The sequence below is a fragment of the Nocardia sp. CDC160 genome, assembly GCF_035818795.1.
In the GTDB taxonomy this organism is placed as follows: Bacteria; Actinomycetota; Actinomycetes; order Mycobacteriales; family Mycobacteriaceae; genus Nocardia.
Map to the genome: position 1 here is coordinate 1014939 of NZ_JAYKYT010000004.1, position 57671 is coordinate 1072609.

The following is a 57671-nucleotide window of genomic DNA, read 5'->3' on the forward strand; positions in this document are numbered from 1 at the left end:
CAGCCTGCCATCGGTGAATTCCACATCCGCCAAGGCCAATTCGATACCCAGCAGGGCGTCCTTGCACAGGCGGTGCGCCTCGGTCACTTCGGTTCCCGTGGCCACCAAGGGATTCCACTTGCCGTGGGCAAGGTCGTCCTCGAGGTCCTCGACCGCGTCGACGAGATGCGCTATGCGGCCGAACAATCGACCGACCTCGGTCAGCGGTTCCTGATTGCCGGGCCGTCCGGCCAGGATCGCGGTGTGGCCGAACGCGGCGGCCGTCGCGGTCTCGGTCGGTTCGGTGACCTCCAGCAGCGGGGTGCCGATCACCGCCGCGGCCTCGATCTCACCCTGCCGATCCACCGCCGTCACCAGCACCCCGGTGTCGAAACCCAGTCCGGCACCGGTGGATTCGCCCTGCCGGGCCCAGCGCTCGGCGATCCGGCGGGCGGCGGGCCGGAATCCGGCCGTGCCCGCCACGCCATCATGATCGTCGACGTGATCGCGCACCTTCGCGGCGGCCAGCACCAGCGAGACCGTGGCGGCCAGCCGCACACAATCGCCGGTGGCGACATCGGCGCGCTTCATGCCGCGCAGCGGGCAGGGCCCGGCGGCACGGCGCGTGGGCGGCGCGGTCGACTGCGCCTCCACCAGGGCCGAAACGATCAGCCCGTCGTAATTGGTTGCCATGCGGGCGCTCTGACCGTGGTCGTCACGCAGTGCGAGACACAGCCCGCACAGTTGCGCCAGCCACGCCCGCCCGAGGTCCTCGCCCAGCCGATGACGGCAGGGCCGGATGATGCCGAACACATCATCGAAGGTAACCCCTTTGTCCCGGTTCATGCCGACGAATGCGGATCAGCGCGGGCTCAGCTGCGCCGATCGAATCTCACTGGGCGGCAAGGGCGGCGAACTCCTCGGCGTGTCGCACGACGCGATGCGCCGACCACGCCAGGCACACCTCATTGGGAGCGATATCGGTCACCGGGATGTGGGCGATGTCGGGGCGGGTGTAGAAGGTCATGACCGACAGCGGCAGGAAGATGATGCCGTGGCCCGCGGCGACATGTTCGAGCTTCTCCTCGACACTGCGGAAGGCCGGGACGACCGGACGGTCGGTACGCAGTTCGGTTGCCACGGCACGCCATTCGGGCACCAGGTCGGGGTCCTGGAGCAGGTGCTCCTCGGCGAGATCGGCGATCGACACCGCGTCCTTGCCCGCCAGGCGATGCTCGGCGGGCAGCACGACCACGCGCGGTTCGGTGTAGAGCGGGCGCACGGTGAGGCCGTGCGGATCGATGGGCAGGCGAACCAGGCTGACGTCGACGCGGCCGTCGTGCACGACCTCCGTTTGGTCGAACCAGTCGGTGCGCACCAATTCCACGGTGAGGCCCGGATGCCGGTCGGTGAGCGCGCGCACCGCGCCGGTCACGATCAGGCCCGGCATGAATCCGATCGTGAACGTGTCCGCTCCCGCCGCGGCACGAATCACTCTGCGCTGCAATGCTTCCGCCGATGCCAGCAGGGGCTTGGCCTCGATCAGCAGCTGCTCCCCCGCCGCCGTCAGCGCAGTGCCACGCCGATCGCGGGCGAACAATCGCGCGCCGAGTTCCTCCTCGAGCGCGCGAATCTGGCGCGACAGCACGGGTTGCGCGATGAACAGCTGTTCGGCGGCGCGACCGAAATGCAGGTGCTCGGCCACGGCCACGAAGTAGCGCAGCTTGCGCAGATCGACGTCGCTCATGCCCTCAGGGTATTACAGGCGGCGGGATAGGTCTTGGACTGCGGACGGGTGGAAAACCGAAGGTAGAGGGGCACAAGCACTTCCCTGAAAGGAAAAACGATGTCTCTCGACGGACAGCACGTCGTCATTCTCGGCGGTACTTCCGGCATCGGCTACGCGGTGGCGCGGGCGAGCGCCGCGCGGGGCGCGAAGGTCACCGTCGTGTCCAGTCGACAGGCCAATGTCGACAAGGCGGTCGCCGAACTCCCGGCCGGGGCCGGTGGCGTGGTCGCCGACCTCAACGACGCCGACCGCATCCGAGCGGTATTCGACGAACTCGGCGCGATCGACCACCTCGTCTACACGGCGGGCGAACCGCTGCTGCTCTCCCCCGTTACCGATCTGGATATCGACGCGGCGCGAAAGTTCTTCGAACTCCGCTACTTCAGCGTGCTGACCGCGGTGCAGGCGGCGCTACCGCACCTGCGGGCCGACGGTTCCATCACCCTCACCACCGGGACCGCCGGGCCGCGGCCGGTGCCGGGCTCCTCGGTCACATCCAGCGTCTGCGGCGCAGTCGAGGCGCTGACCCGCGCCCTGGCGGTCGAACTCGCGCCGATCCGCGTGAACGCGGTCATGCCCGGCGTGGTCCGGTCGCCGCTGTGGAACTTCCCGGAGGACCTGCGCGAACAGTTCTACGCCGACACCGCAGCCAACACGCCGTTGCGCCGCATTGCCGAAACCGACGACATCGCACAGGCTTTCGTCTTCTTCCTCACCCAACCCCACGCCACCGCCACCATCCTCCCCCTCGACGGCGGCGCAGTCCTCGCCTGACGGATCAGCGGGCGGCGTGGCGGGCGGCCAGGTAGCCGAAGACGAGGGCGGGGCCGATCGTCGCGCCGGGACCGGCGTAGGTGTGGCCCATCACCGGGGCGCTGGCATTGCCCGCCGCGTAGAGGCCCTCGATCGCCTCGCCGTTCTCCCGCAGGACCCGGCCGTCGATATCGGTGACCAGGCCTCCCTTGGTGCCCAGGTCGCCGGGGACCAGTGTCGCGGCGTAGAACGGACCCTGTTCCAGCGCACCGAGATTCGGGTTCGGGCGCTGGCGGGGATCGCCATAGTAGTTGTCGTAGGCGCTGTCTCCGCGTCCGAAGTCGGAATCCTTGCCCGCGCGGGCGAATTCATTGAATCGGGCTACCGTCGCCGCGAGTTTCTCGACCGGGAGGCCGATCTTCTCGGCGAGTTCGGGTAGCGAGTCGGCGCGGGTCAGCGCGCCGGACTTGAACCATCGGCCCGGCAGGGGCTGTCGCGGCGGGACGCCCGCGAACTGGTACCGGAGGCGGTAGCGCTGGTCGAAAATCAGCCAGGCGGGCAGGTTTTCGCCCGGCCCCTCGCCCTGTCCGTGGAGCCCGCCGTACATGCGGTGTGTGGCCTCCATATACGGCAGGCACTCGTTCATGAACCGCTCGCCCCGATCATTGACGATCACACTGCCCGGCAGATTGCGTTCGGCCAGGCAGAACCACGCCTCCCGCGGCAGCGGAATAGAGGGCCCCCACCACGCGTCGTCCATTAACTCAACCGCCCCGCCAACCGCTTGACCGGCCCGAATACCGTCACCGGTATTCGCTTCCGCACCCACGGTCCACTCGGTACCGATCGGTTCGCGCTGATACTGCTTGCGCATCACCTCGTTGTGCTCGAACCCGCCCGCCGCGATGATCACGCCCCGCCGGGCCGCAATCACCTGCTCGCGCCCCTCGCGCAACACCACCGCGCCGGTCACCCGGCCATTCTCGGTAACCAGCTCGACCAGCGGAGTATCCAGCCACAGCGGCACATTCGAAGAGAGGAGCCCCGCGCGCAGCATTGCGCTCAACGCCTGTCCACGTGCCAGCACACGCCGCCGCAAGACGATCGCCGCCAACCATCGTCCCGCGATCCCCAGGGCCGACAGCGGACTGCGCGGATTGCGCAAACCCAGGTGCAGCTGCCGGAACTCCGCCTGTGTCACAACGACATTCTTCGGAGCCTTCGCATAATCCGGCTCCAACGTCTCCAATTCGCCCCCGAGCCCCTTCGCGTTGTAGGGCACCGGCTCCACCGACCGCCCATGCGCCCGCCCACCAGGAGCTTCGGGATAGTAGTCGGAATACCCTGGCACCCAACGCATCCGCAGCGGAGCGTGCGCCGCGAGGAACTCGAACGCCTCCGACCCCCGATCGATATAGGCGTCGATCCGCGCTGGATCCACACCCGCCCCAATGATCTCCTTCAAGTAGATGCGCGCAGCCTCGAGATCATCCGCGGGCGCTTCCCGACGCAACTCCGCGTTCCCCGGAATCCACACGCCACCACCGGATCTGGCCGTGGACCCACCCCAGTTCCGGGCCTTCTCGACGATAACCGCCGACAGTCCGCACTTGGCGGCGGTCAGCGCCGCGGCCATCCCCGCCGCCCCCGATCCCACGACGACCACATCGAACGTCCCGGCAGTTTCCCTGTCGCCCTGCATGTTTCCCCAACTTCCGTGTTCTATTGTGTCGATCGCCCAGCGCCCGAAGGCCTTTCACAGTCCCGGACAAGACAAAGGGTGCGGCCGCGCGATGACGCGGCCGCACCCGGTATCAGATCTAAAGGTCCAGTACTGCTCTCAGCTTCATATCGACGCTATCCATGACTGCCGGGTCGATCCTATCGATACGTTCGGTAAGGCAGCCACGCCGCAGCTTCTCGAGCCCACCTCCGATGTCCAGCCAGCACGTTTGACCGTCGATAACGACTTCGACCGCGAGCATGTCACCCGGATCTTGGCCTGTGACGCGGATTCCGTACAAGATTCGATGAGGTGGACTGTCAATGAGTGCCTGCGTCGAGACCAGAACTGCGAGCCATTGATGAGTGAGAACGGTGTAGCGCCAAACCTCACCCCGCTGCACGGTACCCCCGTTCGGCATCGATGTGAGCCGCCGCATGGTCGATTTCGATCTCGGCCATTGCCTCGGCGGTTTCGTCGACCGACCGCGACTCAGGCGCGTAATCAGCGAGGATGTGGCGCCGCACCAGCTGTGACACCACAGCCGATGCGGACGTGCCACTGAACTTCGCAGCCGCATTGATCAGCTCAGCGGCAACGGGATCCACGGTTAGGTTCATTCGCACGGGGGAAATTCGCGAGGCCATTAAATGACCATACGCCTTGCGTGCATGATTTATGCACGAAACGCTACGCGCGGCGGAGGGCTAGGACGGGGATGGTGCGGATGCCTGCGGTTTTTTCGGCGTAGCCCGCGAAGCCGGGGTAGCGGGTGGCTTGGATGTCGTAGATGCGGTCTCGCTCGGGGCCTTTGATTTCAGTGATGGTTACCGGGAAGGTTTCGGTGCCTACTTCGACGTCGGTTTTTCCGGCGGCGAGGAGGTTGTGGTACCAGGCGGGGTTGGTGGGGGCTCCGGCGGCGGAGGCGAAGATGTAGAGGACGTTGGGGTCGTGGTCGTCGGCCTGATACATCAGCGGGGTCACGTGTTCGCGGCCGGATTTGCGGCCGCGGTGGTGGATGAGGATCATGGGGGCGCCTTCGAAGGGGCCGCCGACTCGGCCCTCGTTGGCGCGGAACTCGTTGATGATCGAGGTGTTCCAGTCGTCGCTCATGATCAGACATTCTGCCGAAAAAGGGCCGGGCATCCTGGGATGCCCGGCCCTTTTCCAGCGGAAACCGTTACGGCAGGGGGCCGCCAGCGGCAATCGCGGACAGGGTGGCGAACTCGTCACCCTTGAGCGAGGCACCGCCGACCAGCGCGCCGTCGATATCGGTCTGGCCGACCAGCTCGCCGACGTTCTTGGCGTTCACCGAGCCGCCGTAGAGGACCCGAACACCGGCCGCCACTTCGGGATTCGCCAGTTCGGCGAGCTCCTTGCGGATGGCGCCGCAGACTTCCTGCGCGTCGGCGGGAGTCGCGACCTTGCCGGTGCCGATGGCCCAGACCGGCTCGTAGGCGATGACGACCTTGGCGATCTCCTCGGCGGTGAGACCCTTGAGCGAGCCGCGCAGCTGCTCGAGGTTGTACTCGACGTGGGTTTTGGTCTCGCGCACGCCCAGGCCCTCACCGATGCAGACGATCGGGGTGATGCCGTACTTGAGCGCCTGCTTGGTCTTGGCCAGGACCGTGGCGTCGTCCTCGTTGTGGTACTGCCGCCGCTCCGAGTGACCCACCACGACGAACGAGCAGCCCAGCTTCGCGAGCATGGAACCGCTGATCTCGCCGGTGTAGGCGCCCTCGTCGTGGGTGGACACGTCCTGGGCACCGTAGGTGATCAGGAGACGGTCACCCTCGACCAGCGTCTGCACGCTGCGAATATCCACGAACGGCGGAATCACCGTCACGTCGACCTTGTCGAAGTACTTCTCCGGCAGCGCGAATGCGATCTTCTGCACCAGGGCGATGGCCTCGAGGTGATTGAGGTTCATCTTCCAGTTGCCAGCGATCAAAGGCTTACGTGCCATGATTCAGTCCTCCAGCACGGCGAGGCCGGGAAGTTCCTTGCCCTCCAGGTATTCCAGCGACGCGCCGCCGCCGGTGGAGATGTGCGAGAAACCGTCCTCGGGCAGACCCAGGGTGCGCACGGCCGCGGCCGAGTCGCCGCCGCCGACGACGGTGAACGCGCCCTTCGAGGTGGCGGTCGCGATGGCCTCGGCGACACCGCGGGTGCCCGCCGCGAACTTCTCGAACTCGAACACACCCATCGGGCCGTTCCAGAACACCGTCTTGGCCTCGGTCAGCAGCGCCGCGAAACGCTTGACCGACTCCGGACCGACGTCCAGACCCATCCAGCCGTCGGGAATCTCGTTGGCGGCCACGGTCTTCGAGTCCGCGTCGGCCGCGAACTTGTCGGCCACCACGATGTCCACCGGCAGGTGGATGACGTCGCCGTACTTGTCCAGCAGCTCCTTGCAGGTCTCGATCATCTCGTCCTGCAGCAGCGAGGTGCCCACCGGAAGTCCTTGCGCCGCAAGGAAGGTGAAGCACATGCCGCCGCCGATGACGAGCGTGTCGACCTTGGGCGCGAGCGCCTCGATGACCGCCAGCTTGTCGGAGACCTTCGAGCCGCCGAGCACGACCGCGTAGGGCCGCTCGGTGTCGGAGGTGAGCTTGCGCAGCACCTCGGTCTCGGCCGCGACCAGCGTGCCCGCGTAGTGCGGCAGCAGCTTGGCCACGTCGTAGACCGACGCCTGCTTGCGGTGCACCACACCGAAACCGTCGGACACGAACGCGCCGTCGTCGCCGACCAGCTCGACCAGGGCGGCCGCGAGCTTCTTACGGTCCGCCTCGTCCTTGCTGGTCTCGCGCGGATCGAAGCGAATGTTCTCCAGCAGCAGCACATCACCGTCGGTGAGGCCCTCGGAGCGGGCCAGGGCATCCTGGCCGACCACGTCACCGGCGAGCTGCACATTGCGGCCCAGCTCCTCCGACAGTCGCGCGGCGACCGGGGCGAGGGAGAACTTCGGGTCCGGCTCACCCTTCGGGCGGCCCAGGTGCGCGGTCACGATCACCTTCGCGCCTGCCTCGGCCAGCGCCTTGATGGTCGGCGCGGACGCGATGATGCGGCCCGGGTCGGTGATGACGCCATTGTCGAGGGGCACGTTCAGGTCGGAGCGCACCAGCACGCCCCGACCCTCGACACCCTCGTTCAGCAGATCCTGGAGTGTCTTGATCGCCATAGGGATTACAGCGACTTGCCGACGAGGCCGACCAGGTCGGCGAGACGGTTGGAGTAGCCCCACTCGTTGTCGTACCAGGAAGCGACCTTGACCTGGTTGTCGATGACCTGGGTCAGCGGCGCGTCGTAGATGGACGAGTGCGGGTCGGTCACGATGTCGGAGGAGACGATCGGATCGACGTTGTACTTCAGGATGCCCTTCATCGGGCCGTCCGCGGCGGCCTTCATGGCGGCGTTGACCTCGTCGACCGAGGCGGCCTTGCGCAGGTCCACGGTCAGGTCGGTGAGCGAACCGGTCGGGACCGGCACGCGCAGCGCGTAACCGTTGAGCTTGCCGAGCAGCTCGGGCAGCACCAGGCCGATGGCCTTGGCGGCACCGGTGCCGGTCGGGACGATGTTCAGCGCGGCAGCGCGAGCGCGACGCAGATCCTTGTGCGGGGCGTCCTGCAGGTTCTGGTCCTGGGTGTAGGCGTGGACCGTGGTCATCAGGCCGCGCTCGATGCCGAAGGAGTCGTTGAGCACCTTGGCGATCGGGCCCAGGCAGTTGGTGGTGCACGAGGCGTTCGAGATGATGTTCTGCGAGCCGTCGTACTTGTCGTCGTTGACGCCCATCACGATGGTGATGTCCTCATCGGTGGCGGGCGCGGAGATGATGACCTTCTTGGCACCGGCGGCCAGGTGGCCCTTGGCCTTGGCGGCGTTGGTGAAGATGCCGGTGGACTCGACGACCACGTCGACGCCCAGGTCACCCCACGGCAGCGCCGACGGGCCTTCCTTGATCTCGAGGGCCTTGATCCGCTGGTCACCGACGACGATGAAGTCACCGTCCAGGGAAACGTCCTGCGGCAGGCGGCCGAGGATCGAGTCGTACTTCAGCAGCGTGGCAAGGGTCTTGTTGTCGGTGAGGTCGTTGACCGCCACGATCTCGATGTCAGTCTGGCCGAGGGCCTTCTGCGCCTCGACGGCGCGGAAGAAGTTGCGCCCGATGCGGCCGAAGCCGTTGATCCCTACCCGGACAGTCACGTTTTCGCTCCTCAGCTTTGCGGATCGTTTCCGTTGCGCCATTAACCCTAGACCTGTAACGGAAACATCACGGACACACCCCCGCCACGGCGAACTACGGAACGTTCACTCTCGTCACACACGACGGAAGCGCCGCGACCCCAAGGGGTTGCGACGCTTCCGAACGGAATAACTCGGCGGTTGTGCCGCAGTTTACTCACGCGAGTGCGTGTTTCACGCCTCTTCGAGCAGTTCTGCGGTGACGGCACTTTCGGTATCGGGGATGCCGAGTTCCTTGGCGCGCCGGTCCGCCATCGACAGCAGACGCCGAATCCGGCCCGCCACAGCGTCTTTCGTCATCGGCGGATCGGCCAGCTGGCCGAGTTCCTCCAGCGACGCCTGCCGGTGCAGCACGCGCAGCTTGCCCGCGGCGGCCAAGTGGTCGGGCACATCGTCGCCCAGGATCTCGAGGGCGCGTTCCACCCGGGCCGCGGCGGCCACGGCCGCGCGGGCCGAACGCCGCAGGTTGGCGTCGTCGAAATTCGCCAGCCGGTTCGCGGTGGCCCGGACCTCGCGGCGCATGCGCCGCTCCTCCCAGGTGAGCCGGGTGTCCTGCGCGCCCATGCGTGTGAGCAGGGCGCCGATGGCCTCGCCGTCGCGCACCACCACGCGATCGGTGCCGCGCACCTCGCGCGCCTTGGCCGAGATGCCCATGCGCCGGGCGGCACCCACGAGGGCAAGCGCGGCCTCGGGTCCCGGGCAGCTCACCTCGAGCGCGGAGGAACGGCCCGGCTCGGTGAGCGAGCCGTGCGCGAGAAACGCTCCGCGCCAAGCGGCTTCGGCATCGCCGATGCTGCCGCCGACCACCTGCGCGGGCAGGCCCCGCACCGGACGGCCGCGCACGTCGAGGAGGCCGGTCTGACGCGCCAGCGCCTCGCCCTCCTTGGAAACCCGCACCACGTACCGGGAGGTTTTCCGGAGCCCGCCCGCGCCGAGGACATGCACGTCCGAGCCGTACCCGTACAGCTCGAAGATTTCTCGACGCAGCCGACGCGCGATGGAACCCATGTCCACCTCGGCCTCGACGATCACGCGACCGCCGACGATGTGCAATCCACCGGCGAACCGCAGTAGCGCGGACAGTTCGGCCTTGCGCGAACTCACCTGTGAAACAGAGAGTCGGCTCAGCTCGTCCTTCACTTCCGCTGTCATCGCCACGAGACGCGCTCCTTTCCACCCAACCCGGACCGCACACGTTGGCCCATATGCCGTCCTTCGACTCGAAGCCCTGCTGATTCCGGCCGAGGTTGCCGGATCACCTGATCCAGTGCGGCGGCAAGCTTTCCGGGGTGGTGCCGGTCCGTCCCCGCCTCGGCGACATCAGCGAAGGTTACTCGTGCACGCAGCTGTTCGGCAGCTCTTGCCAGATGTTCGCGTTCCCTACCCTCGGGTACGGAACCCGAGTCGACCAAAACATGGTCGACTGTGAAATCCGGTGCGTGCTGGGACAATACATGCAGGTGCCGCTCCGCGGAGAATCCGGCCGTTTCGCCCGGTTCGGCGGCGAGGTTGAGCACCAGCACTTTCCGGGCACGCGTATGCAGGAGCGCTTCGTGCAATTCGGGCACGAGCACGTGCGGGATGACGCTGGTGAACCAGCTCCCGGGGCCCAACACCACCACGTCGGCGTGCTCGATGGCCGAGGTCGACTCCGGGCAGGCGGGCGGATCCGAGGGGATCAGCCGGACCCGGCGCACCTTGCCGGGCGTGGTCGCCACCGCCACCTGGCCGCGAATGCAGCGGCTCACGCGCGGATCGCCTTCCAGCCCAGACACATCCGCCTCGATGGTGAGGGCGATGGGCGACATGGGTAGCACGCGGCCGGTGATGCGCAGGATCTTCCCGGCCTCGTCGAGCGCCGCGACCGGGTCGCCCAGCTCCTCGGTGAGGCCCGCCAGAATCAGATTGCCGACCGAATGCCCGGCCAGCGCGCCGGTCCCGCCGAAGCGGTGTTGCAAGGTTCGCGCCCAGATGCCGTCGGCCTCTTCGGCCAAGGCCGCCAAGGCCATTCGTAGATCACCCGGGGGCAGCATGCCCAGCTCGGCCCGCAGTCGACCCGAGGAACCGCCGTCGTCGGCGACGGTCACCACCGCGGTGATCTTGCGCGTCAAGCGCCGGATCGCCGTCAGGGTGGAGTACAGCCCATGCCCACCGCCGAGCGCCACGATGGCCGGATTGGCGGTGCGGCCGTTCGTCTCGCTCATTCCCGCCCCAGATCCCGATGGACCACGCGCACCACGTCGCCGGTGTCCTTGTTCGATGCCAGCGCATCCCCCAGCGCCTCCGCTACGGCCACACTGCGGTGCTTGCCGCCGGTGCAGCCCACTGCCACGGTCATGTATCGCTTCCCCTCTTGGCGGTAACCCTCGGTCGTCAGGTCGACGAGATGCCGCGCGGTGCCCAGATAGTCCTGGGCGCCGGGGCGCGACAACACATATTCGCTGACCGGGGCGTCCTGCCCGGTCTTTTCGCGGAGTTCGGGAATCCAGTGCGGATTCGGTAGGAAACGCAAATCGAACACCATATCGGCGTCGAGCGGGACCCCGTACTTGAAACCGAAGGATTGAACGGTCAGCTGCAGCACGGTGGCGGCGTCGCCGCCGTAGACCTCCTCGAGCTTGCGGTGCAGCTGGTGGATGGACAGGGCGGTGGTGTCGATGACCACGTCGGCGGCCGTCTTCACCGGGTCCAGGCGGCGGCGCTCGGCCGCGATACCGGCGGTCAGGGTGCCGTCGGCGCTCTCACTCTGCAGCGGGTGCCGCCTGCGGGCGAAGCCGAAGCGGCGGATCAGCACGTCGTCGGAGGCCTCGAGGAACAGGATGCGGGTGCGCACGCCCGCCGCCCGTAGCTGTTCGCCGACCGCGGCGAGGTTTCCGGTGAAGAACCGGTTGCGCACGTCCATGACGAGCGCCAACTTGCGGATGGGCGGCTCGGCGCCGGAGCCGAGTTCGACCATGCGCCCGATCAATTCGGGCGGGAGATTGTCGGCCACGTAGTAGCCGAGGTCCTCGAGCACCTTGGCGGCGGTGCCGCGACCGGCGCCGGACAGTCCGGTCACGATCACGACTTCCACGGGTGCGGATGCGGAATCGGGAGTGGACCGACCGCGCTCGGCCGTCGGCTGGGGATCACTGTGCTCGGTTGCTGCCTTGCTGTTTTCGGCCGTATGGGTATTGGCTTCGACGCGCGTCATGTCCTACCGGTTCGTGTCTGGAGTTCCCTCGATCATCCTGCACCGATGCCCGGAAACGCGGCAGGCACACGAGGGGAGCGCAACCTAGCTGTGATTTGCGCTCCCGACCTGCACACGCGGCGTGTCGCGATTTTCCCGATCGGCGTGTCGCACTCTACCCGGTGCGTCTGTCTTCGACGCGCTGTGGCGCGCGGGGCGCGCGACACACCGAGGAACTCGCCGAGGACTACTGAGACTGGACGGCACCACTGTGGCTGGAGGGGTCGTCGGCGGGTTGCGTGTGCAACGCCGCCAAGACCGCTTTGGCGGTCGCCACACCGATGCCGGGGACCTCGGTGATCTGCTCGACGCTCGCCTGCTTGAGCTTGGCCACCGAGCCGAAGTGCTGGACCAGAGCGGTCTTTCGGGCCGCGCCCAGACCCGGCACCGCGTCCAGCACCGAGGCGGTCATCCGCCGCGAACGCTTGGAGCGGTGGAAGGTGATGGCGAAGCGGTGGGCCTCGTCGCGCACGCGCTGCAGTAGATACAGCGCCTCACTGGTACGCGGCATGATGACCGGGTCCGGCTCGTTGGGTACCCACACCTCTTCCAGGCGCTTGGCCAGGCCGATGACCGCGACATCGGTGATGCCCAGTTCGTCGAGCACTTCGGCGGCGGCGTTCACCTGCGGTGCGCCACCGTCGACCACGTAGAGGTTCGGCGGGTAGGAGAACCGGCGCGGCTTGCCGGTCTTCGGGTCGATGCCCGGGGGTAGATCGGATTCCATTGCGTCCGAACCGGATTCGAGGTCGGCGGCCTCGGCGGCGTCGAGATCGCGGCGTAGCTTGCCGAAGCGGCGGCGGGTCACCTCGGCGATGGAGCCGACATCGTCGGAGCGACCCTCGCCCGCGGCCTCCTTGATGCTGTAGTGCCGGTATTCGGACTTGCGGGCCAGGCCGTCCTCGAAGACGACCAGCGAGGCCACCACATCGGTGCCCTGCACGTGCGAGATGTCGACGCATTCGATGCGCAGCGGCGCGCTGTCCAGATCGAGGGCGTCCTGGAGTTCCTGCAGCGCGGCCGAGCGGGCGGTCAGGTCACCGGCGCGCTTGAGCTTGTGCTGGGCCAGGGCTTCCTGCGCATTGCGCTGCACGGTCTCGGCGAGAGCCTTCTTGTCGCCGCGCTGCGGCACCCGCAGCTGCACCGCCGAACCCCGCAGCCCCGAGAGCCAATTCTGCACCTGCTCATGATCATTCGGCAGCGCCGGGACCAACACCTCGCGCGGAACGACCGCGCCCGGCTGCTCATCCCCGCTCTGTTCGGCGACCGCGGTCTGCTCCCCGTAGAACTGTGTGAGGAACTGCTCGACCAGCGCGGCCAACTCGCCATCGGCCCGCGCCCCGCCCGGCTCGGCCCGTCCCGGCTCGACGCTCTCGGCAGCGGCTCCGGTCGCCGCGTCCGAGCCCTCGACTGCCGCGCCGGTTACGACCGAACCCGCGACAGCTTCATCGCTCGTCTGGGCCGGGTCGGGCCCTTCCAGGTCCAGGGCGTCACCGGATTTGTCGACCACCCAACCGCGTTGACCGCGAACGCGCCCGTCACGCACATGGAAGACCTGGACGGCGACCTCGAGTTCGTCCACCGCGAAGTTGATGACATCGGCGTCGGTGCCGGTGCCCAGCACCACGGCCTGCTTCTCGAGGGCCCGCTTGAGCGCCTGGACATCGTCGCGCAGGCGGGCGGCGAGCTCGAAGTCGAGTTCGTCGGCGGCCTCGTGCATGCGGCGCTCGAGCTGTTTGACCAGGCGATCCGTCTTGCCGGAGAGGAAGTCGCAGAAGTCGTCCACGATTTGGCGGTGCTCGGCCGCGCTCACCCGGCCGATGCAGGGTGCGGAGCATTTGTCGATGTAGCCGAGCAGGCAGGGGCGGCCGATCTGACTGTGCCGCTTGAAGACTCCCGCCGAACAGGTGCGGACCGGGAACACGCGCAGCAGCAGATCGAGGGTCTCGCGAATGGCCCAGGCGTGCGCGTAGGGGCCGAAGTAGCGCACGCCCTTCTTGCGCGCACCGCGGTAGACGAACACGCGCGGGTATTCCTCGTTCAGGCTGACCGCCAGCACCGGATACGACTTGTCGTCGCGGTAGCGGACATTGAAGCGCGGATCGAATTCCTTGATCCAGTTGTATTCCAGCTGTAGCGCTTCCACCTCGGTGGACACGACCGTCCACTCGACGCCCGCCGCCGTGGTGACCATCTGCCGGGTGCGCGGATGCAGCCCGGCCACGTCCGCGAAGTACGAGTTCAGGCGGCTCCGCAGGCTTTTCGCCTTACCGACATAGATGACCTGCCCGTACTTGTCCCGGAACTTGTAGACGCCGGGTTCGACGGGAATGGTGCCCGGGGCGGGCCGGTAGGTCGCGGGATCTGCCACGCGTCCAGGTTAGTCATGCCCTCCGACACACCGGTCGCGCCACCGGCCCGCCGACCGACATGCGGGTGGACGCCCCTGAACGCCTGGGCTCGGCCATCCGCCGACGTCCTCGTGACGAAGTATCCGCAAGATCAGTTCAGAGAGGGGAACGCCATGATCCGCCTGCGCCTGCGCCGCCGTTCACTCGCCATCGCCGGGGCCACCTGCCTGGCCGCCGCCGCCCTGGTGGCCGTGACCATGCCCGCCGCCGAGGCCGAGGCAGGCCCGATCTACGTCTACGGCGACTACCTCAAACACGAAAACCCCACCATCTGTGCTGCCACCCTGTCGAATTCACACACCGAGCGACTCGTCGCCTAGCTCGACGAACCCTCCGAATGACCGGGCGCGCATTCTTGCAGCGCGTGCAATCACGCAGGCACTGCCACATCGGGCGGTCGCGCAGCACGGTGATGCCGCGAGTCGGGGGCGACGCGCCACGCCGGGGGATGGATCTCGGCGAGTTTCGGCGGTGTGGCGGGTTGCGCGGTCAGTATGGGTCGAACCGTTTTTGATCTGTCCGTATACGAGGGAGCTTGTTCGATGACCAATCGTCACCATCTCCACCCGCGTCGCCGGTCGCTCGCGCTCGGTTCCGCACTCGGTATCGGCGCGGCCGGTCTGATCTCGCTGTCGGCGGCTCCGGCCGCGCACGCGGATTCGGTCTGCCGGATCGATAAGACGCTCGACACCGCCACCTTCACCTGCCCCGAGAACGCCTGGTACGCCGCGGTGGTGGAGTGCCTGGGCATGCGTCAGGTGGGCAGCGGCTACCAGTCCCCCACCTACATCGTGGGCGATTCGCCGCGGCCGCTGATCCCGATGACCATCGAGTGCAAGGGCGAGGGCAAGAACGGCATCGTGCTCAACGCGTGGACCGACGGGCCGTTCTGACCAACTGCGGGTGACGTCGGCGCGATACCGGCGAGGCCCGTCCGATAGAGGTGAGATCTAGGCGATCTCGCGCCGCAATTCCGGTGCGAGATCGCCTTTTTCACCGACCTGGACGGTGTCGAGCCCGAGCCAGTCGGCCATGTCGCGCAGCGCCCGCGCCAGTTCACCCGCGACGCGCGTGGCGTCGCGCCCGGGTTCGAGGAACGCGCCCGGCACCAGCAGCCGCCCGGTCGAGCGTTCCGCGCGTAGGTCCACCCGGGCCACCAGCTCACCGTCCAGCAGGAACGGGAAGACGTAATACCCGTGCACGCGTTTGTGTTCCGGCGTGTAGATCTCGATGCGGTAGTGGAAGTCGAAGAGCCGCTCGGTGCGATCCCGGAAGAAGATAAGCGGATCGAACGGGCACAGCAGCGCCGATCCCGCGACGCGGCGTGGCGTGCGCGCCTCGGCGTGCAGGTAGGCGGGCCTGTCCCAGCCCTGGACGGTCACCTGCTCCAATTCGCCCAACGCGAGCAATTCCGCGATGGCGGGCTCGGTTTGACTCCGCTTGAGCCGGTAGTAGTCGCGCAGATCGGTCTCGGTGCCGATCCCGTGCGCCCGCGCGGCCCGACGCACCAACTCGAGCACCGCTTCCGACTCGCTCGGCTCGTGCGCCAGCACCTCGGCCGGGATCACAGCGCCGGTGAGGTCGTAATAGCGCTGGAACCCAACGCGTTTGGACACCGTCAGCTCCCCCGCCGAGAACAGCGCCTCACACACGATCTTGGTGTCGCTGTGGTTCCACCCCCAATGATCCTTGGCGCGTGGCCGATCCAGCTCCAGATGCCGCTCCACCTCCCCCGCGGTGCTCGGCCCGAACTCCTTGACCACACTCAGCACATCGTCGGCCAGCATCGGATTGCGTTCGAACACCTCGCGAAACCCGCGCCACCGCCCGAGCCGGTAATCGACCATGCGCCACCGCATGAGCGACCAGTCCTCGACCGGAATCAGCGCCGCCTCGTGCGCCCAATACTCCACCAACCGCCGCGGCCGCCGCGCCGAATGCGACCACGCCGCCTCGTCCAGGAAGCCCTGGTCGTACGCCCCGATCCGGCTGAACACCGGCGCGTAATGCGCCCGCACCACCGCCGACACCGAATCCAACTGCAGCAGCCGGGTGCTGTCGAGCACCTTCATGACCGTGCGACGGGTGGGCGGCCCACTCGGCCGCGCACCCGCGAACCCCTGGGCTGCCAAAGCGGTGCGGCGCGCCGCCGCGAGTGTCATCGATCCGGGCGTGGAAATCGGCACACTCGAACCATGCCACGGCCCACCGACAACCTCGTTCGATACATCCCTGTATCGAGCTCCTGTACAGCGGCCACCTCGTTCGATACATTCGTGTATCGAACCTCTAGCGCAAGGAAGCGGGCATGATCGAGAACCCGGATGTCATCGTCGTCGGCGCCGGTCTAGCCGGTCTCGTCGCCACCCACGAGCTGGTCAAGGCGGGGCGGCGCGTGCTCGTCCTGGACCAGGAGAATCGCGCGAACCTGGGCGCGCAGGCGTTCTGGTCGCTGGGCGGGCTCTTCTTCGTGGACAGCCCGGAACAGCGGCGGCTCGGTGTCAAGGACAGTCTCGAACTGGCCCTGCAGGACTGGTTCGGGTCGGCGCAGTTCGATCGCGAGGACGAGGACCATTGGGCCCGGCAGTGGGCGCGCGCGTACGTCGAATTCGCGGCCACCGAGAAGCGGCAGTACCTCTACGACCTCGGCCTGCGGGTCACCCCGGTGGTCGGCTGGGCCGAGCGCGGCGGGCTCACCGCCGACGGCCACGGCAATTCGGTGCCGCGCTTCCACCTCACCTGGGGCACCGGGCCCGAGGTCGTGCGTGTCTTCCTGGAACCGGTCCTCGCGGCCGAGAAGCGCGGGCAGGTCGGCTTCGCCTTCCGCCATCGCGTGGATGAGCTCGTCGTGGAGAACGACGCCGTGACCGGTGTGCGCGGCAGCGTGCTGGAACCCTCGCAGGAGGCCCGGGGAGTCGCCTCGTCACGAACCATCGTGGGCGAGTTCGAACTTCACGCCAAGGCGGTCATCGTCGCCTCCGGCGGCATCGGCCACAATCACGACCTCATCCGCCGCAACTGGCCCACCGACCGCCTGGGCCCGTGCCCCGAGCACATGATCTCCGGCGTCCCCGCGCACGTGGACGGCCGCATGCTGGCGATTACCGAGGCCGCGGGCGGTCGCATCGTGAACCGGGATCGCATGTGGAACTACACCGAGGGCATTCACAACTGGGATTCCATCTGGCCCGATCACGCCATCCGCATCATTCCCGGGCCGTCCTCGCTGTGGTTCGACGCCAATGGAAAGCGCATGCCCGCACCGGCTTTCCCGGGCTTCGACACCAATGCCACCATGAAGCAGATCCTGTCCACCGGCTACGACTACTCGTGGTTCATTCTCAACCAGTCGATCATCGAGAAGGAATTCGCGCTCTCCGGGTCGGAGCAGAATCCCGATATCACCGGCAAGGACCTGAAACTCGCGCTCAAGAGCCGGGTGGCCAAGGGCGCGCCCGGACCGGTGGAGGCGTTCAAGCAGCACGGCGTGGACTTCGTGGTCGCCGACACCCTGGCGGAACTCATTGCGGGCCTGAACAAGATCTCCCGCGGCCCGCACCTGGATCTCGCCGATATCGAGCGGCAGATCGTGGCGCGCGATCGGGACGTGGCCAACAAGTTCAGCAAGGACGCCCAGTTGATGGCCGTCAACAATGCCCGCCGCTTCCTCGGCGACAAGGTCCGGGTGGCGACGCCGCACCGGATCCTCGATCCCGCGCACGGCCCGCTCATCGGCGTGCGGTTGAACATCCTGACCCGAAAGACCTTGGGCGGCTTGCAGACCAATCTCGATTCGCAGGTCATGCGGCCGGACGGCACCCCGTTCCCGGGCCTGTACGCCGCGGGTGAGGTCGCCGGTTTCGGTGGCGGCGGCGTGCACGGCTACAACGCGCTGGAGGGCACGTTCCTGGGCGGCTGCATCTTCTCCGGCCGCAATGCCGGTCGCGCGCTGGGACGCAGCCTGACCTAGGACCTCGACGAAAACGCCTGCCGCCCACCCTCATCCGATGGGCGGCAGTCTTCGTCTCAGGCCAGCGCGAACCAGCGGTAGAGGTCCCGACGCAGCAGCAGCGCCAGCACGACGCCCGACACCATGACTCCGATCAACACGGTGAAAGGCCCAACGCCGGTGGGCATTTCGGCCGACACCAACGTGAAGATCCCCAAAAACACCTGCAGGCTGGCCAATCCCAGCGCGGTGATCCAGATCCAGCGCGAACGCAGCCCGAAAAGCAGTGCGACACCGCCGATCACCCAGGCCGCGAAGAACTGTCCGAGGCTGCCGACCACGGAGGCCGCGCCGCCCGCGATGGACAGCAGACCGTGCAGGACCGCGAGTCCCATGGCCGCCAAGGCGGCGAACTGGGTTTCCCGGACCTTGCCGGGGACGTCGATCTCGGCGCTATCACGACGCAGCCCCCGCACCGTGTCGAGAATCCGGGCGAAAAATGTGGTCGGAACACCGTTTTCCGCGGCAACGGGTGTCATATCCACCTCGTCGGCACAAGCCGTTTGCGAACTCACAGCACTCCTCATCGAGTAACCCCTGGTCACGCGCCCCCTGCGAACGCGCTCAACCTGACGCTAACCAACCGTTCGGATTTCGGACAATCCGGTTGCGCAAGTTATGACCATGGCCACAGCCGATAGATAGCGCGGCAAACAGTGATCTCGAACACATAACGGCCGCACGCGATTTCGCGTGCGGCCGTGGAAAAGCCCAGGTCCGGAGACAGTTACCCAGTGTACCTCCGGAAGCCGGAAACTACTTGTCGTCCAGGGGGATCGGCGGAATCACCGGGAATTCACCGGTGTAGCCCTCGCGCATCTTGGCGATGGCCAGCACCCGCGGGCTGGCCAGCTTCCAGCCGATGGCCAGGGCGGGCACGATGATCACCAGGCTCGCCACCGTCCAAGTACCGACCGGTTTGTCGAATGCCATGAGGACCAGCACCAAGAAGAGGAATGCGAGCGTGGCGTACCCGGTGTAGGGAGCGCCGATCATGCGGAACGCGGGCCGCTCGGCGCGACCCTTGCGCCACCAGTGGTACAGCTTCAACTGGCACAGCACGATCGTCGCCCACGACGCCAGAATGCCCAGCGAGGCCACATTCAGCACGATTTCGAACGCCTTGGACGGCACGATGTAATTCAGCCAGATACCGAACAGCGCGATCACCGCGGTGAGCAGAATGCCGCCGTAGGGCACACCGGCGCTCGACATCCGCGAGGTGAATTTCGGCGCGCTGCCGTTCATCGACATCGACCGCAGAATGCGTCCGGTGGAATACAGTCCGGCATTCAAACTCGACAGCGCCGCGGTGAGCACCACGAAGTTCATGATCGAGCCCATGTGCGCCACACCGAGTTTTCCGAAGAACGTGACGAACGGGCTTTCCCCCGCCTTGTAATCGGTGTAGGGCAGCAGCAGCGCGAGCAGAATGACCGAGCCGCAGTAGAAGACCGCGATTCGCATGATCACCGAATTGATGGCGCGCGGCATGATCTTGGCCGGATTCTCGGTCTCGCCCGCCGCGATGCCCACCATTTCCACGGCGGCGTAGGCGAACACGACACCGGAGGTGACGGTGACCAGTGGCAGCACGCCGGTGGGGAACCAGCCGCCCGCGTCGGCGACCATGCCGAAGCCGGTGCTCGCACCGTCGACCTTGAAGCGCCCGGCGAAGAAGACGGTGCCGACCACCAGGAACGTCACCAGGGCCAGCACCTTGATCATGGCGGCCCAGAATTCCATCTCGCCGAACCATTTCACCGAGGCCAGGTTGATGCCGAGCACGATGATCAGCGCGCCCAGCGCCAGAATCCACTGCGCGATGGGCTGGAACGGGCCCCAGTAGTGCAGATAGGTGGCGACGGCGGTGGTGTCGACGATGCCGGTCATGGACCAGTTCAGGAAGTACATCCACCCGGCCACGAATGCGGCCTTCTCACCGAAGAATTCGCGCGCGTAGGAGACGAACGAGCCCGAGGACGGGCGGTGCAGTACCAGTTCACCCAGCGCGCGCAGGATGAAGAAGACGAAAACGCCACAGACGAGATACACCAGGAACAGCGAGGGGCCCGCATTGTGCAGGCGGCCACCCGCTCCCAGGAACAGGCCGGTGCCAATGGCACCGCCGATGGCGATCATCTGCAACTGCCGAGGTTTGAGCGCTTTGTGATAGCCGCTGTCCTCGGCGTTGAGGCTGGTGGCAGTAGTCCGGATCTCGGTCATTCGCCGGGTTAACCCTCCGCAATCGTGAAGTGAGGCACGCTGAGGGTACCTTGCCGTTTGCTGAGAGCTGAATCGGCGCTCCGGGCGGGTGAATTTCCCGCGAATATGGCCGGTCAAGCGACCAATTGGTGCCATTCACCGGCGATTGCCGCGAAACCGCTGATAATCCACGGTGTGACCTGCGAGGACGGCTGATCCCGACAACCCGCCCATTCGGCCCGTCAAAGCCCTTCCCAGCCGCCCGCACGGCGATAGAGTCCGATCATGAGGCGCTTGGGACGAACCGGGGGCGGCGCTGCCGCTCTGCTGCTCATAGTCGGATTGATGACCGCCTGTTCGTCCTCGACGAACCACACCGCGTCATGCACGGTGTCCAGCAATGGAACTCCCGTCACCTCCGGTGTGCCGACCGGTCCCAGCGGCACCAATCTGGCGCTGCGCCCGGAGGTCGCCACCGGCTACCGCACCGGCATGACCCCGGTGAAGACCGGCGATTTCGCGGTCTCCACCGCGAATCCCGTTGCGACGGAAGCGGCCTGCAAGGTGCTGCGCGACGGCGGCACCGCCGCGGACGCGCTCATCGTGGCCCAGACCGTGCTGAATCTGGTGGAGCCGCAGGCCACCGGCATCGGCGGCGGCGCGTTCCTGATGTACTACGACGCCACCACCAAGACGGTCGACTCCTACGACGGGCGCGAGACCGCACCCGCCGCGGCCACCGAGGACTATCTGCGCTACATCAGCGCCGCCGATCACACTGTGCCGCAACCGAACGCGCGCGCCAGCGGTCGCTCGATCGGCGTGCCCGGAGTGCTGCGGCTGCTCGAGACGGCCCACAACGAGCACGGCAAGCAGCCCTGGAAGGACCTGTTCACCCCGGCCATCAATCTGGCCGACGGCGGGTTCAAGATCTCCCCGCGCATGGCCAGCCAGATCAACGACTCCAAGGCCGATCTGGCCCGCGACGACAATGCCAAGGCGTACTTCCTCCAGCCGGACGGCAGCCCGAAGACCGCGGGGACCACACTCACCAATCCGGCCTTCGGCAAGACGCTCTCGGCCATCGCCACCGACGGCCCGAACGCCTTCTACACCGGCGCGATCGCCGCCGATATCGTCGACACCACCGCGACCACCTCCGGCGGGCGCACGCCGGGCCAGCTCTCGCTCGCGGATCTGCAGTCCTACCAGGCGAAGAAGCGCACCGCGGTGTGCTCGCCGTATCGCGGCCACGAGATCTGCGGCATGCCCAACCCGTCCTCGGGCGGCATCACGGTCGAGTCGGCGCTGGGCATCCTGTCCAATTTCGATCTGTCGTCGATGAAGCCGAGCGACCTGTCCGGTGACGGCAATACCGCCCGCGACGGCGGCAAACCCACCCCGGAGGCCGTGCACCTCATCGCCGAGGCCGAACGCCTGGCCTACGCCGACCGCGACAAGTACATCGCCGACTCGGATTTCGTTCCGCTGCCGGGCAATTCACCGCAGACGCTGCTCAACCCCGACTACCTGAAGCAGCGCGCCGCCCTCATCGACCCGTCCAAGAGTCTGGGCACCGCCAAGCCCGGCGACTTCGGCCCGGTCCCGGTCGGCAATGGCCCGCAACAGCCCGAGCACGGCACCAGCCACATTTCCATCGTCGACAAGTACGGCAACGCGGCCGCCATGACCACCACGGTCGAATCCGCCTTCGGCTCTTTCCATTTCGTCGACGGGTTCATTCTCAACAACCAGCTCACCGACTTCTCGGCCGAGCCGCTCGACAAGGACGGCAACCCCATCGCCAACCGGATCGACCCCGGCAAGCGGCCCCGCAGCTCCATGGCCCCGACCCTGGTCTTCGACCGCAACCCCGACGGCACCCGCGGCCCGCTCTACGCGGTCACCGGCTCCCCCGGCGGCGCGGTCATCATCCAGTTCGTGGTGAAAACCCTGGTCGGACTGCTGGATTGGGGCATGAACCCGCAGCAGGCGGTGTCCATGATCGACTTCGGTGCGGCCAACACCCCCACCACCTACCTGGGCGGTGAGCATCCGGCGGTGAACGCCGCCGACAATGGCGACCACGACGCGGTGGTGCAGAAACTGCGCACCCTCGGCGACCAGGTCTCGGTCACCCCACAGTCCAGCGGCCTCTCGGCCCTGGTCCGCGACGGTAACGGGTGGATCGGCGGCGCGGACCCCCGCCGCGAGGGCGCGGTCCTGGGCAGCCCGCGCTAGCTCACGGAGGCCGGTTCCCGGCGCATTGCATTTACTACGGATTCAGATAATCTGGATTCGTGAAGTACGAATCCGTAGTAAATGAGCCCTTGCTGCTCACGTTGCAGCGGGCGACCCATGCCACCCTGCAGGACCTGTCGGCGGCGGTGGTCGATCTGGACGTGACCGAATCCGAGGCCAATGCCCTGGCCAACCTCGCCGACGGTCGCGGGCGCACGGTGTCCGAGCTGGGCGCGGGGATCGGCATCCGACCGACGACCCTCACCGGGGTGCTCGATCGGCTCGAACGCAAGGGCCTCATCACCCGGGGGATCCGGCAGGGCGACCGACGTGCGGTGCTGATCGAGCTCACCCCGGCGGGAGCCACGGCTGCGGCCGAGGTCCTGAGGGCGATGACCGAACTGGAAGCTCGCCTGCTGGAAGGCCTTTCGGCAGGGACGATCGATGAGACGCGACGGGTCCTGAAAGCGCTGGCCGGATCGTGACGGCCTTCGATGATCTGGTGACCGAGGTGATGTCCGACGCCGGTCGGTTCGGTCATCGCGAACACCTGCACGTCACCTGGCTCGCCCTGCGCCGGTTCGGATTACCCGCGACCGTCGCGATGGTCAGCGACGGCCTTCGCAATACCGCCCGCTACGCCGGGGTGCCGCAGAAATACCATGCGACCGTCAGCCGCGTCTGGGTCGTGCTGATCGCTCACCACCTGGCGCACACGCCCACCGATGATTTCGACGTCTTCCTCGACCGCAATCCCGGCCTGTTCGACAAGCACCTACTCATGCGGTTCTACCAGCCGTCGACACTGGCCAGCGACGCCGCGCGGACGGGCTGGGTCGAACCGGACCGGGAACCACTGCCCGACGCGTAGCCCGTCAGCCGGGATGTTCAGTCCTGTTGCCCGGCCGTGTATTTCGCGCCGAGCTCCCGGAATCTGTCCATGGCCTCGGCGGCACGCATCTTGTCGTTGGAGCGGATGGCCATCATGGGCACGTACTCGTCGTGCGCGAGTTCCAAACGGGCCCAGGACTTCTTGTCGGGGAACGAGATCCCGCGAATGTCCTTCCACTGGAACTCGCTGTCGCCCACGATGTTGCGGACCATCACCCCGCGCTTGCCGACGCGCACGCGGGGGCGGGTGAGGGTCAGGACGGCACCGGCCAGCACGATGCCGAACAGGGCGAGGCCGATCTGGTCGGAGACCCGGAAGTTGACGCCGGTGGAGCCGTGGCGCAGGACGATGCCGCCGAAGATGAAGATGGCCGCGAGCACGGCCGCCACGATGCGCACCGTGACGATGGCGTGGTGGGGACGGACCTCCAGGTCCCAGTCACCCTCGGCGGTGCCCGATTTCGGGGCGACGGGGGTTGCGGGTGTCGACTCGGCCATCGTTTCCTCGGACTCCGTCTTCTGCTGCTCGGTATCGTCCCGCTTCGGCATGGCTATACGGTCTGGGTGAGTTCGCGCAGGGTGAGCGCGGCGTCGAGGGCCGCGGCGGCCGCCTGCTCGCCCTTGTTCTCCGCCGAGCCCGGCAGACCCGCGCGGTCGATGGCCTGCTCCTCGGTGTTCACGGTGAGCACGCCATTGGTGACCGGGGTGCTCTCATCGAGGGACACCCGGGTCAGCCCCGCGGTCACCGAATCGCACACGTACTCGAAATGCGGTGTGCCACCGCGAATCACGACGCCCAGCGCGACCACCGCGTCGTGGGTGCGGGCCAGCGCCTGCGCCACCACCGGCAGTTCCATGGCACCGGCGACGCGGACCACCGTGATGTCGGAGACCCCGGCGGCGCGCGCGGTCTGCTCCGCATTGGCGACCAGCGCGTCGCAAATGGTGGTGTGCCAACGCGATGCCACGATCCCCAGCTTGAGGTCCTTGGCATCGGCGAGCTCGAAGGTCGGTACGCCCGTACCGCTCATCGTGTTACGCCCTCTCGGTAGTGGTTCGCGCGGACAGTCAGTTGGCGGTCTCGCCGAGATCCAAGTCTTCCAGGCCGACCAGGTCGTGGCCCATCCGGTCCCGCTTGGTGCGCAGATAGCGCAGATTGTGCTTGTTGGCCCGCACCGGCATGGCCACGCGCTCGCTGATGGACAGGCCGTAGCCCTCGATGCCCGCGCGCTTGTCCGGGTTGTTGGTCAGCAGCCGCATCGAGGTGATGCCCAGATCGACGAGGATCTGCGCGCCGATGCCGTAGTCGCGGCCGTCGGCGGGCAGGCCCAATTCCAGGTTGGCGTCCACGGTGTCCGCGCCGCCGTCCTGCAGCTGGTAGGCCTGCAGCTTGTGCAGCAGCCCGCTGCCGCGACCCTCGTGCCCGCGCATGTAGAGCAGCACACCGCGGCCCTGCTCGGAGATCATCTGCAGCGCGGCGTCCAGCTGTGGGCCGCAGTCGCAGCGCAGCGAGCCGAAGGCGTCACCGGTGAGGCATTCGGAGTGCACGCGCACGAGCACGTCCTTGCCGTCGCCGATCTCGCCCATCACGAGCGCGACGTGTTCGGCGTCGTCGTATTCGCTCTCGTAGCCGATGGCCCGGAACTCACCGAACTCGGTGGGCAGCTTGGCTTCCGCGACCTGCTTGACGTGCTTCTCGTTGCGGCGACGCCAGGCGATCATGTCGGCGATGGAGATGAGCGCCAGATCGTGCTCGTCGGCGAACACGCGCAACTCGTCGGTGCGGGCCATATCGCCCTCGTTCTTCTGCGACACGATCTCGCAGATGACACCGGCGGGGGCCAGCCCGGCCATGCGGGCCAGATCGACGGCGGCCTCGGTGTGGCCGGGGCGGCGCAGCACGCCACCGTCCTTGGCGCGCAAGGGAACCACGTGACCCGGGCGGGTCAGATCGTCGGACTTGGCGTTCGGGTCGGCCAGCACGCGCATGGTGGTGGCGCGGTCGGCGGCGGAGATGCCGGTCGTGATGCCCTCGCGGGCGTCCACGGCGACGGTGTAGGCGGTGCCGTGCTTGTCCTGGTTGACCGCGTACATCGGGGGCAGGCCCAGGCGATCGCAGTCCGCCCCGGTGAGCGGCACACAGATGTAACCGGAGGTGTAGCGGATCATGAAGGCCACGAGCTCGGGGGTCGCCTTCTCCGCCGCGAAAATGAGGTCACCCTCGTTCTCCCGGCCCTCGTCGTCGACAACGACGACCGCCTTTCCGGCGGCGATGTCGGCGACTGCGCGCTCGATGGTGTCGAACCTGGTCACGTCTGTTGTGCTCCATCTCGAATTAGGTGCCTCATTACAGTAGGCCAGCCGCCGTGCCCGTTTTGCGCCGCCTCTGACCTTTCGCGGAGATCAACCGCGCTGGACGAGGCGCTCGACGTACTTGGCGATGATGTCGACTTCGAGATTCACGACGGTGCCGACCGGGGCGGTGCCCAGGGTGGTGAGCTCGCGGGTGGTGGGGATGAGGGAGACCTCGAACCAGTCCTTCGCACCGTCGGCGTAGGCCTCTGCGGCGATCCCGATGCCGGAGACGGTCAGCGAGATGCCGTCCACGGTGATCGAGCCCTTCTCCACCACATAGCGAGCGATGCTGTCGGGCAGGGAGATTCGCACGACCTCCCAGTTCTCGTAGGGCGTGCGGGAGACGATGGTGCCGGTGCCGTCGACGTGGCCCTGCACGATGTGCCCGCCCAGGCGGCTGTTCACGGCCGCGGCGCGCTCGAGATTGACGCGGGAGCCGACACCCAGCCCGCCGATGCTGGAGCGGTTGAGGGTCTCGGCCATGACGTCCACGGTGAAGCGGTCGCCCTCCACTTTCTGGTCGACCACGGTGAGGCAGACGCCATTGACGGCGATCGAATCCCCGTGTCCGGCATCGGAGGTCACCAGCGGGCCGCGAATGGTCAGTCGCGCCGAGTCGTCCAGCTGTTCGGTGGCGACGATCTCGCCCAGCTCCTCGACGATGCCTGTGAACATGCCCTACCTCTCCCGTTCGCCTGTGCGTTCTCGCTTGCGCCAACAGCCCGCACCACACGGGGTATTCCCGGTACGAACGGTCGTCCCCCTCAGCCTAACGACGCCCGGTCGTAGGCGACATGCGGCCTTGTTCACTGGAGAGTTGGAGACCGGCGGACAAATGAAATCGGGCATATGCCAACTTGCGATCCGCAAATTGTCCGAATTGGAGGGATTTATCAATTGAAGAGTAGGTATTTCCCAGGTACACCCAGGGCCTGACCTGGGCCAACCGGAAGAAGTACCCAGTCCACGACTCGCTTACACCAGAATCTTGCGCGGAGCCAAAAATGGTCGCAAGATTGTTATGTAGCTGATTCCAACAGTTCAACTTCTCCGCGAGCAGTTCAACGAAGAACCGTCCGGGCGTCCAGCGGCCGAGGCGATCATCGCAGCAACCGAACGAAGGAAGGGTTGGCCCCCGCGCGGGTCGGATCCAGGTGGCAGACAACACAAATGGCACAGTTGGGGGTGCGGCGTGACCACGTTTCTCGATTCGACGCTCGAAGTTCGGTGTGTGCAGTACCGGCGCGAATTTCACCTTCCGGCGTCGATCGATCCGGCGTCACGACACATCCTGCTGGAGATAGGCAACCGTTACGGTGCCATCACCATGCCCGCCGACCTCGGCGAACGCGTCCAGGAACGGTTGCGGCAGGCCGACCTGGCCGGTCCGGTCGTCGATCACCCCCGCGCCCGGCGCTGGACCTTCATCACCGGTCCGGCCCGCCCGGAAACCCTCAGCAAATCCGTCGCGGCGGCGCTGTTCCGGCTGTACGCGACCGTCGCGTGCTCCGGCGCGCAGGTGGTGCTCCCGTCCGCCGATGACGAGCGGACGGGCTACCGCACCTGGATCCACTCCCCCGAGTCCAGCGACACCGTGCCGCCACTGGAATCGGTGATCGAGGCGCTGCTGCGGCGCTGAGCGATCCGGGCCGTTACGCCGAGGCCGTCTCGATCGCGATCACCTTCTGCCGCAAGGCTTCCACGGTCGCGGCCGGGTCCGGCGTCCCGTACACCGCGGAACCCGCCACGAAGCAGTCCACCCCGGCCTCGGCGGCCTGCTCGATGGTGTCCATATTGATGCCGCCGTCGATCTCGACCACCAGGCGCAGTTCACCCGCGTCGACCAGGCGGCGCACCTGCTTGGCCTTGTCGAGCACGTGGGCGATGAAAGACTGTCCGCCGAAACCGGGTTCGACGCTCATCACCAGCAGGGTGTCGAATTCACGCAGGATCTCGAGGTAGGGCTCGATCGGGGTGCCGGGCTTGACCGACAGGCCCGCCTTGGCGCCCGCGGCGCGGATATCGCGCGCGACGGCGATCGGATTGTCGGTGGCCTCGGCGTGGAAGGTGACGTTGTAGGCGCCCGCCTCGGCGTACCCGGGGGCCCAGCGCTCCGGGTTCTCGATCATGAGGTGGCAGTCCATCGGAATGTCGGTGGCCTTCAAAAGGCTCTGCACCACCGGCAAACCCAGCGTCAGATTCGGGACGAAGTGGTTGTCCATGACGTCGACGTGCACCCAGTCGGCGCCCTCGATGGCCTTCAGTTCATCGGCGAGATGAGCGAAATCGGCCGAGAGGATGGAGGGGGCGATCATCGGCGCGGGGCGGGAGAACGGCGAGGTTGAGGTGCACACAGCGCGGAGTCTATCGGCCGTACGACACGACTCGGTCAGCACCGGTGCACGGTTGGACTCGACGCCGACCGGTTGCGTCGGCGCGACCGAATGGCTGATTGCCGCGCGCCGGAATGGGTAGCCTTAACAGGGTGATCAACATTTCGGCGGAACAAGGGCTGCGTGGCACACCGGTCGAGATCGGCGTCGCCGCCTCCGTTTCCCAGTTGCCCATCGTGCGCGGACTCGCCGAAACCCTGGTGCTACTCAGCGATTTCACCCTGGACGAGGTGGCCGATATCCGGCTGGCCGTCGACGAGGCCGCCTCCACGCTGATCGCTCTGGCCGCGCCCGGCACGACGTTGCAGGTCCGGTTCACCGTGGGCGAGTCCGATTTGCTCGTGCGGGTCAGCGGCACCGCCGCGGCCGAGGGCCTACCGGATCAGCGCAGCTTCGGCTGGCATGTGCTGCGGACCCTGTCCGATGAGGTCACCGCCAGCCAGGGCGACTTCGATCCGGCGCTCTCCGGATACCCGACGGCGGTGGAGTTCCGGCGGGTCCGGGGGAAGGCGTAGTGATCGAAGGCAAGGACGTGTTCGCATCAACCCCCGACCCCACCCAACCCGATCCGTCCGAGGAGCGGGAGCTTTCGGAGCACCAGAACGACGAGGCGACCGACAGCGACGAGGCGGCGGAGGACGCCGAGGAGACCGTCGACGCCGAAGAGGCCGAGGAGGTCGCGCGCACCGTCTCCGGGTACGACGATGTCACCGCGCTGTTCGAGCAGTTGGCCGCCGCCGCACCGGAATCCGAGCGCCGCGCCGCCCTGCGCGGTGAGCTGATCAACCGCTGCATTCCGCTCGCGGACCATATCGCCCGCAAGTTCAGCGGGCGCGGTGAGCCTTTCGACGACCTCACCCAGGTCGCGCGGGTCGGGCTGGTGCACGCGGTGGACCGCTTCGACATCTCGCGCGGCTCGAACTTCCTGTCCTTCGCGGTGCCGACCATCATGGGCGAGGTGCGCCGCTATTTCCGGGACAACACCTGGGCCATGCGGGTTCCGCGCCGGGTCAAGGAGACCCACCTGCGCATCGGTGCGGCCATCGACGCGCTCTCCCAGCAGTTGGGCCGCTCCCCCACCGCCAAGGAGATCGCCGCCGAGCTCGGCATCGACGCCGACGAGGTGACCCAGGCGGTCATTGCCGGAAACGCCTACCAGCCCAGCAGCATCGACGCGGTATCCGTGGGCCGCGACACCGAGGCCTCCCTGCTCGACACCCTGGGCGAGGAGGAATCGCAGTTCGACCGGGTCGAGGAGTACGTGGCCATCCGCCCGCTGCTGGCCGGGCTGCCCGAGCGCGAACGCAAGATTCTGACCATGCGATTCTTCGAATCCATGACGCAGACCCAGATCGCCCAGCAGATGGGCATCTCCCAAATGCACGTCTCGCGGATCCTGTCCAAAACCCTTGCCCGCCTGCGGGAGCAGTCCGCCCGGGAGTGAGCACGGTAGATTGCGTCTAGACCATGATCACCTCGGCCGGAGCGAAGGGGTCGGAGTTGACGCAGATGCCGTTCGATTCGCTGTATCGGCACGGGTTCGCGCGTGTGGCCGTGGCGGTGCCGCGGGTGCGGGTGGCCGATCCGGCGTTCAATGCGGAGCAGACGCTGCTCTCGGCGCGGCAGGCCGCGGCCCAACACGCCGTGCTGACGGTGTTCCCCGAGCTCGGGCTGTCCAGCTATACCGCCGATGATCTGTTTCATCAGGATGCGCTGGACGCGGCGGTGGCGGCGGGGCTCGAGCGGATTGTCGAGGAGAGCGTCGGGATCGACACCGTGCTGGCGGTCGGTGCGCCGGTGCGGGCGCAGGGGCGGTTGTTCAACTGCGGCATTGTGATTCACCGGGGGCGGGTGTTGGGGGCCGCGCCCAAGAGTTATCTGCCGAATTATCGCGAGTTCTATGAGAAGCGGCAGTTCGCGGCGGCGCGGGAGGCCGTGGAGGATCACATTGTGATCGCCGGGCAGCGGGTGCCGTTCGGGGCCGATCTGCTGTTCACCGCGACCAACCTGCCGGACTTCGTTTTTCATCTCGAGATCTGCGAGGACGGCTGGGTTCCCTTGCCGCCCAGTGGTTTCGCCGCGCTGGCGGGGGCGAGCGTGCTGGTGAATCTGTCGGCCAGCAATATTGTCATCGGCAAGGCCGATTATCGGCGTGATCTGTGCACCTCGCATTCGGCGCGGTATATCGCCGCGTACCTGTATTCGGCTGCGGGGCACGGCGAGTCGACCACCGATATGGCCTGGGACGGGCAGGCGCTGGTGTGCGAGAACGGCAATGTGCTGGCCGAGGGTGAGCGGTTCGCCGAGCAGCCGCAGGTGGTGACCGCCGATATCGATCTGCGGCGACTCGTCGCGGATCGGCTGCGCACCACCAGTTTCGCCGATACCGTGCACGATCATCGGGAGCGGCTCGAGCGGTTCCGGCGTATCGAGGTCGAACTACCGATCCCGGCCGGGACGGTTGCGCTGCGACGTGAAATCCCGCGCTTCCCTTATGTTCCCGCCGATCCCGCGAGCCGCAATGAGCGGTGCGCCGAGGTGCACCGGATTCAGGTGGAAGGGCTCAGCACCCGGCTGGCGGCGACCGGGTCCCAGCGGGTCGTGATCGGGGTATCCGGTGGTCTGGACTCGACGGTGGCATTGATCGTCGCGGCCAAGACCATGGATCGGCTCGGGCTGCCGCGCTCGAACGTGTTGGCCTACACCATGCCCGGCTTCGCCACCAGCAGCCGCACCCTCGAGGACGCGCGGCGGCTCATGCGGGCGGTCGGGGCGACCGCGCACGAGATCGATATCCGGCCCTCGGCCATGCAGATGCTGCGGGATTTGAATCACCCTGCCGCCGACGGGGTTCCGCAGTACGACGTCACCTACGAGAACGTGCAGGCGGGTGAGCGCACCTCGCACCTGTTCCGGCTGGCGAACATGCACAACGCTCTCGTGATCGGCACCGGCGATCTGAGCGAGCTGGCATTGGGCTGGTGCACCTTCGGTGTCGGCGACCACATGGCGCACTACAGCGTGAACGCCTCCGTACCCAAGACGCTGATCAAATACCTGGTCGCCTGGACCATCGACACCGACGGCCTCGGCTCGGAGGCAGGCGAGGTGCTCAAATCCATTCTGGCGACCGAGATCTCACCCGAACTCATTCCCGGCGACGGCGACGCCCCCGCGCAGAGCTCCGAGGCCACGGTTGGCCCTTATGAACTCCAGGACTTCCACCTCTACCACATGCTCCGCTTCGGCGACCTGCCCAGCCGCATCGCCTACCTGTCCCAGCACGCCTGGTCCGACCGCGGCCGCGGGCTGTGGCCGGACCTGATCCCCGCCGACCAGCGTCACGAATACGACCTGCCGACCATCAAGCGCTGGCTCGCGGAATTCCTGCGGCGCTTCATTCAAACCAGCCAGTTCAAGCGCTCCACCCTCCCCAACGCCCCCAAGGTCGGCTCCGGCGGCTCGCTGTCGCCGCGCGGCGATTGGCGCGCGCCCAGCGACGCCTCGGCCGCCGCCTGGCTCGACGAACTCGAGCGCAATGTGCCGGACTGAAAAATCGGTTGAGCCCATTCCCTGATCGGCCGAGGATGGCAGGGTCCGCGACGGGAGGGGTTGGCATTGGTGTCGGTGCTGTGGATAACCGGTGCGCCGGGGGTCGGGAAGTCGACGGTGGGATGGACGCTGTACGAGTGGGCGCGCGCACGGGGTCGGGCGGTCGCGTATATCGACATCGATCAACTGGGGCTGATGCTTCCGGCTCCGGCCGATGATCCGGGGTATCACCGGCTGGAGGCCGCCAACCTCCTCGAGATGATCGCCGTATACCGCGGCTACGGAGCACGGCACATCATCGTTTCCGGAGTGGTCGATCCGCAGCGAGGCATCGCTCCCTACGTCGCTGGCGCGAAAGACATCGAGTTCACGCTCATCCGATTGCGGTGCGAGGCCGAGGAATTGCGCCGCCGGTATCTCGGACGCGGCTCGACGGCAGAGCGACTCGAGGAGCTGATGACCTTGGCCGACACCCTCGATCGCGGTGGGGTCGGCTCGCCGCTCGACACCACGAAGATGACGGTGAATCAGGTGGTGCGGAGGCTGTCCAAGCGGATACCGCCTGATACCCAAGCCCTTCCAGCACCCGCCTTGGTATCGGCGGATCGTAGTCCCGGAAGCCGATCCCCGATTCTGCTGCTGGCCGGACCGACCGCGGTCGGTAAGTCGACCGTCGGGTGGGAGATCCTGCGAATGCTGCGGGATCGTGGCACACGCGCCGCGTTCATCGACGTAGATCAGTTCGGGTTCTTCGAGTCGGATCTCGCCCCGGAGATCAAGGCCGACAACCTGATCCGAGTCTGGCACGGCTACCGGAACGCGGGCGCTCAGGCGTTGATCGTCGTCGCCCGCGGTGCCCCGCATCGGTATCAGCGACGCCTCGCCCACGAACACCTCAGCACCGCATACCTGGAAGCCTCGCCACGCATGCTGGCCGACCGCATCGCACGTCGCAGTCGCGGCGAAGGTCCACGCCTGGCAGGCGATTCGCTGCTCGGCTCCTCTGCCCGGCAGCAGCACCGCATCGCCCTCCGCGCCGCCGCGGAGGCCGACGCCTTGCGACGACAGGGCAGCGGCTCGGTGGTCATCGACACCGATCACCGGATGATCGCGGACCTGGCGGCGGAACTCGCCGGGCTGCTACAGCCCGCGTCCGTGAGCACCTGACGAATCGACCGCAGCGAGATATACGCCTTGCGACGACGGCCTCGGCGCGAGTGTGCGCCGAGGCCGTCGAGTCGGTTTGACCTTAATTCTGCAGGGAACTTATTGCGGCGCTATGGGTTTGCGCAGAGCCGCGAGGAACATGGCGTCGGTGCCATGGCGGTGGGGCCACAGCTGCGCGCCGGGGCCGTCGCCGAGATCCGGGACGCCCGGGAGCAATTCGCGGGTGTCGAGTTGCTCAGCGCCGGTGCGGCGGACCACGTCAGCGACCACCGACACCGTTTCCGGTAGGTGCGGCGAGCAGGTCGAGTAGACGACCACGCCACCAGGGCGGACCAGATCCCATGCGGCGGTGAGCAGTTCGCGCTGCAGGGCGACCAGCTCGCGCACGTCCGACGGCTGGCGTCGCCAGCGAGCCTCCGGGCGACGCCGCAGTGCGCCCAGTCCGGTGCACGGGGCGTCGACCAGGATGCGGTCGAAGCCGGGCGTCAGGCCGCTGTCCCGACCGTCGGCGACGTGGACGTCGACCGGCATGCCGCGAGTGGCCTGGCGAACCAGGTCCGCTCGATGCTCGGCGGGCTCGACCGCATCCACGTGGAAGCCGTCGATATCGGCGATCGAGGCCAGCAGTGCGGTCTTGCCGCCCGGACCGGCACACAGGTCGAGCCAGCGGCCAGTATCCGGGCCTTCTAGGGGCGCGCGCGTAACCGCCAGGGCGACAAGCTGACTGCCTTCGTCCTGCACCGCGGCCATGCCCTCGCGCACCGGTTCCAGCTTGCCCGGATCACCGCCGTCGAGATACACCGCGTACGGCGACCAGCGCCCTTCCTCGCCACCGGTGACGAGCGCCAGCTCCTCGGCGGTGATGTCGCCGGGCCGCGCCACCAGGTGCACCGCGGGTCGCGCGTCATCGGCCTCCAGCACATCGCGCAATTCCCCGGCCCGCGCCCCCAGCGCGTCCGCGAACGCCTGCGCGATCCACACCGGATGCGCGTACTCGAACGCCAGGTGCCCCAAGGGATCCGACGGCGCGAGCCGCTCCACCCACTCCTCGGGCGTCCGCTCGGCCACCCGCCGCAGCACCGCGTTCACGAACCCGGCCCGCCCCTGCCCGAACTCGGCCCGCACCAACGCCACCGACGTATCCACCGCCGCGTGCGCCCCGATCCGAGTCCGCAACAACTGATACGTCCCCAACCGCAACGCATCCAGCAACGGCCCATCGATCTCCTCGACCGCCCGCCCCGCCCCGTCGGCGATCACCGCATCGAGCAACCCCAGCGACCGCGCCGCCCCATACGTCAACTCGGTAGCCAGCGCAGCATCCCGCCCGCTGATCTTCCGCTCCCGCAACAACCCAGGCAGCACCAAATTCGCATAGGCGTCCCGCTCCCGCACCGCCCGCAACACATCCCGAGCCACCACCCGCACCGGATCGGCCCCCGCCTTCTCCGCCCGCCGAGCCGCCGCCGCACTCATCCCCTCCCGAGACTCCCGCCCCGCACCGACCGAATCCCGCTCACGCCCATGGCTCTTACCACCACGACCGCTCCGACCCGACCGTTCGGTCCCGGAACCGCGACCTCCGCCCGAGAACCCATCGCGCCCGTTGTCACGACGATCGGCTCCTCGGCCACCGCGTGGCTTGTCCCAGCCGCCATTTCGGGCGTCCCGAACCGACCGGTCTCGACCCGCGGCCGCGCGTGGTCCATTTCCACGGACGGGGCCACCGGTTCCGCGCTCCTCGCGGGAGCGATCCCAGCCGCCGTTTCGGTTGTCGCGGGTCGAGCGGTTCGAGCTCGAATTGCGGTCTGCCGCAGGGCGTTCGCCGCGATCGTTGCCCGTACGGCGATCCTTGTCGCTCGCGGCCTGGTTGTTCGCCGCTGTCGAGTCGGAGGCCGCCGCCGCGGAGCGGCGGAAGGGGCGGCGGGGGGTGTTGTCTTCGGGGCGGGTCACTCGACCACCGTGCCCGGCTCGAGGCGGGCGCCGCGGGCCCAGTCGAGGGCGGGCATCATGCGTTTGCCCTGGGGTTGGACCTGGGTGAGGCGGACCGCGGTGGTGGCGGTGCCGATGTAGACGCCCGACTTGCGGATGTCGATGGTTCGGGGTGGGAGTTGTTCCTCCACCATGTCGACCGGGGCGAGTTTGAGGCGCTTGCCGTCGATTTCGGTCCAGGCGCCGGGGGCCGGGGTGACCGCGCGGATGCGGCGGTTGATGGCCAGGGCGGGCTGGTCCCAGCGGATGCGGCCCGCCTCGGGTTCGATCTTGGGGGCGTAGGAGATTCCGTCGAGCGGCTGCGGAACCGCTTGCACGGTACCGTCTTCCACGCCGTCGAGGGTGGCTTCGAGGAGTTGCGCACCGGCCTCGGCGAGCCGCGCCAGCAGGGTGCCCGCGGTGTCGGTGACGGCGATCTTCTCGGTCATGGTGCCGTACACCGGCCCGGTGTCCAGACCCTTCTCGATGCGGAAGGTGGACGCGCCGGTGTATTCGTCACCGGCGAGCAGCGCCGCCTGCACGGGAGCCGCACCGCGCCACGCGGGCAGCAGCGAGAAGTGCAGGTTGATCCAGCCGTGCTTCGGAATGCCGAGCACGTCCTCGCGCAGCAGCGCGCCGTAGGCGACGACCGGGCAGCAGTCCGGGGCCAAAGCCCGCAACTGCTCGACGAATTCGGGCTCGGACGGCCGCTGCGGCGTGAACACCGGAATGCCGTGCTCGTCGGCCAGCAGCCCGATCGGCGAGCGGGTGATCTTGCGGCCGCGTCCGGCCACCGCGTCCGGCCGGGTCACCACCCCGACCACCTCGTGCCGCTCGGATTCGATGAGCCGCCGCAGCGACGGCACCGCCGGTTCGGGGGTTCCCGCGAAGACCAGACGCATATCAGCGGCTCCGTTCCCGGCTGCGGCCGCCACCGATTTGCGAGGCGGGCAGCACCGTGACTCCCTGTGTGAACCACGACGATTCGCGAATGGTGCGCATCGCCTCCTTGCGCGAATCCGATTCCAGGCGCTGCAGGAACAGCACGCCGTCGAGGTGGTCGGTCTCGTGCTGGACGCAGCGTGCCAACAGCCCCTCGGCCCGGAACTCGACCGGCTTGCCGTCCATATCGACACCGCGCGCCTGCACGGTCAGCGGCCGCGTCACATCGAAGCGCACACCGGGAATCGACAGGCAGCCCTCGGGCCCGGTCTGGGTCTCCTCCCCGATCACCTCGAAGGTCGGGTTGATCAGATGCCCCTGCGCGTCACCGGTGTCGTAGACGAAAACCCGTAGCCCGACCCCGATCTGCGGTGCCGCCATGCCGACGCCCCCGCTCTCGTACATGGTGTCGATGAGGTCGGTCACCAGCTGGCGTACCTCCCGATCGAACGTCTCGACCTCCGCCGCGCGGGCGCGCAGGATCGGATCGCCGAACAGGCGGACAGGCTGGATGGTCACGGGCAGCTCCCGATGGCTAACGAATACGGTCGTCTCATTTTACGGACGCCCGTGACCACCCCGATCAGGAATGCGCCGCCAACACGACATCGCTGATGCCGGTGCCCAGCGCGACCGGCACGCAGGCGGGTGTCACCGCGTGCGCGGGATCGAGCAGATTGACCACCAGCCGCTGCACGTACGGGTCGTAGACCATGTGGAAATGCCCGGTCAGATCCTCGGCGCAGAGGTTCTGCAGCACGATGTTGGTCGCGCCCTCGCCGTGCAGGGCGATATTGGTATTGGGCTGGATCATTTCATCGACCCGGCTGCCGATCGTCGTGTATGTCACACCCGGCACCGTGTCGCCGCCCGCGTTCAGCTCCCGAATGAAGGGTGCTCCCGCCGCCTGCTGCACCGCCGCGAGCGAGGATCCCATCTCGACGAGTTTGTAGATGCCCGGCACCGCGTCGGCGATCGGGACCAGGCCGTACATGACCCCGCCGTAACTGGGCGAGGCCAGGCCGATCCACTGTCCGACCTTGGGCGCGCCGCCGAGCTTGTTGATCCAGTAGCGAGTCACGCTCGCGCCCTGGGAGAAACCGACCAGATCGACCTGGGTCGCGCCGGTCGCGGCGAGCACCTTATCGACGAAGGTGCCGATCTGCGCCGAGCTCTCCCACACGTCCTCGGTGCCATAGGTGTCCTTGCCCGGCTTGCCGCCGTAGTTGAGCGCGAACACGCAGATCCCGGCCTGCGACAGCAGCGGGCCGAGACCCGACCAGTCGGAGTAGGCCGAGGAGTCGGTGCCGTGTGCGAGGACCACCGGGCGCGGATGCTCGGCGGTCGGCTTGCATCCGAAGTCGTTGGCGCCCTGGGGCGCAGCGTCGGGATGCTCTTTGAGATAGTGGGCCGCCGCCAGATGTTCGGTCTGGGGCGGCCCCTGTTGCGTCGGTACCTTCAGTACCGGAGTCGAGGCCGGTTCGGCCTGTGCGAATGTCCCCGTCGGTGTGGCGGCCGTGCCGATCACGGCGGCCGCCAGCGCCATTACCCCCACCGGTGCCACGCGGCGCAGAAATCCGCGGGTTCGGCTCCTCTGTTGTCCCATGTCACAAGATTCCATGGGGCGCTGTTGTCCCATGTCACGATCTTGACTGGTTTCGGGTCGAAAATCCCAGTGGGGGCCGGTGATTCGGAGCCATTACTTTTCGGGTGTGTCGTCCTCGGCGAGGATCCGGTAGAGCGAGCGCCGCGCCTCGGTGAGCACCTCGGCCGCCTTCGCCGCCTGATCCTTGGTCCCGACGGCGGCGACCTGGGCGACCGCGCCCATCAGCTGGCCGACCAGTCCGCGCAGATCGAGCGCCTGATCGCCGACGCCGTCCTTGACGTCCTGCCAGGGATCGCCGAGTTCGGCCTTGTTGGCCTCGACGTACTCGACACCGGATTCGGTGAGCTTGGCCGTCTTTCGACCCGACACCTTCTCGATGATGACCAGGCCCTCGTCCTCGAGCTGCGCGAGCGCGGGGTAGATGGAGCCCGGGCTGGGCCGCCACACGTCCTGGCTCTTCTCGCGAATCTGCTGAATCAGCTCGTAGCCGTGCATGGGCCGCTCCTGCAGCAGCAGGAGGATGGCCGCGCGGACGTCACCGCGCCGACCACGCCCGCCCCGGCCGCGACCGCGACCGAAATGCGGACCGGGTCCGAAGCCGGGACCGAAGTCCGGGCCGAAACCACGGCCGTGGCCGTGGCGGTGCGGACCGAAATCGCCGCCGCGCGGGCCGAATTCCCCACGCGGACCGCGGGGTCCACCGTGACGCATTCGCGGATGTTGGGGGCCCTGTCGCTCTTCGGCGTGCAGTCGCCGCCAGCGGCCGCGGCCCCGTTCGATGTTGTCCATGTGTTCCATGGTCGTGCCTCCTTCAAGGCTCGTCGTTGTACTTGCTGCTATCGACGATATATCGGCAATGTATTTACGACAAGAGTGAGACGTGACACAAACCGTCTGGTTTGGACCTTTTAGGAGGTGGCGGTCAAGATGCCGTGCTCGATGAGCGCGTCGCGCAGACCGGACGGCCGATCCACCGTGGGCAGCGGATCTACCAGGGCGAATGCGCAGCCCAAGGCCGTCGCACCACCGTCCGCCTCGGCGCTGTCACCGACCATCAGGGTGTTTTCCGGGGTCGTGTCGAGCTTGTCGATGGCCGATTTGAAGATGCGCAGATCAGGCTTCATGGCACCGACTTCGAAGGAGAGTGCGAAGTTATCGATATATCGATGCCAGCCGCGCGAGACGAAGGCCGGGCGGATGTCGAAGGCGATATTGCTGACCATGCCCACCCGAATGCCGCGTTCGCTCAGTTCGCGCAGCACCTGTCCCGCGTCCGGGTAGGGCGTCCACGCGGCCGGGTTGAGCAGCTGCGCGTACAGCTGCTCGGCCGAAACATCCGGCACCCCGGACTTCTCGAGCACCTGCATGTACGCGGTGCGATGCAGGGCCGGGTCGAGATCCCGGTTGTCCCAGGCGTATTGACCCTCGGCATCGAATTCGACGAACTGGCCGACCGGCGCGGTCATGCGGCGCATGATCTCGGCGATCTCGTGGGTGTCGAGCGGACGGCCTTGCGCGTCGGTCAGATTCGCGGAGTGGAAGGCCGATTCCTCCAAACGGAAGACAGTGCCGGAGAAGTCGAACAGGACCGCTTCGATCGCCATACCGCCACCCTACACAGGCAGCGCGCGGCTACCGGTCCAGCAAGCCCTCACTCCTCAACTTGTCTGAGGAATTTGCTACCGTGGGCGCATGAGTGACTCGGTGCTGAACGTGTCGAACGTGACGGTCGTGCGAAGCGGAAACGCCATCCTGCAAGACGTTTCGCTCACCGTCCACGCCGGTGAGCACTGGGCCCTGCTCGGCCCCAATGGCGCGGGCAAGACCACGCTGCTGAAGATGCTGGGCGCGTTCGAGCATCCGACGACGGGCACCGTCGAGGTGCTCGGCCATCGTCTGGGCCGCGTCGACATGCGGGCGCTGCGCGCGGGCATCGGCCACGTCGACCCGCGGCACCGGCCCAACGGCCCCCTCACGGTCCGCGAGATCGTCCTCACCGGCGCGACCAATACCGCCGCCCTGGTCCCCCGCTGGCAGCCGACGCCGGATCAGCTCGCCGAGGCCGACCGCCTCATCGACCTACTCGGCCTTTCCCATCGCCGCGACGCCGACTGGGAAATCCTCTCCCAGGGCCAACGCGGCCGCACCCTGATCGCCCGCGCGCTCATGCCCAACCCCCGCCTGCTCCTGCTGGACGAACCGGCGACCGGCCTGGATCTCGCTGGCCGCGAACAACTCCTGGAGCGCGTCGACCTCCTCCAGCGCACCCACCCCGACCTGGCCTCGGTCCTGGTCACCCACCACCTGGAGGACCTCCCACCCGGCACGACCCACGCCATGCTCCTGCGCGACGGCCGCGCCCTCGCCGCAGGCCCCGTCGACGAGGTCATCACCACCCCGAACATCAGCCACTGCTTCGACCACCCCGTCCGCATCCTCCGCGACGAGCGCCGCTGGTCCGTCCGCCCCGCCCAACCCCAGCTCACCTGACGACGAGCATGCAATCCAGCAGGAAACACGCCGAGAAATCCTGCCGATTTGCATGCTCGTGCGAATCAGAGCCGACTCATCGCGATTCGGCCAGGGCGATCGGGGCGGGATCGACCCGCCGATCCGACCTGCCGCGGATTACGTCGCGGGGACGAGGGAGTCGATCCAGCGTTCGAGGCGGGCACCCTCGGCTTCCATGAGGGCCGGGTCGCGGAAGGTGTTGGTGAGGACGGAGATTCCCTGGTAGGCAGCCAGGAGGGCGACGGCCAGTTCGCGGGAGTCGTTGCGCCCCAGGGCAGCGAACTGCGTGTCGATCCAATCCAGTAGGCCGCGCATGACTTCGGCCAGTTCGCGGTCGAGGCCGTCGGCGCGCTTGTCCAGTTCCGTCGCGAGTGAGCCGGAGGGGCAGCCGAATTGAGCGGCCTGCTCGCGCTGGTCGACCCAGCCGCGGACGAGGGCCTTCAAACGTTCGGCGGGAGCGTCGAATTGCTCGAGGGCGGCGATGATCTCCTGCGCGGTGCGCGCGTGCGCGCCGATCGCGGCCTGGACCAGTTGATCCTTGGTCTTGAAGTAGTAGTACACATTGCCCACCGGCACCTCGGCGGCCCGCGCGATATCGGCGATGGTCGTCTTCTCCACACCCTGCTCGTGGAACACCTTGGCCGCCGCGTCGGCCAGCCGCTCCCGCTTGCCCGGAGCCGCGGCCCGAGCCACTGAGTTAGTCATACGACTCACTATAGACAACGCCCGGTCACACCCTCTATGGTCCTATTTAGTCAGCCAACTAACTCAGGAGTGAGACAGATGATCGTGGTGACCGGAGCGACCGGAAACGTCGGCAGTGCGCTGGTGCGGCAGCTCGCCCAGGCGGGCGAGAAGGTGGTCGCGGTGTCGCGCGGCGAGAAGCCGGTGGATCTACCCGAAGGAGTCGAGCACCGCCGGGCGGATATTGGGGATCTGGCGGAGCTGGGCGAGGCGGTGGCGGGCGCTCGGGCGCTGTTCCTGCTCATTACCGGGCCGCAGCTGGTCTCGGGTCCCGCGCCCGCCGAGGTAGTGGAAACCGTTGCGGCGGCTGGGGTTCGGCGGGTGGTGTTCGTGTCGTCGCAGGGTGCGGTCACGCGGCCCGACAGCGGAGGTTACGCGCGCACCCTCGAATTCGAGAAGGCCTTGGCCGCTTCGGATCTGGAGTGGACGGTGTTGCGGCCGGGTGGGTTCTTCACCAATACGTTCGCCTGGATCGAGCCGGTCCGCGCCGAGCGAATGATTCCCGCTCCGTTCGGGGATGTCGGTCTGCCGCAGGTGGATCCGGTCGATATCGCTGCCATGGCCGCGGCGGCACTCATCCAGGATGGCCACGACGGGCAGACCTATACGGTCACCGGCCCGGAATCGGTGACGCCGCGCCAGCAGGCCGCCGCCCTGCAGGCAGCCATCGGCGAACCGATCCGGTTCGTGGAGCTCACCCGCGAGCAAGCGCGAGTGAACATGCTGCGCTTCATGCCGGAATCCGTCGCGGACCACACCCTGGACATTCTGGGCGCTCCGACAGATGAGGAGCAGCGGGTCAGCGGCGATGTCGAGCGCGTGCTCGGACGCCCGGCGACCAGCTACGCCGAGTGGGCGGCTCGGGTCGCACCCGCATTCCGCTGAACCTCCGGCGAATGGGCCATTGAACATTTAGTACGCATACGCCTATCGTCTACGTATGCATACCGTTACGTTCTCCGAAGGCACGCTCCTCCTGCCCTGGAAGCCCGGGCCCACCCCAAACCCCGAGGGCCCGGTCTTCGTCAGCGTCACCGACTTCCTGGCTCAGTCGCAGGAGGATTGGCTCGAGATCTACCGCGCGGGAGACGAATTGGCGACGGCGTGGCCGATCATGCAGGGCGCGGTCGGCCTGTGGCTGTGGGGCAAACCGGGCGAGCTGCGCGGCGGGTCGGTCTCGGTGTGGGAGTCGGAGCGGGATATGCGTCGCTTCGTCCGGTGGCCCAAGCACACCGAGATCGTGCGGGCGTGGCGCGGCCGCGTCGGCATCGGCGTCGCGTCCTGGCAGGCCGAAACCTTCGATGCCGACGCGATTCTGACCCGCGCGGGCGACACGATCGACAGGCCGCACGGGCACGCCGCCTAATCTTGTCCGCATGACAGACCGTCCGGACCTGGCAGCGATGATCGTCCCCCTGGGCCGCGCCCTCATGGCGGCCGAGCAACCGGTGCTGGCCGCCCACGGCCTCACCATGTGGGCCTACGTCGTGCTGCTGCGTCTGGACGAGACGACCACGCGCGGGCAGGGCGTGCTCGCCCAGGAGATCGGGGCCGACAAGACCCGCATCATCGCGGTGCTGGACGACCTGCAGGAGCGCGGCCTGATCGAACGCCGCCCCGACCCGGCCGACCGCCGCGCCCGACTACTGGCCCTCACCCCCGAGGGCCGCGAGCTACGCGACGCGACACAGGCCAAAATCCAAGCCCAGGAAGACCGGCTGCTGTCCAAGCTCCCCGCCGCCGACCGCCGCGGCTTCCTCAACGCCCTCATCACCCTCAGCGCGCTCCCCCGCGACGAGATCCTCGGCGGCTGACCAAGATCAGGGAGCTGTCAGCGCGGGGAATCGGGCATATTTCCGCGCCGGGAGCTCCCTGATCTTGCTAGCCGATGTCGATGGGGTCAATTTGGACGCGCAGGGGGGCGTCGGAGCGGTGGGTGCTGCGGACGGCCTGGGCGGCGGTGAGGGCGCGGGACAGCGCGGCTCCCGAGGAGCGATCGGCACGCAGGATCATGCGTTCGACCTCGGCGGGGGAATCGCCGGAGGAGAAGGGCTTTCGCGCGCCGGGCGGTAGGGGGACCGGGCCGAGGATCTCCACATCGTCGGGAAGCTTTGCCTCGCCGAGCAATTCGGCGATCGACTCGGTGGTTCCGTCGATGGCCGCGAAGCGGACCGCGGGCGGGAAGCGCACCTCGGCGCGCTGCTCGAGTTCGAAACCGGCGTGCCACACCGGATCCCAGCGCACCAGGGCCTGCACGGTCGGCAGACCCGCATCGGCCATGACGATGACGCGGCCGTCGGGGCGCACCAGGGCGGCGGCGGACATCCAGCGGCGCAGGGCATCCTCGGCGGCCCGCAGGTCGGCGCGACCGAGCAGGGCCCAGCCGTCGAGGAGCATGGCGACCGCGTAACCGCCGGGGACGGGAGGTTCCGCGCCGATGGTCGAGACCACCACCTGCGGCCCCTCGGGCACCGAATTCAGGATCGACGAGCCGCCCGAACCCCGCACGGGCACACCGGGAAACGCGCGGCCCAACTCCTCGGCGGTGCGGGAGGCACCGATGACGACGGCCCGCAGGGCGCGGGAACCGCAAGCGCCGCACCGGAATGCGGCCTCGGTGATACCACACCACCGACAGGCCGGGCTCTGCGCCTCCGCGACACCATCACGCCCACTGCGCAAAGCGCCACGTGACGCGGGTGCGGAGTCCGGCAGCGCCAGCGGGCCATTGCAGTGGCGGCAGCGCGCCGGGGTCCGGCACTTGGCGCACGACAGCGCCGGAATGTATCCGCGCCGCGGCACCTGAACCAGTACCGGCCCACCGGCTTTCAGCGCCTTGCGCGCCTCGGTGAACGCCACCGCCGGAATACGAATGGCCTGCGCGATCGGATCCCGCTCCAACGCCGCATCGGTGTCACCGGGCGCGGTAATGCGAGGCATGGCCTGCCGCACCACACTCCGATCCGCGAGCAGATCATGCGCCCACCCGGACTCGACGATCGCCTGCACCTCCGCCGTCCGCGAGAACCCGCCCGCCACGAACGCCGCCCCGGTCTCGTGCGCCCGCAGCATGGCCACTTCCCGCGCATGCGGATACGGCGCCCGCGGCTCGGCGAACGTATCGTCCCCGTCATCCCAGATGGCGATCAGCCCAAGCTCTTTCACCGGCGCGAACACCGCACTGCGCGTCCCCACCACCACCCGAGCCGTCCCCCGCAACACCGACAACCACCGCCGATACCGCGCCGAAGGCCCCAACCCGGCCGCCAACCCCACCGCCGACTCCCCCACCAACGCAACACACTCCGCCAGCACCCGATCCAAGTCCCGCTGATCCGGCACCATGATCACCGCACTCCGCCCACCCCGCACGGTCACCGCCGCCAACTCCGCCAGCCGCCGCGCCCACTCCTCCCCCGGCAATGCCTGCCACCCCGCCCGCGGTCCCCGCCCCGCCGCCAGCGCGCCCAGAAACGAATGCCCATGCACATACCGCCCCCACGCCGGAAACTCCTCGGGAATCGGTTGCGCAGCAGCGGGTTCGGGCGCTTCATCTACGACGTCGGCCGAGACCGGCACGTCCTGTGCAGAGAGGCTTTCGACGACCGGATCGACTCGCGTGATCTCCTCGCCGACCTCCGCCGCGACCGCCTTGGCCTTCTTCGATGAGCGCTTGGGTTTTTCGGGCTGGTCCGTGCCCTCGGATTCGACCTTCGCATGGCGGGGTGGGATGGCGAGGCGGAGGACGTCGGCTCGAGTGCCCGCGTAGCGGGAGGCCACCGCGCCGACCAGCTTCAGGATTTCGGGGGTGAGGACTCGTTCGGGGGACACGACGCGTTCGAGGCGGACGAGTTTGCCGGTGTGGTCAGACTTTTCGAGGCGCTCGAGGAGGTAGCCGTCGACGAGGCGGCCGGAGAAGCGGACACGGACTCGGACGCCGGGCTGGGCGATCTCGTCCATCTCGGGTGGGACCAGGTAGTCGAAATCGCGGTCCAGGTGGGCGGGTTCGAGCAGGGGCAGGACCCGGGCTATGGGGTGGGTCATGGTGGTGGACGCGGGGCGGGGCGCGGCGACGTCGAGGAGATGGTCCATGCCAACGACGGCGGGAGCGTCGGGCTCGGAAGGGGATTCCGTGCCCGACGCTCCCGTCGAGTTCGCTTGGGTGCCGGTCAATTACAGCCCGGCGGCCGCGCGCAGCTTCTCCGCGCGGTCGGTGCGCTCCCAGGGCAGATCGACGTCCGTGCGGCCGAAGTGGCCGTAGGCGGCGGTCGGCGCGTAGATCGGGCGCAGCAGGTCCAGGTCGCGAATGATCGCGCCGGGACGCAGGTCGAAGACCTCACCGATGGCGTCGGAGATCTTGAGCGGATCGATCTGCTCGGTGCCGAAGGTCTCCACGAACAGGCCGACCGGGGCCGCCTTGCCGATGGCGTAGGCGACCTGCACCTCGACCCGCTCGGCCAGGCCCGCGGCGACGACGTTCTTGGCGACCCAGCGCATGGCGTAGGCGGCCGAGCGGTCGACCTTCGACGGATCCTTGCCGGAGAACGCGCCGCCACCGTGGCGGGCCATGCCGCCGTAGGTGTCGACAATGATCTTGCGGCCGGTCAGGCCCGCGTCACCCATCGGGCCACCGAGCACGAACTTGCCGGTCGGGTTGACCAGCAGTCGAACATTGGAGGTGTCCAACGGGTTCGGCAGCTTCAGCTCCGACAGCACCGAGTCGACGACCTTCTCCCGGATGTCGGGGGTGAGCAGGTTGTCGAGGTCGATATCGGCCGCGTGCTGGGTCGAGATGACCACGGTGTCCAGGCGCTTGGGGATCGAGCCGTCGTACTCGATGGTGACCTGGGTCTTGCCGTCCGGACGCAGGTACGGCAGCACGCCGGACTTGCGGACCTCGGTCAGTCGCCGAGACAGCTTGTGCGCCAGCGAGATCGGCAGCGGCATGAGCTCGGGGGTCTCGATGGTGGCGTAGCCGAACATCAGGCCCTGATCGCCCGCGCCCTGACGCGCGATCTCGTCGTCCTCACCGCCGACGCGGGCCTCGTGCGAGGTGTCCACGCCCTGGGCGATATCCGGCGACTGCGCGCCGATGGCGACGTTCACGCCGCAGGACGCGCCGTCGAAACCCTTTGCCGACGAGTCGTATCCGATCTCGAGGACCTTCTCGCGGACGATGGTCGGGATGTCGGCGTAGGCGGAGGTGGTGACCTCACCCGCGACGTGCACCTGACCGGTGGTCACCAGGGTCTCCACCGCGACCCGGCTGCGCGGATCGGCCGCGAGCAACGCGTCGAGGATGGAATCGCTGATGGCATCACAGATCTTGTCGGGGTGACCCTCGGTCACCGACTCACTGGTGAATAGGCGGCTGCCAGACGTGCGCACAGTTGTTCCCTCTCCCTCAACGGGTTTCTCGTATCGGGTGGCGACAGTAGCGTCTCCGCCGCATCGCACAACCCTTTGTCTCAGGTTATTCCAATATGTTCGTCACAGGGGCGGGCTGCCACCGTGGCGAACACATCGTGACTCAGACAGTTGCCATGCCTATCACGGCGACTGTCCGAACCCTGCGGTGCCGAGGCTTCAGCGGAGCAAGGGGCCGAGTGCGTCCAGCACCCGGCTAGCCAGTAGGGCCTTGGACCCGTGGTCCAGGGCGATCTCGGTGCCGTCGGCACCGAGCAACCAGCCGTCGTTGGTGTCGACCTCGAAGGCCTTCCCCTCCCCGACGGCATTCACGACCAGCAGATCGCAGCCTTTGCGAGCCAGCTTGGCCCGCGCGTGGGTGAGCACATCGGCGTGCTCGTCCCCGGTCTCGGCGGCGAATCCGACGATCGCGGTGCCGGGTAGGTGCCCGTCGCGACGGGACTGTACCAACCCGGCCAGGATATCCGGTGTCTTGGCGAGTGCGATCGAATCAGGTTCTCCCGCACCCTTTTTGATCTTAGCGGCCGCGACGTTCACCGGGCGGAAGTCCGCCACCGCCGCGGCCATGATGACCGCGTCCGCGCCCAGGGCGTGCTTGTCGACGGCCACCTTGAGCTGTTCGGCGGTGGTCACGTGCACGACCTCGACCGCGGCGGGCGGTTCGAGTCCGATGGTATTGCCCGCGATCAGCGTCACCTGCGCGCCACGCTGGGCGGCCAGGCGCGCGAGCGCGTAGCCCTGCTTGCCGGAACTCCGATTGCCAAGGAAGCGAACGGGATCCAGCGGTTCGCGGGTGCCGCCCGCGGAGACCACGATGCGCCGACCCTCGAGGTCGCGGGGCAGCGAGTCGGCGCGTTCGAGCAGCAGTCGGGCCAGTCCGAAGATCTCCTCCGGCTCGGGCAGGCGGCCCGGACCGGTGTCGGTACCGGTCAGTCGACCCGAGGCGGGTTCCATGACCACGGCACCGTGCGCGCGCAGCGTGGCGACATTCGCCCGGGTGGCCGGATGCTCCCACATCTCGGTGTGCATGGCCGGGGCGAACAGCACGGGGCAGCGCGCGGTCAACAGCGTCGCCGTCAGCAGATCGTCGGCGCGACCCTGCGCGGCGCGGGCCATCAGGTCCGCGGTGGCCGGGGCGATGACGACCAGATCGGCCTCCTGGCCGAGTCGCACATGCGGCACCTCCGGCACATCGGCGAACACACCGGTGTGCACGGGGTGGCCGGAAAGGGCCTCGAAGGTGGCCTTGCCGACGAAATTCAGCGCCGACTCGGTGGGAATGACACGAACCTCGTGCCCGGTTTCGGTGAACCGGCGCACGAGGTTGCAGCTCTTGTAGGCGGCGATACCGCCGCCGACGCCGACGACGATCTTGGTCACCGAGGAACTACTCGCCTTCGGAGTGCTCGAGCAGGTCGGCGTGGATCTCGCGCATGGCCACCGACAGCGGCTTCTCCTGCAGACCCGGCTCGACCAGCGGACCGACGTATTCGAGAATGCCGTCGCCGAGCTGGTTGTAGTAGTCGTTGATCTGCCGGGCACGCTTGGCCGCGTAGATGACCAGCGCGTACTTGGACGAAGTCCGCTCCAGCAGTTCGTCGATCGGCGGGTTGGTGAGGCCGACCGGAGTGTCGTAGGCGGGAACGGTCTTGATGTCCGTACTCACTAGGAAGGCTCCTGCGGGGTTGTTCGGAAGGATGGATTCCGACTCTCTTGCAAGACGAGTCGGCGTTCGGGACCTAAGACCCCGAATTTGTGCTAACGAACAACGATACCAACTGCTCGCAGGCGCTGGTCACGTGGTCGTTCACGATGACGATGTCGAACTCGTCACATGCAGCCAATTCGGTGCGAGCGGTCTGCAGGCGACGCTCGATCACCTCGGGCGATTCCGTCCCGCGAGCGGTCAGGCGGGACACCAGCTCGTCCCAGCTGGGCGGTGCCAGGAAGACCAGTTTGGCCTCCGGCATGGTCTTGCGGATGCTGCGCGCGCCCTCGAGGTCGACCTCGATCAGGACGTGATGTCCCGAGGCGAGCGCTTCCCGCACGGGTGCGGCCGGGGTGCCCGACCGCTGCAGTCCACCGTGGATGTCGGCCCACTCCAGCAGTTCGCCCGCCTCGATCATGGCGTCGAACTTGTCGCGGGTGACGAATCGGTAGTCCTGGCCGTCGACCTCCCCGGGCCGCGGAGCCCGGGTGGTGGCCGACACACTGAATACCAATTCGGGCAGTCGTTCGCGCACGCAGCGCACGACGGTGGACTTGCCGACGGCCGAGGGGCCGACCAGGACTACCAGTCGACCCTTCCGAGTGTGTTCGACCACCCTCGGATTATTCGGCGCTGAAGTCGAACCGGGCCAGCAGCGCCTTACGCTGCCGGTCGCCCAGTCCGCGCAGGCGGCGGGTGGGAGCGATCTCGAGCTCGCTCATGATCTCGGCCGCCTTGACCTTGCCAACCTTCGGCAGAGCCTCGAGCAGAGCCGAAACCTTCATCTTGCCGAGGACTTCGTCCTTCTCGGCGTCCGCAAGGACCGTCTTCAGATCGGTGCCACCACGCTTCAAGCGCTCCTTGAGCTCCGCCCGAGCGCGGCGAGCGGCAGCCGCCTTCTCCAAAGCAGCGGCGCGCTGCTCGTCAGTCAGCTGGGGAAGGGCCACGGTTCCTCCGTCTCATCGTTCATTGCTTGATCTACCTCCGGTAACCCGGTGGTCTCAGCGACCGTACCCACGACGCTTGCCGATTGCGAACCCACCCCCCAGGTCAGCGCGTGATTCGGGGCCCGACCGGGCCGGATGGGCGGCCGTGTGGGCCGTGCGCTAGCGGCCGCGGGAACGCTTTCGGCGGGGTCGCGAATATCGTTGCAGCCAGGGCTTTTTCGGAAACTTGACAGGGTCCCCGAGGGGCCGGACTGGCCCCGCAGCAAACCGTGACCGAGCTGTAATCTCGCGACCTGGATTTTTCTTGGATTTCTCGGCGTGTCGTTCGAATCCGTACCGCGTGTCGCGCATCACTCGGGGTGTTCGCGACGGTACTGAAACACACAAATCCGACATCGTTCCGGTGCAGGTGGGAAGGGTTGTGCGGGTCCGGATCACCGACAGGACGGCCTGTTTCGGGGCCTGAGAGGCACGCTGACGGGTGAAATGGGGGTCGGGTGACTCGATACGCCGACCCCCGTGACACGGCTGTGAGACGAGCGATCAGGACAAGCGTTCGATCCGTTCGCGCTAGGCGAACACGGGAGGGTCAGTCGTCGTACTGGCAGAACTCGATGAGGGTGCCTTCGGGAGCGCGCAAATGGGCCACGCGCATGCCCCACGCGGGTTGGTCGGCCGGTTCCGCGACGATGTGCGCGCCGCGGTCTCGAACGACCTCGATCGCCTTGTCGACATCGGCGACACGCAGCACCACGACCACGCCGTCCACGCCTTCACGCGGCCGGTGCTCGGCCCCGATGGCGGCGTCCTGGTAGGCGCGGGTAAACAGCGCCAGATCGCGGCCGTCCAGGCTGAAGCAGGCGTAGGGGCCGTCATCGGATTCCGGGATATCGCCCGGGGTTTCGTGCTTCAGCGGCAATCCGAGGACATCGCGATAGAAGCGATAACTGGGCGCGAAATCGTCCACGAGGACGCGGGTTTGGCCGTAGGAGACGAGGCCGAGGGCGGCATCGGACATGAGAAATCCCACCTTTCTACCGAGCGGTCGCGTTCAGCGTAGTGCTCGGCGAAAGGCGGGCGATCAGGCCCTCGGGACCGGAATCAGTTGCTCTCCATGGCGATTCGGAGCCCCAGCCCGACCATGAAGGTGCCCATCGCGGCGTCGAGAATCCGGCGGACGCGACGACGGGTGAACCACTGCCGCAACGCACCCACACCGAACGCCAGCGTCACTAACCACACGAGGTTGGCGACCGTGCACACCGCGGCCAGTTCGAGGGTGCCCAGCGCGGACGGATGCGCGGGCAGGAACTGCGGCACCAGGGCGATGAAGAACACCGCGCACTTGGGATTCAGCAGATTGGTGAGCAGCCCCTGCCGAAACGACACCAGCGCACTGCGCCGATTCGCCGCCGCGTCCGGATCGGGCCGATAGTCTCCCCGCCGCGCGGCCAGCAAGGCCCGAATCCCGATGAACGCCAGATAGATCGCGCCGACCAGCTTCACCACCGTGTAGGCCTGCGCCGAGGCCGCCAGCAACCCGGCCACCCCGATCGCGGTCACCAGCGCCCAAACGAACACCCCGGCCGCGATCCCACCCGCACTGGCGATCCCCGCGTGTCGACCGGACACTACCGAATTCCGCAGCACGATCAGGAAGTCCGGTCCGGGTGACATGGAGCCGAGCACGATCACCCCGGCCAATGTGAGAATTTCGGTGAGCGACAGCACGCCGCCACCCTACGCGGACACACCGGTCCTTCGTCAGACCCCGATTCTCGGTTCAGGCGGCGGGCCAGATCTCCTTGATCGCCGGGGCGGCCTCGGTGCCTTGGCGGTGGCCCGCCTCGTAGGCGGGTTCGAGGGCGGAGGCGGCGAACAGGTCGAGGCCGAAGGCGGCCATGGCGCCCGCGTCCGGGACGATGAAAGTCGTTGCCGCGCCGCCCAGGTCGCGGTCGGTGGGGCTGTGCGGGAACAGGTGGGCCAGCGGTTCGATGATCAGCATGCGTTCCGCGCCCGCGGCCAGGTCGGCGTTGATGGGTGAGCGCATGCCGCCGTCGATGTAGAAGGTGCCGTCGATGGGGATGGGCGGGAAGACGCCGGGGACGGCGGTACTGGCGGCGAGGGCTTCGGGGAGGGTGGCCTTGCCATCGGGGGTCCAGACCTGAAGTTCGCCGGTGGTGACGCTGCAGGCGGTGATCCGGAGATCGCGGCGGGGCCAGTCGGCGTGACCGATGAAGCCGCCGATGCGGGCGATGTGGTCGGCCGGGTCGGCACCGGCGGTCATTTCGAGCGCGCGGGCTCCGGCACGTCGACGGGCCTCGTTCGGGTCCAGGCCCGGGGTGGCCAGAATGCCCATGATCTCGCCGAAGGCATTGGGGTCGAAGGTGATCGGCGGGGCCTCCGGATTGTCCACGGAGGGGCGGCGCAACAGCAGGTTCAGATCGACCTCGGCGGCGAGGGCCGCGCCCACCACCGCGCCCGCGGACGTGCCGACAATGCGTTCGGCCAGCGCGAGATCCACCCCGGCGGCGCGCAGGCCGATGACCACACCGGCCATCCAACTCAGGCCGACCGCACCACCCCCGCCGAGCACGAGCGCATGACGAATTCCCTTGGGCGGCACCGCGGCAGACATGTCGCCACTGTATCGCCGAGAAACGGCAAGCGGAGAGGTTTCCTCCGAAAAGCTCGCGGCACCGGAACCTGTCCGATGCCGCGAGTCTGTCTCCGAGTGAATCAGGCCTGCAGGAAGGCGAATTCGGCGGCCAGTTCGGCCACTTTCTCCTTCAAGGCGGGGACCGACGGGCCGGCCTTGAGGACCTCGCGGGAGACGTTCGGCAGGACCGCGCCGAGGTCGCTCGCGGGGACCAGGTTGCGAATGGAGTCCGCTCCCCCGCCCTGCGCGCCGACGCCGGGCATGAGGATCGGGCCGTTGAGCTTGCTCAGGTCCGGGGCCTTGTCCAGGGTCGCGCCGATGACCACGCCGACGGAACCGAATTCGGCTCCGGCATTGGCGGCGGCCGCGTCGTCGACCATGCGCTGGGCGATGGTGCGGCCGTCGGGGCCGGTGATGTTCTGCAGCTCCACCGCCTCCGGGTTGGAGGTGGCGGCCAGCACGAACACGCCGCGGTCGTTGGCCTTGGCGAGGTCCAGGGCCGGTGTGAGCGAACCGAATCCGAGGTACGGGGAGATGGTGACCGCGTCGGTGCCGAGCGGGCCATCGCCGAGCCAGGCGTGCGCGTACGCGTCCATGGTGGAGCCGATATCGCCGCGCTTGGCGTCGGCCAGCACCAGGGTGCCCGCCGCCCGCAGCGCGGCAATGGTCTCCTCCAGCACCAGGATTCCGGCCGAACCGTAGGTCTCGAAGAACGCGACCTGCGGTTTGACCAGTGCCACCCGGCCCGCGAAGGCGCGCACGCAGGTGTCGGCGAATTTCGCCACCCCGGACGCGTCCTCGCTCAGGCCCCAGGCCCGCAGCAGCGGCGGATGCGGGTCGATGCCGACGCACAGCGGGCCGTGCTCGCGCATCGACTCCCGCAGCCGCACACCGAAACTCGTCATCCGCGCAGCACCGCGTGGAGTTCCTGCAGGGACCGCACGCCGATGCCGCCGCGAATGGTGGCCTCGATGCCCTGCACGGCCGCGGCCGCGCCCTGCACGGTGGTGATGCACGGGATGTTCGCGCCCACCGCCGCGGTGCGGATCTCGTAGCCGTCCACGCGCGGACCGTTGTTGCCGTACGGGGTGTTGAACACGATGTCGACGTCGCCGTCCTTGATCATGTCCACGATGCTGGCCGTGTGCGGCGAGTCCTCGGAGTGCTTGCGCACCCGATCGCACGGAATGCCGTTGCGGCGCAGCATTTCCGCGGTGCCCTCGGTGGCGAGGATGCGGAAGCCCAGGTCGTGCAGGCGCTTGACCGGGAACACCATGGCGCGCTTGTCGCGGTTGGCGATGGACACGAAGGCGGTGCCCTCGGTCGGCAGCGAACCGTAGGCGGCGGACTGCGATTTGGCGAAGGCGGTGCCGAAGTCGGCGTCGATGCCCATGACCTCGCCGGTGGACTTCATCTCCGGGGAGAGCAGCGAGTCGATGCCGCTGCCGTCGGGGCGGCGGAAGCGGTGGAAGGGCAGCACGGCTTCCTTGACCGCGACCGGGGCGTCGATCGGCGCGTAGCCGCCGTCGCCGTCGGCCGGGAGCAGGCCCTCCTTGCGGAGCTCGGCGATGGTGGCGCCCAACGCGATTCGCGCCGCGGCCTTGGCCAGCGGCACCGCGGTGGCCTTGGACACGAACGGCACGGTGCGGCTGGCGCGCGGATTGGCCTCGAGGACGTAGAGCACATCGTCCTTGAGCGCGTACTGCACGTTCAGCAGACCCTTGACGCCAATGCCCTTGGCGAGCGCGGCCGTCGAGCGGCGCACGGCCTCGATATCGCTGCGGCCCAAGGTGATCGGCGGCAGAGCGCACGCGGAGTCACCGGAGTGGATACCGGCCTCCTCGATGTGCTCCATGACGCCGCCCAGGTAGACCTCCTCGCCGTCGCACAGGGCGTCGACGTCGATCTCGATGGCGTCCTCCAGGAACCGGTCGACCAGCACCGGGTGATCCGGGGTGATCTCGGTGGCGCGGGAGATGTAGTCCTCCAGGGACTTCTCGTCGTAGACGATCTCCATGCCGCGCCCGCCCAACACGTAGGACGGGCGCACCAGCACCGGGTACCCGATCTCGGCGGCGATCTTCTTCGCCTGCGGGAAGGTGGTGGCGGTGCCGTACTTGGGGGCCGGAAGTCCAGCCGCCACAAGGACATCGCCGAACTCGCCGCGGTCCTCGGCCAGATCGATGGCGGCCGCGGAGGTGCCGACCACGGGCACGCCCGCGTCGGTCAGGCGCTGCGCCAGGCCCAGCGGGGTCTGGCCGCCGAGCTGGCAGATGACGCCCGCGACGGTGCCGGACTCGGTTTCGGCGTGGTACACCTCGAGCACGTCCTCGAAGGTGAGCGGCTCGAAGTAGAGGCGGTCGGCGGTGTCGTAGTCGGTCGACACGGTCTCGGGGTTGCAGTTGACCATGATGGTCTCGTAGCCCGCTTCCGAAAGCGTCTGCGCCGCATGCACACACGAGTAGTCGAACTCGATGCCCTGCCCGATGCGGTTCGGGCCCGAGCCCAGGATGATGACCTTCTCGCGCTCGAGCTGCGGTGCCACTTCGGATTCCGCGGCGGGATCGAGCTCGTAGGCCGAGTAGTGGTACGGGGTCTTGGCCTCGAATTCGGCGGCGCAGGTGTCGACGGTCTTGTACACCGGGCGGATGCCGAGCCGGTGGCGCAGCTCGCGAACGCCGCCCTCACCCGCGAGTTCCGGTCGCAGCGCGGCGATCTGGCGGTCGGACAGGCCGTAGTGCTTGGCGGTGCGCAGCAGCGGCTCGTCCAGCACCGGGGCGGCCATGATGTCGGCGCGCAGGTCGACCAGCGCGGCGATCTCGGCCACGAACCACGGGTCGATGCCCGAGGCCTTGGCGGTGTCCTCGATGCTCGCGCCCAGGCGCAGCGCGCGCTCCACCTGGTAGATGCGGCCCTCGGTGGGGACCTTCAGGTCGTCGAGGATGGCCTGCACGTCGGTCCACTGCCCGTCGGGCTGGGTCCAGAAGCCGGTGGCCTTGGTCTCGAGCGAGCGCAGCACCTTGCCCAGCGCCTCGGAGAAGTTGCGGCCCAACGACATTGCCTCGCCGACCGACTTCATGGTGGTGGTCAGCGTCGGGTCGGCGCCGGGGAACTTCTCGAACGCGAAGCGGGGAGCCTTCACGACCACGTAGTCGAGCGTGGGCTCGAAGCAGGCCGGGGTCTCCTTGGTGATGTCGTTGACGATCTCGTCGAGGGTGTAGCCGATGGCCAGCTTGGCGGCGATCTTGGCGATCGGGAAACCCGTTGCCTTGGAAGCCAGGGCGGACGAGCGCGAGACGCGCGGGTTCATCTCGATGACGATGAGGCGGCCGTCGGCGGGGTTGACCGCGAACTGGATATTGCAGCCGCCGGTGTCGACGCCGACCTCGCGCAGGATGGCGATGCCCAGATCGCGCATCTTCTGGTATTCGCGGTCGGTGAGGGTCATGGCCGGGGCGACGGTGACCGAGTCACCGGTGTGCACGCCCATCGGGTCCACGTTCTCGATCGAGCAGACGATGACCACATTGTCATTGCGGTCGCGCATGAGCTCGAGCTCGAATTCCTTCCAGCCCAGGATGGATTCCTCGATGAGCACGTTCGCGGTCGGCGAGGCGGCCAGGCCGCCACCGGCGATGCGGTCGAGGTCCTCGTGGTTGTAGGCCATGCCCGAGCCCAGGCCGCCCATGGTGAACGACGGGCGCACGACGACCGGGAAGCCCAGTTCCGCAACGGTTTCGCGGACCTCGTCCATGGTGTAGCAGACCTTGGAGCGGGCGGACTCGCCGCCGACCTTGGCGACGATGTCCTTGAACTTCTGGCGGTCCTCACCGCGCTGGATGGCCTCGAAGTCCGCGCCGATCAGCTCGACGTCGTACTTCTCCAGGATGCCGTTCTCGTGCAGGGCGACAGCGCAATTGAGCGCGGTCTGGCCGCCCAGGGTGGCGAGGATGGCGTCGGGGCGCTCCTTGGCGATGACCTTCTCGACGAACTCCCAGGTGATCGGTTCGACATAGGTCGAGTCCGCGTACTCGGGGTCGGTCATGATGGTCGCCGGGTTGGAGTTCACCAGCGACACGCGCAGGCCCTCGGACTTGAGGACGCGACAGGCCTGGGTTCCCGAGTAGTCGAACTCGCAGGCCTGGCCGATGACGATCGGGCCCGAGCCGATCACCAGGATGTGGTTGAGGTCGGTACGGCGTGGCATCAGGCACCTTCCATCAGCATGGCGAAACGATCGAAGAGGTAGGCGGCGTCGTGGGGACCGGCCGCGGCCTCGGGGTGGTACTGCACGGAGAAGGCGCGGCCGCTCACCAGCTGCACGCCCTCGACGACTCCGTCGTTGGCGCAGACGTGGCTGACCTCGGCCTTGCCGAAGGGGGTGTCGAAGACCTCGCCGCGCTCGCCCTCGAGGGCGAAGCCGTGGTTCTGCGCGGTGATCGAGATCCGACCCGAATGGTGTTCGACGACCGGCACATTGATGCCGCGGTGGCCGAACTTCATCTTGTAGGTCTTGCGGCCGAAGGCCCGGCCCAGGATCTGGTTGCCGAAGCAGATGCCGAACAGCGGGATATCCTCGCCCAGCACCTGCTGGGTGAGGGCCACCATGGCGTCCTGGGTGGCCGGGTCGCCGGGACCATTGGAGAGGAACACACCGTTGGGGTTCAGTTCCTTGATCTGGTCGAAGGTCACGTTGGACGGGACCACGTGCACCCGCATGCCGCGCTGGGCGAACATGCGCGGTGTGTTGGACTTGATGCCCAGGTCGACCGCGACGACGGTGAAGCGCGCCTCGCCCTCGGGCTCGATGGTGTACATCTCCTTGGTGGAGACCTCGGCGGCGAGATCCGCGCCCAGCATGGACTGCTGGCCGTTGACCCGCTCCAGCATGGCCTCGTAGTCGGTGAGCGCGTCACCGGAGAAGATTCCCGCCTTCATGGAACCGCGAGTGCGCAAGTGCCGCACCAGGGCTCGGGTGTCGATGCCCGCGATGCCGACGACGTTCTGGTTCTCCAGCTCGTCCTGCAGGGTGCGGTTGGCGCGCCAGTTGGAGGCGCGGCGCGCGGGGTCGCGCACGGCGTATCCGGCGACCCAGATCTTGCCGGACTCGTCGTCCTCGTCGTTCCAGCCCGTGTTGCCGATCTGGGGCGCGGTGGCCACCACGATCTGGCGGTCGTAGCTGGGGTCGGTCAGGGTCTCCTGGTAGCCGGTCATGGCGGTGCAGAACACCGCCTCGCCCAGGGTCTCGCCGACAGCGCCGAAGGTCGTCCCGCGGAACACGCGGCCGTCCTCGAGCACCATCACCGCAGTATTACTGCTGCTCATGCCTCGTCTCCCGTCTTCGTAGCGCCGGTCCATGCCGGGTAGACCGCCTTGTCGTCGCCGCGGAAACCGGTATCCACCTCGGTTCCGGTCGGCAATGTCCAGCGAATCACCAGCACACCGTCTTCCGTCATCACTTTGCCCGCGTGCCCGCGCTCGGCGCGCACCGCGGTAATGGATTCCTGGGGAATCCAGATCGTCGCCGCGCCATCCCGTTCCAGGAGGATGCCGCGCTCGAATCGCGTGAGTTCCGCCGTGGCGCGGAATCCCAGGTCGCCCACCGTGATTCGTTGAATCCAGCTGGGGGCGAGGGTGCTGCCGAGGTAGAGCCCCGTGGTGGGCTCCAGCAGCTGCGCGCCGCAGTCGGCGGGCACCGGTGGCAGTTCACCGATCGCGGACGCCTGCTTCTTGGCCCTGCCGGTCCAGGCCCAGTACATGAGCCCCAGGCACAGCACGAACAGCACCAGCAATCCCAGTACTTGAAGCGTGCGTTCCATTACGTCCTCCTCGGTTCCCCACCCGCCGCTAACCGGCGACGATCTTGCCGTCCCGGGCGGTGAGCTTGCCGCGCAGGAAGGTGGCGGTCACCTTCGCGGGCAGGGTCATCGCCTGGTAGGGCGTGTTGCGGGCGATGGAGGCCAAGTCCTTGGCCTCGACCGTCCATTCGGCGGCCGGGTCGATCAGCACCACATTGGCGGGTTCGCCGACCTGCAGCGGTCGGCCCTGATCGTCCAGGCCCACGATCTTGGCCGGGTTCTCGCTCATGACCTGGGCGACGCCGCGCCAGTCGAGCAGTCCCGGCTTGACCATGGTCTCCACGATGATCGACAGCGCGGTCTCCAGCCCGAGCATGCCGGGACGGGCGGCGGCGAATTCGCAGCACTTGTCCTGG

Annotated in this window: 57 protein-coding genes (2 of these 57 cut by a window edge); 16 read left to right on the forward strand and 41 right to left on the reverse strand. The window is 67.7% G+C overall.

Annotated features, from left to right (window positions below; genetic code table 11):
- On the reverse strand, positions 1-792 hold the 5' portion of the coding sequence (locus VMT40_RS26030) for a DUF5685 family protein (RefSeq protein WP_326361416.1). 312 nt of this gene lie to the left of the window's left edge; 792 of the gene's 1104 nt are visible here — the first part of the coding sequence; it begins with the start codon at positions 790-792; its stop codon lies beyond the left edge, outside the window.
- Between the two features lie 79 nt (positions 793-871).
- Positions 872-1726 carry a LysR family transcriptional regulator gene (locus tag VMT40_RS26035; protein ID WP_326361417.1) on the reverse strand — a complete coding sequence of 285 codons (855 nt, stop codon included), beginning with the start codon at positions 1724-1726 and terminating at the stop codon, positions 872-874.
- Between the two features lie 99 nt (positions 1727-1825).
- Here VMT40_RS26035 and VMT40_RS26040 point away from each other — a divergent pair, with 99 nt between their 5' ends.
- Positions 1826-2542, forward strand: a complete 717-nt coding sequence (locus VMT40_RS26040) for an SDR family oxidoreductase (protein ID WP_326361418.1) — start codon at positions 1826-1828, stop codon at positions 2540-2542.
- 4 nt (positions 2543-2546) lie between these two features.
- On the opposite strand, the gene kstD is transcribed toward VMT40_RS26040, so the two are convergent.
- The 10 genes from kstD to uvrC form a co-directional block, all read right to left on the reverse strand.
- Entirely contained in the window at positions 2547-4223 is a 1677-nt protein-coding gene (gene kstD, locus VMT40_RS26045; RefSeq protein WP_326361419.1) for a 3-oxosteroid 1-dehydrogenase, read from the reverse strand.
- Between the two features lie 410 nt (positions 4224-4633).
- Complete coding sequence (locus VMT40_RS26050) at positions 4634-4852, reverse strand: hypothetical protein (RefSeq protein WP_326361420.1); 219 nt, start codon at positions 4850-4852, stop codon at positions 4634-4636.
- 82 nt (positions 4853-4934) lie between these two features.
- Complete coding sequence (locus VMT40_RS26055; RefSeq protein WP_326361753.1) at positions 4935-5363, reverse strand: nitroreductase/quinone reductase family protein; 429 nt, start codon at positions 5361-5363, stop codon at positions 4935-4937.
- Between the two features lie 61 nt (positions 5364-5424).
- Complete coding sequence (tpiA, locus tag VMT40_RS26060) at positions 5425-6210, reverse strand: triose-phosphate isomerase (RefSeq protein ID WP_326361421.1); 786 nt, start codon at positions 6208-6210, stop codon at positions 5425-5427.
- Positions 6211-6213: 3 nt separating this feature from the next.
- On the reverse strand, positions 6214-7425 hold the full coding sequence (locus VMT40_RS26065) for a phosphoglycerate kinase (RefSeq protein ID WP_326361422.1): 1212 nt from the start codon (positions 7423-7425) through the stop codon (positions 6214-6216).
- A gap of 5 nt (positions 7426-7430) precedes the next feature.
- Positions 7431-8447, reverse strand: a complete 1017-nt coding sequence (gene gap, locus VMT40_RS26070; protein WP_326307809.1) for a type I glyceraldehyde-3-phosphate dehydrogenase — start codon at positions 8445-8447, stop codon at positions 7431-7433.
- Positions 8448-8660: 213 nt separating this feature from the next.
- Positions 8661-9644 (reverse strand): DNA-binding protein WhiA, encoded by a 984-nt coding sequence (whiA, locus tag VMT40_RS26075; RefSeq protein WP_326307810.1) that lies wholly within the window; start codon positions 9642-9644, stop codon positions 8661-8663.
- Positions 9635-10690: a gluconeogenesis factor YvcK family protein gene (locus VMT40_RS26080; RefSeq protein WP_326307811.1), complete on the reverse strand. Its 1056-nt coding sequence runs from the start codon at positions 10688-10690 to the stop codon at positions 9635-9637. Before VMT40_RS26080 ends, whiA begins: the two co-directional genes overlap by 10 nt.
- Positions 10687-11679 carry an RNase adapter RapZ gene (rapZ, locus tag VMT40_RS26085; protein ID WP_326361423.1) on the reverse strand — a complete coding sequence of 331 codons (993 nt, stop codon included), beginning with the start codon at positions 11677-11679 and terminating at the stop codon, positions 10687-10689. The genes VMT40_RS26080 and rapZ overlap by 4 nt, the downstream gene beginning before the upstream one ends.
- 226 nt (positions 11680-11905) lie before the next feature.
- Entirely contained in the window at positions 11906-14089 is a 2184-nt protein-coding gene (gene uvrC, locus VMT40_RS26090) for an excinuclease ABC subunit UvrC (RefSeq protein ID WP_326361424.1), read from the reverse strand.
- Positions 14090-14242: 153 nt separating this feature from the next.
- Here uvrC and VMT40_RS26095 point away from each other — a divergent pair, with 153 nt between their 5' ends.
- Positions 14243-14449 (forward strand): hypothetical protein, encoded by a 207-nt coding sequence (locus VMT40_RS26095; protein WP_326361425.1) that lies wholly within the window; start codon positions 14243-14245, stop codon positions 14447-14449.
- 222 nt (positions 14450-14671) lie between these two features.
- Complete coding sequence (locus VMT40_RS26100; RefSeq protein WP_326361426.1) at positions 14672-15022, forward strand: hypothetical protein; 351 nt, start codon at positions 14672-14674, stop codon at positions 15020-15022.
- Between the two features lie 57 nt (positions 15023-15079).
- On the opposite strand, the gene VMT40_RS26105 is transcribed toward VMT40_RS26100, so the two are convergent.
- Positions 15080-16291, reverse strand: coding sequence for a winged helix-turn-helix domain-containing protein (locus tag VMT40_RS26105; protein ID WP_326361754.1), 1212 nt, complete (start codon positions 16289-16291; stop codon positions 15080-15082).
- A gap of 146 nt (positions 16292-16437) precedes the next feature.
- On the opposite strand from VMT40_RS26105, the gene VMT40_RS26110 reads away from it, so the two are divergent.
- Positions 16438-18099 (forward strand): FAD-binding dehydrogenase, encoded by a 1662-nt coding sequence (locus tag VMT40_RS26110; protein ID WP_326361427.1) that lies wholly within the window; start codon positions 16438-16440, stop codon positions 18097-18099.
- A gap of 56 nt (positions 18100-18155) precedes the next feature.
- On the opposite strand, the gene VMT40_RS26115 is transcribed toward VMT40_RS26110, so the two are convergent.
- Together VMT40_RS26115 and VMT40_RS26120 are read right to left on the reverse strand one after the other, a co-directional pair.
- Positions 18156-18653: a hypothetical protein gene (locus VMT40_RS26115; protein WP_326361428.1), complete on the reverse strand. Its 498-nt coding sequence runs from the start codon at positions 18651-18653 to the stop codon at positions 18156-18158.
- A gap of 241 nt (positions 18654-18894) precedes the next feature.
- Entirely contained in the window at positions 18895-20364 is a 1470-nt protein-coding gene (locus VMT40_RS26120) for an amino acid permease (RefSeq protein ID WP_326361429.1), read from the reverse strand.
- A 264-nt stretch (positions 20365-20628) separates the two neighbouring features.
- Between VMT40_RS26120 and VMT40_RS26125 the strand changes: the two genes are divergently transcribed.
- The 3 genes from VMT40_RS26125 to VMT40_RS26135 are packed head-to-tail and all read left to right on the forward strand — an operon-like array spanning position 20629 to position 23455.
- Entirely contained in the window at positions 20629-22584 is a 1956-nt protein-coding gene (locus tag VMT40_RS26125; protein WP_326361430.1) for a gamma-glutamyltransferase family protein, read from the forward strand.
- A gap of 59 nt (positions 22585-22643) precedes the next feature.
- Complete coding sequence (locus VMT40_RS26130; RefSeq protein WP_326361431.1) at positions 22644-23069, forward strand: MarR family winged helix-turn-helix transcriptional regulator; 426 nt, start codon at positions 22644-22646, stop codon at positions 23067-23069.
- Complete coding sequence (locus VMT40_RS26135) at positions 23066-23455, forward strand: hypothetical protein (RefSeq protein WP_326361432.1); 390 nt, start codon at positions 23066-23068, stop codon at positions 23453-23455. Before VMT40_RS26130 ends, VMT40_RS26135 begins: the two co-directional genes overlap by 4 nt.
- Positions 23456-23472: 17 nt before the next feature.
- Here VMT40_RS26135 and VMT40_RS26140 read toward each other — a convergent pair whose 3' ends face one another.
- From VMT40_RS26140 to VMT40_RS26155, 4 genes are all read right to left on the reverse strand, one after another.
- Positions 23473-24024 carry a PH domain-containing protein gene (locus tag VMT40_RS26140; protein ID WP_326361433.1) on the reverse strand — a complete coding sequence of 184 codons (552 nt, stop codon included), beginning with the start codon at positions 24022-24024 and terminating at the stop codon, positions 23473-23475.
- Positions 24025-24026: 2 nt separating this feature from the next.
- On the reverse strand, positions 24027-24506 hold the full coding sequence (gene ribH / locus VMT40_RS26145) for a 6,7-dimethyl-8-ribityllumazine synthase (RefSeq protein ID WP_326307822.1): 480 nt from the start codon (positions 24504-24506) through the stop codon (positions 24027-24029).
- 37 nt (positions 24507-24543) lie between these two features.
- Entirely contained in the window at positions 24544-25788 is a 1245-nt protein-coding gene (locus tag VMT40_RS26150) for a bifunctional 3,4-dihydroxy-2-butanone-4-phosphate synthase/GTP cyclohydrolase II (protein ID WP_326361434.1), read from the reverse strand.
- A gap of 90 nt (positions 25789-25878) precedes the next feature.
- Positions 25879-26505 carry a riboflavin synthase gene (locus VMT40_RS26155; protein WP_326361435.1) on the reverse strand — a complete coding sequence of 209 codons (627 nt, stop codon included), beginning with the start codon at positions 26503-26505 and terminating at the stop codon, positions 25879-25881.
- Between the two features lie 517 nt (positions 26506-27022).
- On the opposite strand from VMT40_RS26155, the gene VMT40_RS26160 reads away from it, so the two are divergent.
- Positions 27023-27469, forward strand: a complete 447-nt coding sequence (locus tag VMT40_RS26160) for a hypothetical protein (protein WP_326361436.1) — start codon at positions 27023-27025, stop codon at positions 27467-27469.
- A gap of 13 nt (positions 27470-27482) precedes the next feature.
- Here the strand turns inward: VMT40_RS26160 and rpe are convergent, their stop codons facing one another.
- Positions 27483-28145, reverse strand: coding sequence for a ribulose-phosphate 3-epimerase (rpe, locus tag VMT40_RS26165; protein ID WP_326361755.1), 663 nt, complete (start codon positions 28143-28145; stop codon positions 27483-27485).
- A 170-nt stretch (positions 28146-28315) separates the two neighbouring features.
- Here rpe and VMT40_RS26170 point away from each other — a divergent pair, with 170 nt between their 5' ends.
- The 4 genes from VMT40_RS26170 to VMT40_RS26185 all read left to right on the forward strand — a co-directional run bounded on the left by VMT40_RS26170 (position 28316) and on the right by VMT40_RS26185 (position 32942).
- Positions 28316-28738 carry an ATP-binding protein gene (locus tag VMT40_RS26170; protein WP_326361437.1) on the forward strand — a complete coding sequence of 141 codons (423 nt, stop codon included), beginning with the start codon at positions 28316-28318 and terminating at the stop codon, positions 28736-28738.
- A 2-nt stretch (positions 28739-28740) separates the two neighbouring features.
- The gene (locus VMT40_RS26175; protein WP_442790062.1) at positions 28741-29667 is read left to right on the forward strand and encodes a SigB/SigF/SigG family RNA polymerase sigma factor; all 927 of its coding nucleotides are present in this window, start codon (positions 28741-28743) and stop codon (positions 29665-29667) included.
- 23 nt (positions 29668-29690) lie between these two features.
- Positions 29691-31775 carry an NAD(+) synthase gene (locus VMT40_RS26180; RefSeq protein WP_326361439.1) on the forward strand — a complete coding sequence of 695 codons (2085 nt, stop codon included), beginning with the start codon at positions 29691-29693 and terminating at the stop codon, positions 31773-31775.
- A gap of 75 nt (positions 31776-31850) precedes the next feature.
- On the forward strand, positions 31851-32942 hold the full coding sequence (locus tag VMT40_RS26185) for an AAA family ATPase (RefSeq protein ID WP_326361756.1): 1092 nt from the start codon (positions 31851-31853) through the stop codon (positions 32940-32942).
- 99 nt (positions 32943-33041) lie between these two features.
- Here VMT40_RS26185 and VMT40_RS26190 read toward each other — a convergent pair whose 3' ends face one another.
- The 6 genes from VMT40_RS26190 to VMT40_RS26215 all read right to left on the reverse strand — a co-directional run bounded on the left by VMT40_RS26190 (position 33042) and on the right by VMT40_RS26215 (position 39065).
- Entirely contained in the window at positions 33042-34418 is a 1377-nt protein-coding gene (locus tag VMT40_RS26190; protein ID WP_326361440.1) for an RsmB/NOP family class I SAM-dependent RNA methyltransferase, read from the reverse strand.
- 473 nt (positions 34419-34891) lie between these two features.
- Positions 34892-35815: a methionyl-tRNA formyltransferase gene (fmt, locus tag VMT40_RS26195; RefSeq protein WP_326361441.1), complete on the reverse strand. Its 924-nt coding sequence runs from the start codon at positions 35813-35815 to the stop codon at positions 34892-34894.
- A gap of 1 nt (position 35816) precedes the next feature.
- A complete protein-coding gene (gene def / locus VMT40_RS26200) occupies positions 35817-36374 on the reverse strand; it encodes a peptide deformylase (protein ID WP_326361442.1) in 558 nt (185 codons plus the stop codon).
- Between the two features lie 64 nt (positions 36375-36438).
- On the reverse strand, positions 36439-37461 hold the full coding sequence (locus VMT40_RS26205; protein ID WP_326361443.1) for an esterase/lipase family protein: 1023 nt from the start codon (positions 37459-37461) through the stop codon (positions 36439-36441).
- Between the two features lie 93 nt (positions 37462-37554).
- A complete protein-coding gene (locus VMT40_RS26210; RefSeq protein ID WP_326361757.1) occupies positions 37555-38172 on the reverse strand; it encodes a PadR family transcriptional regulator in 618 nt (205 codons plus the stop codon).
- Between the two features lie 197 nt (positions 38173-38369).
- Complete coding sequence (locus VMT40_RS26215) at positions 38370-39065, reverse strand: HAD family hydrolase (protein ID WP_326361444.1); 696 nt, start codon at positions 39063-39065, stop codon at positions 38370-38372.
- Positions 39066-39153: 88 nt separating this feature from the next.
- Here VMT40_RS26215 and VMT40_RS26220 point away from each other — a divergent pair, with 88 nt between their 5' ends.
- A complete protein-coding gene (locus VMT40_RS26220; RefSeq protein WP_326361445.1) occupies positions 39154-39951 on the forward strand; it encodes an ABC transporter ATP-binding protein in 798 nt (265 codons plus the stop codon).
- Between the two features lie 138 nt (positions 39952-40089).
- Here the strand turns inward: VMT40_RS26220 and VMT40_RS26225 are convergent, their stop codons facing one another.
- Positions 40090-40677: a TetR/AcrR family transcriptional regulator gene (locus tag VMT40_RS26225; RefSeq protein WP_326361446.1), complete on the reverse strand. Its 588-nt coding sequence runs from the start codon at positions 40675-40677 to the stop codon at positions 40090-40092.
- A 78-nt stretch (positions 40678-40755) separates the two neighbouring features.
- On the opposite strand from VMT40_RS26225, the gene VMT40_RS26230 reads away from it, so the two are divergent.
- From VMT40_RS26230 to VMT40_RS26240, 3 genes are read left to right on the forward strand one after another with little or no spacing between them, the layout of a single operon-like run.
- Entirely contained in the window at positions 40756-41601 is an 846-nt protein-coding gene (locus VMT40_RS26230; protein WP_326361447.1) for an SDR family oxidoreductase, read from the forward strand.
- A 55-nt stretch (positions 41602-41656) separates the two neighbouring features.
- The gene (locus VMT40_RS26235; protein ID WP_326361448.1) at positions 41657-42082 is read left to right on the forward strand and encodes a hypothetical protein; all 426 of its coding nucleotides are present in this window, start codon (positions 41657-41659) and stop codon (positions 42080-42082) included.
- A 10-nt stretch (positions 42083-42092) separates the two neighbouring features.
- Entirely contained in the window at positions 42093-42530 is a 438-nt protein-coding gene (locus VMT40_RS26240; protein WP_326361449.1) for a MarR family winged helix-turn-helix transcriptional regulator, read from the forward strand.
- 67 nt (positions 42531-42597) lie between these two features.
- Here VMT40_RS26240 and VMT40_RS26245 read toward each other — a convergent pair whose 3' ends face one another.
- From VMT40_RS26245 to VMT40_RS26310, 14 genes are all read right to left on the reverse strand, one after another.
- On the reverse strand, positions 42598-44808 hold the full coding sequence (locus VMT40_RS26245) for a primosomal protein N' (RefSeq protein ID WP_326361450.1): 2211 nt from the start codon (positions 44806-44808) through the stop codon (positions 42598-42600).
- A gap of 81 nt (positions 44809-44889) precedes the next feature.
- Positions 44890-46104, reverse strand: a complete 1215-nt coding sequence (gene metK / locus VMT40_RS26250) for a methionine adenosyltransferase (protein ID WP_326361451.1) — start codon at positions 46102-46104, stop codon at positions 44890-44892.
- A 198-nt stretch (positions 46105-46302) separates the two neighbouring features.
- Complete coding sequence (coaBC, locus tag VMT40_RS26255) at positions 46303-47523, reverse strand: bifunctional phosphopantothenoylcysteine decarboxylase/phosphopantothenate--cysteine ligase CoaBC (RefSeq protein ID WP_326361452.1); 1221 nt, start codon at positions 47521-47523, stop codon at positions 46303-46305.
- A gap of 7 nt (positions 47524-47530) precedes the next feature.
- Positions 47531-47809 (reverse strand): DNA-directed RNA polymerase subunit omega, encoded by a 279-nt coding sequence (gene rpoZ, locus VMT40_RS26260; RefSeq protein WP_033086942.1) that lies wholly within the window; start codon positions 47807-47809, stop codon positions 47531-47533.
- A 73-nt stretch (positions 47810-47882) separates the two neighbouring features.
- A complete protein-coding gene (gene gmk, locus VMT40_RS26265; protein ID WP_326307842.1) occupies positions 47883-48467 on the reverse strand; it encodes a guanylate kinase in 585 nt (194 codons plus the stop codon).
- A gap of 7 nt (positions 48468-48474) precedes the next feature.
- On the reverse strand, positions 48475-48798 hold the full coding sequence (mihF, locus tag VMT40_RS26270; RefSeq protein WP_033086940.1) for an integration host factor, actinobacterial type: 324 nt from the start codon (positions 48796-48798) through the stop codon (positions 48475-48477).
- A gap of 589 nt (positions 48799-49387) precedes the next feature.
- Positions 49388-49816, reverse strand: a complete 429-nt coding sequence (locus VMT40_RS26275; RefSeq protein WP_326361453.1) for a VOC family protein — start codon at positions 49814-49816, stop codon at positions 49388-49390.
- Between the two features lie 83 nt (positions 49817-49899).
- A complete protein-coding gene (locus VMT40_RS26280) occupies positions 49900-50529 on the reverse strand; it encodes a LysE family translocator (protein WP_326361454.1) in 630 nt (209 codons plus the stop codon).
- Between the two features lie 52 nt (positions 50530-50581).
- Positions 50582-51436: a patatin-like phospholipase family protein gene (locus VMT40_RS26285; RefSeq protein WP_326361455.1), complete on the reverse strand. Its 855-nt coding sequence runs from the start codon at positions 51434-51436 to the stop codon at positions 50582-50584.
- A gap of 101 nt (positions 51437-51537) precedes the next feature.
- Positions 51538-52362 carry an orotidine-5'-phosphate decarboxylase gene (pyrF, locus tag VMT40_RS26290; RefSeq protein WP_326361456.1) on the reverse strand — a complete coding sequence of 275 codons (825 nt, stop codon included), beginning with the start codon at positions 52360-52362 and terminating at the stop codon, positions 51538-51540.
- Positions 52359-55664, reverse strand: a complete 3306-nt coding sequence (carB, locus tag VMT40_RS26295; protein WP_326361457.1) for a carbamoyl-phosphate synthase large subunit — start codon at positions 55662-55664, stop codon at positions 52359-52361. The genes pyrF and carB overlap by 4 nt, the downstream gene beginning before the upstream one ends.
- On the reverse strand, positions 55664-56782 hold the full coding sequence (carA, locus tag VMT40_RS26300) for a glutamine-hydrolyzing carbamoyl-phosphate synthase small subunit (RefSeq protein WP_326361458.1): 1119 nt from the start codon (positions 56780-56782) through the stop codon (positions 55664-55666). The genes carB and carA overlap by 1 nt, the downstream gene beginning before the upstream one ends.
- On the reverse strand, positions 56779-57276 hold the full coding sequence (locus VMT40_RS26305) for a PH-like domain-containing protein (protein ID WP_326307849.1): 498 nt from the start codon (positions 57274-57276) through the stop codon (positions 56779-56781). The genes carA and VMT40_RS26305 overlap by 4 nt, the downstream gene beginning before the upstream one ends.
- A 28-nt stretch (positions 57277-57304) precedes the next feature.
- Positions 57305-57671 carry the end of a dihydroorotase gene (locus tag VMT40_RS26310; protein ID WP_326361459.1) on the reverse strand. 926 nt of this gene lie beyond the right edge of the window, so the window shows 367 of its 1293 coding nt (coding positions 927-1293); its start codon lies off the right edge, out of view; its stop codon occupies positions 57305-57307.

Bases quoted from the DNA above. Each gene is read 5' to 3' on its own strand.
- VMT40_RS26035 (WP_326361417.1), bottom strand. From the start codon at position 1,726: ATGAGCGACGTCGATCTGCGCAAGCTGCGCTACTTCGTGGCCGTGGCC.
- VMT40_RS26040 (WP_326361418.1), top strand. From the start codon at position 1,826: ATGTCTCTCGACGGACAGCACGTCGTCATTCTCGGCGGTACTTCCGGC.
- kstD (WP_326361419.1), bottom strand. From the start codon at position 4,223: ATGCAGGGCGACAGGGAAACTGCCGGGACGTTCGATGTGGTCGTCGTG.
- tpiA (WP_326361421.1), bottom strand. From the start codon at position 6,210: ATGGCACGTAAGCCTTTGATCGCTGGCAACTGGAAGATGAACCTCAAT.
- VMT40_RS26065 (WP_326361422.1), bottom strand. From the start codon at position 7,425: ATGGCGATCAAGACACTCCAGGATCTGCTGAACGAGGGTGTCGAGGGT.
- VMT40_RS26080 (WP_326307811.1), bottom strand. From the start codon at position 10,690: ATGAGCGAGACGAACGGCCGCACCGCCAATCCGGCCATCGTGGCGCTC.
- rapZ (WP_326361423.1), bottom strand. From the start codon at position 11,679: ATGACGCGCGTCGAAGCCAATACCCATACGGCCGAAAACAGCAAGGCA.
- VMT40_RS26095 (WP_326361425.1), top strand. From the start codon at position 14,243: ATGATCCGCCTGCGCCTGCGCCGCCGTTCACTCGCCATCGCCGGGGCC.
- VMT40_RS26100 (WP_326361426.1), top strand. From the start codon at position 14,672: ATGACCAATCGTCACCATCTCCACCCGCGTCGCCGGTCGCTCGCGCTC.
- VMT40_RS26105 (WP_326361754.1), bottom strand. From the start codon at position 16,291: ATGACACTCGCGGCGGCGCGCCGCACCGCTTTGGCAGCCCAGGGGTTC.
- VMT40_RS26110 (WP_326361427.1), top strand. From the start codon at position 16,438: ATGATCGAGAACCCGGATGTCATCGTCGTCGGCGCCGGTCTAGCCGGT.
- VMT40_RS26120 (WP_326361429.1), bottom strand. From the start codon at position 20,364: ATGACCGAGATCCGGACTACTGCCACCAGCCTCAACGCCGAGGACAGC.
- VMT40_RS26125 (WP_326361430.1), top strand. From the start codon at position 20,629: ATGAGGCGCTTGGGACGAACCGGGGGCGGCGCTGCCGCTCTGCTGCTC.
- VMT40_RS26140 (WP_326361433.1), bottom strand. From the start codon at position 24,024: ATGCCGAAGCGGGACGATACCGAGCAGCAGAAGACGGAGTCCGAGGAA.
- ribH (WP_326307822.1), bottom strand. From the start codon at position 24,506: ATGAGCGGTACGGGCGTACCGACCTTCGAGCTCGCCGATGCCAAGGAC.
- VMT40_RS26155 (WP_326361435.1), bottom strand. From the start codon at position 26,505: ATGTTCACAGGCATCGTCGAGGAGCTGGGCGAGATCGTCGCCACCGAA.
- rpe (WP_326361755.1), bottom strand. From the start codon at position 28,145: ATGATCGCCCCCTCCATCCTCTCGGCCGATTTCGCTCATCTCGCCGAT.
- VMT40_RS26180 (WP_326361439.1), top strand. From the start codon at position 29,691: ATGATCACCTCGGCCGGAGCGAAGGGGTCGGAGTTGACGCAGATGCCG.
- VMT40_RS26190 (WP_326361440.1), bottom strand. From the start codon at position 34,418: ATGAGTGCGGCGGCGGCTCGGCGGGCGGAGAAGGCGGGGGCCGATCCG.
- fmt (WP_326361441.1), bottom strand. From the start codon at position 35,815: ATGCGTCTGGTCTTCGCGGGAACCCCCGAACCGGCGGTGCCGTCGCTG.
- VMT40_RS26205 (WP_326361443.1), bottom strand. From the start codon at position 37,461: ATGGGACAACAGAGGAGCCGAACCCGCGGATTTCTGCGCCGCGTGGCA.
- VMT40_RS26210 (WP_326361757.1), bottom strand. From the start codon at position 38,172: ATGCGTCACGGTGGACCCCGCGGTCCGCGTGGGGAATTCGGCCCGCGC.
- VMT40_RS26215 (WP_326361444.1), bottom strand. From the start codon at position 39,065: ATGGCGATCGAAGCGGTCCTGTTCGACTTCTCCGGCACTGTCTTCCGT.
- VMT40_RS26220 (WP_326361445.1), top strand. From the start codon at position 39,154: ATGAGTGACTCGGTGCTGAACGTGTCGAACGTGACGGTCGTGCGAAGC.
- VMT40_RS26225 (WP_326361446.1), bottom strand. From the start codon at position 40,677: ATGACTAACTCAGTGGCTCGGGCCGCGGCTCCGGGCAAGCGGGAGCGG.
- VMT40_RS26230 (WP_326361447.1), top strand. From the start codon at position 40,756: ATGATCGTGGTGACCGGAGCGACCGGAAACGTCGGCAGTGCGCTGGTG.
- VMT40_RS26235 (WP_326361448.1), top strand. From the start codon at position 41,657: ATGCATACCGTTACGTTCTCCGAAGGCACGCTCCTCCTGCCCTGGAAG.
- VMT40_RS26240 (WP_326361449.1), top strand. From the start codon at position 42,093: ATGACAGACCGTCCGGACCTGGCAGCGATGATCGTCCCCCTGGGCCGC.
- VMT40_RS26245 (WP_326361450.1), bottom strand. From the start codon at position 44,808: ATGGACCATCTCCTCGACGTCGCCGCGCCCCGCCCCGCGTCCACCACC.
- VMT40_RS26275 (WP_326361453.1), bottom strand. From the start codon at position 49,816: ATGTCCGATGCCGCCCTCGGCCTCGTCTCCTACGGCCAAACCCGCGTC.
- VMT40_RS26285 (WP_326361455.1), bottom strand. From the start codon at position 51,436: ATGTCTGCCGCGGTGCCGCCCAAGGGAATTCGTCATGCGCTCGTGCTC.
- pyrF (WP_326361456.1), bottom strand. From the start codon at position 52,362: ATGACGAGTTTCGGTGTGCGGCTGCGGGAGTCGATGCGCGAGCACGGC.
- carB (WP_326361457.1), bottom strand. From the start codon at position 55,664: ATGCCACGCCGTACCGACCTCAACCACATCCTGGTGATCGGCTCGGGC.
- carA (WP_326361458.1), bottom strand. From the start codon at position 56,782: ATGAGCAGCAGTAATACTGCGGTGATGGTGCTCGAGGACGGCCGCGTG.
- VMT40_RS26305 (WP_326307849.1), bottom strand. From the start codon at position 57,276: ATGGAACGCACGCTTCAAGTACTGGGATTGCTGGTGCTGTTCGTGCTG.